Source organism: Teredinibacter waterburyi (assembly GCF_001922985.1).
GTDB classification, from domain to species: Bacteria; Pseudomonadota; Gammaproteobacteria; order Pseudomonadales; family Cellvibrionaceae; genus Teredinibacter; species Teredinibacter waterburyi.
In genome coordinates, this window is sequence record NZ_MRUH01000125.1 from 57672 (window position 1) to 115342 (window position 57671).

At 48.1% G+C, this 57671-nt stretch carries 44 protein-coding genes and 1 pseudogene (2 of these 45 cut by a window edge); 22 read left to right on the plus strand and 23 right to left on the minus strand.

Annotation, left to right across the window (positions count from 1 at the left end; translation table 11 throughout):
• The 5 genes in view from nqrE to IDZ20_RS10585 are tightly spaced (at most 3 nt apart) and all read right to left on the minus strand, a layout consistent with a single transcriptional unit that may run on beyond the window.
• A protein-coding gene (gene nqrE / locus IDZ20_RS10565; protein ID WP_188151406.1) for an NADH:ubiquinone reductase (Na(+)-transporting) subunit E crosses the window boundary here: on the minus strand, positions 1 to 453 show its 5' portion. It extends 156 nt beyond the left edge of the window; the window shows 453 of its 609 coding nt (coding positions 1-453); it begins with the start codon at positions 451 to 453; its stop codon lies off the left edge, out of view.
• On the minus strand, positions 453 to 1112 hold the full coding sequence (locus IDZ20_RS10570) for an NADH:ubiquinone reductase (Na(+)-transporting) subunit D (protein WP_188151407.1): 660 nt from the start codon (positions 1110 to 1112) through the stop codon (positions 453 to 455). The genes nqrE and IDZ20_RS10570 overlap by 1 nt, the downstream gene beginning before the upstream one ends.
• A gap of 3 nt (positions 1113 to 1115) precedes the next feature.
• Positions 1116 to 1889: a Na(+)-translocating NADH-quinone reductase subunit C gene (locus IDZ20_RS10575; RefSeq protein WP_188151408.1), complete on the minus strand. Its 774-nt coding sequence runs from the start codon at positions 1887 to 1889 to the stop codon at positions 1116 to 1118.
• The gene (locus IDZ20_RS10580; RefSeq protein WP_188151409.1) at positions 1882 to 3087 is read right to left on the minus strand and encodes an NADH:ubiquinone reductase (Na(+)-transporting) subunit B; all 1206 of its coding nucleotides are present in this window, start codon (positions 3085 to 3087) and stop codon (positions 1882 to 1884) included. Before IDZ20_RS10580 ends, IDZ20_RS10575 begins: the two co-directional genes overlap by 8 nt.
• A 3-nt stretch (positions 3088 to 3090) precedes the next feature.
• A complete protein-coding gene (locus tag IDZ20_RS10585) occupies positions 3091 to 4434 on the minus strand; it encodes a Na(+)-translocating NADH-quinone reductase subunit A (RefSeq protein ID WP_188151410.1) in 1344 nt (447 codons plus the stop codon).
• Between the two features lie 517 nt (positions 4435 to 4951).
• On the opposite strand from IDZ20_RS10585, the gene mfd reads away from it, so the two are divergent.
• Positions 4952 to 8455 carry a transcription-repair coupling factor gene (gene mfd, locus IDZ20_RS10590; RefSeq protein ID WP_245792254.1) on the plus strand — a complete coding sequence of 1168 codons (3504 nt, stop codon included), beginning with the start codon at positions 4952 to 4954 and terminating at the stop codon, positions 8453 to 8455.
• Positions 8452 to 9519: a CsiV family protein gene (locus IDZ20_RS10595; RefSeq protein ID WP_188151411.1), complete on the plus strand. Its 1068-nt coding sequence runs from the start codon at positions 8452 to 8454 to the stop codon at positions 9517 to 9519. The genes mfd and IDZ20_RS10595 overlap by 4 nt, the downstream gene beginning before the upstream one ends.
• Positions 9520 to 9663: 144 nt before the next feature.
• On the opposite strand, the gene IDZ20_RS10600 is transcribed toward IDZ20_RS10595, so the two are convergent.
• From IDZ20_RS10600 to nagZ, 3 genes are all read right to left on the minus strand, one after another.
• Positions 9664 to 9876, minus strand: a complete 213-nt coding sequence (locus IDZ20_RS10600; protein WP_188151412.1) for a cold-shock protein — start codon at positions 9874 to 9876, stop codon at positions 9664 to 9666.
• A gap of 307 nt (positions 9877 to 10183) precedes the next feature.
• Positions 10184 to 11308 carry a mechanosensitive ion channel family protein gene (locus IDZ20_RS10605; protein WP_188151413.1) on the minus strand — a complete coding sequence of 375 codons (1125 nt, stop codon included), beginning with the start codon at positions 11306 to 11308 and terminating at the stop codon, positions 10184 to 10186.
• A gap of 33 nt (positions 11309 to 11341) precedes the next feature.
• Positions 11342 to 12400: a beta-N-acetylhexosaminidase gene (gene nagZ, locus IDZ20_RS10610; protein WP_245792256.1), complete on the minus strand. Its 1059-nt coding sequence runs from the start codon at positions 12398 to 12400 to the stop codon at positions 11342 to 11344.
• A 498-nt stretch (positions 12401 to 12898) separates the two neighbouring features.
• On the opposite strand from nagZ, the gene IDZ20_RS10615 reads away from it, so the two are divergent.
• The 3 genes from IDZ20_RS10615 to IDZ20_RS10625 all read left to right on the plus strand — a co-directional run bounded on the left by IDZ20_RS10615 (position 12899) and on the right by IDZ20_RS10625 (position 14702).
• Positions 12899 to 13219, plus strand: coding sequence for a DUF6763 family protein (locus IDZ20_RS10615; protein WP_188151414.1), 321 nt, complete (start codon positions 12899 to 12901; stop codon positions 13217 to 13219).
• Between the two features lie 428 nt (positions 13220 to 13647).
• The gene (gene lexA / locus IDZ20_RS10620; protein WP_188151415.1) at positions 13648 to 14256 is read left to right on the plus strand and encodes a transcriptional repressor LexA; all 609 of its coding nucleotides are present in this window, start codon (positions 13648 to 13650) and stop codon (positions 14254 to 14256) included.
• Positions 14256 to 14702 (plus strand): cell division inhibitor SulA, encoded by a 447-nt coding sequence (locus IDZ20_RS10625; protein WP_188151416.1) that lies wholly within the window; start codon positions 14256 to 14258, stop codon positions 14700 to 14702. Before lexA ends, IDZ20_RS10625 begins: the two co-directional genes overlap by 1 nt.
• Positions 14703 to 14742: 40 nt before the next feature.
• Here IDZ20_RS10625 and IDZ20_RS10630 read toward each other — a convergent pair whose 3' ends face one another.
• The 3 genes from IDZ20_RS10630 to topA all read right to left on the minus strand — a co-directional run bounded on the left by IDZ20_RS10630 (position 14743) and on the right by topA (position 18677).
• Positions 14743 to 14982: a hypothetical protein gene (locus tag IDZ20_RS10630; protein WP_188151417.1), complete on the minus strand. Its 240-nt coding sequence runs from the start codon at positions 14980 to 14982 to the stop codon at positions 14743 to 14745.
• A 324-nt stretch (positions 14983 to 15306) separates the two neighbouring features.
• Positions 15307 to 15930 carry a hypothetical protein gene (locus IDZ20_RS10635; RefSeq protein ID WP_188151418.1) on the minus strand — a complete coding sequence of 208 codons (624 nt, stop codon included), beginning with the start codon at positions 15928 to 15930 and terminating at the stop codon, positions 15307 to 15309.
• An 8-nt stretch (positions 15931 to 15938) separates the two neighbouring features.
• A complete protein-coding gene (gene topA / locus IDZ20_RS10640; RefSeq protein WP_188151419.1) occupies positions 15939 to 18677 on the minus strand; it encodes a type I DNA topoisomerase in 2739 nt (912 codons plus the stop codon).
• Between the two features lie 325 nt (positions 18678 to 19002).
• On the opposite strand from topA, the gene IDZ20_RS10645 reads away from it, so the two are divergent.
• Positions 19003 to 19764: a hypothetical protein gene (locus IDZ20_RS10645; RefSeq protein WP_245792258.1), complete on the plus strand. Its 762-nt coding sequence runs from the start codon at positions 19003 to 19005 to the stop codon at positions 19762 to 19764.
• A gap of 29 nt (positions 19765 to 19793) precedes the next feature.
• On the opposite strand, the gene IDZ20_RS10650 is transcribed toward IDZ20_RS10645, so the two are convergent.
• Positions 19794 to 20375, minus strand: coding sequence for a hypothetical protein (locus IDZ20_RS10650; RefSeq protein ID WP_188151420.1), 582 nt, complete (start codon positions 20373 to 20375; stop codon positions 19794 to 19796).
• A 220-nt stretch (positions 20376 to 20595) separates the two neighbouring features.
• Here IDZ20_RS10650 and IDZ20_RS10655 point away from each other — a divergent pair, with 220 nt between their 5' ends.
• Entirely contained in the window at positions 20596 to 21021 is a 426-nt protein-coding gene (locus IDZ20_RS10655; RefSeq protein WP_188151421.1) for a universal stress protein, read from the plus strand.
• Positions 21022 to 21043: 22 nt separating this feature from the next.
• Here the strand turns inward: IDZ20_RS10655 and IDZ20_RS10660 are convergent, their stop codons facing one another.
• Positions 21044 to 22981 carry an ATP-binding cassette domain-containing protein gene (locus IDZ20_RS10660; protein WP_188151422.1) on the minus strand — a complete coding sequence of 646 codons (1938 nt, stop codon included), beginning with the start codon at positions 22979 to 22981 and terminating at the stop codon, positions 21044 to 21046.
• 342 nt (positions 22982 to 23323) lie between these two features.
• On the opposite strand from IDZ20_RS10660, the gene IDZ20_RS10665 reads away from it, so the two are divergent.
• The 3 genes from IDZ20_RS10665 to IDZ20_RS10675 all read left to right on the plus strand — a co-directional run bounded on the left by IDZ20_RS10665 (position 23324) and on the right by IDZ20_RS10675 (position 27214).
• On the plus strand, positions 23324 to 25288 hold the full coding sequence (locus IDZ20_RS10665; protein WP_188151423.1) for a transglycosylase SLT domain-containing protein: 1965 nt from the start codon (positions 23324 to 23326) through the stop codon (positions 25286 to 25288).
• Positions 25289 to 25391: 103 nt separating this feature from the next.
• Positions 25392 to 25976, plus strand: a complete 585-nt coding sequence (locus tag IDZ20_RS10670) for a hypothetical protein (RefSeq protein ID WP_245792259.1) — start codon at positions 25392 to 25394, stop codon at positions 25974 to 25976.
• A gap of 23 nt (positions 25977 to 25999) precedes the next feature.
• On the plus strand, positions 26000 to 27214 hold the full coding sequence (locus IDZ20_RS10675) for an EAL and HDOD domain-containing protein (protein ID WP_188151424.1): 1215 nt from the start codon (positions 26000 to 26002) through the stop codon (positions 27212 to 27214).
• Between the two features lie 38 nt (positions 27215 to 27252).
• On the opposite strand, the gene IDZ20_RS10680 is transcribed toward IDZ20_RS10675, so the two are convergent.
• From IDZ20_RS10680 to IDZ20_RS10690, 3 genes are all read right to left on the minus strand, one after another.
• Entirely contained in the window at positions 27253 to 27504 is a 252-nt protein-coding gene (locus IDZ20_RS10680; protein WP_188151425.1) for a glutaredoxin family protein, read from the minus strand.
• Positions 27505 to 27598: 94 nt separating this feature from the next.
• Positions 27599 to 29233 (minus strand): DUF5610 domain-containing protein, encoded by a 1635-nt coding sequence (locus IDZ20_RS10685; protein WP_188151426.1) that lies wholly within the window; start codon positions 29231 to 29233, stop codon positions 27599 to 27601.
• Positions 29234 to 29370: 137 nt separating this feature from the next.
• Complete coding sequence (locus IDZ20_RS10690; RefSeq protein WP_188151427.1) at positions 29371 to 30300, minus strand: FHA domain-containing protein; 930 nt, start codon at positions 30298 to 30300, stop codon at positions 29371 to 29373.
• Positions 30301 to 30786: 486 nt separating this feature from the next.
• Here IDZ20_RS10690 and IDZ20_RS10695 point away from each other — a divergent pair, with 486 nt between their 5' ends.
• The 5 genes from IDZ20_RS10695 to IDZ20_RS10715 all read left to right on the plus strand — a co-directional run bounded on the left by IDZ20_RS10695 (position 30787) and on the right by IDZ20_RS10715 (position 36083).
• Complete coding sequence (locus tag IDZ20_RS10695) at positions 30787 to 31572, plus strand: PP2C family protein-serine/threonine phosphatase (protein WP_188151428.1); 786 nt, start codon at positions 30787 to 30789, stop codon at positions 31570 to 31572.
• 74 nt (positions 31573 to 31646) lie between these two features.
• Complete coding sequence (locus tag IDZ20_RS10700; RefSeq protein WP_188151429.1) at positions 31647 to 32555, plus strand: lysylphosphatidylglycerol synthase transmembrane domain-containing protein; 909 nt, start codon at positions 31647 to 31649, stop codon at positions 32553 to 32555.
• A 79-nt stretch (positions 32556 to 32634) separates the two neighbouring features.
• Complete coding sequence (locus IDZ20_RS10705) at positions 32635 to 33663, plus strand: glycosyltransferase family 2 protein (protein ID WP_188151430.1); 1029 nt, start codon at positions 32635 to 32637, stop codon at positions 33661 to 33663.
• A gap of 10 nt (positions 33664 to 33673) precedes the next feature.
• The gene (locus tag IDZ20_RS10710; RefSeq protein WP_188151431.1) at positions 33674 to 35308 is read left to right on the plus strand and encodes an ArnT family glycosyltransferase; all 1635 of its coding nucleotides are present in this window, start codon (positions 33674 to 33676) and stop codon (positions 35306 to 35308) included.
• Positions 35309 to 35348: 40 nt separating this feature from the next.
• The gene (locus tag IDZ20_RS10715) at positions 35349 to 36083 is read left to right on the plus strand and encodes a phosphatase PAP2 family protein (RefSeq protein WP_245792260.1); all 735 of its coding nucleotides are present in this window, start codon (positions 35349 to 35351) and stop codon (positions 36081 to 36083) included.
• Positions 36084 to 36150: 67 nt separating this feature from the next.
• On the opposite strand, the gene uvrB is transcribed toward IDZ20_RS10715, so the two are convergent.
• Together uvrB and rlmKL are read right to left on the minus strand one after the other, a co-directional pair.
• The gene (gene uvrB / locus IDZ20_RS10720; RefSeq protein WP_188151432.1) at positions 36151 to 38163 is read right to left on the minus strand and encodes an excinuclease ABC subunit UvrB; all 2013 of its coding nucleotides are present in this window, start codon (positions 38161 to 38163) and stop codon (positions 36151 to 36153) included.
• 77 nt (positions 38164 to 38240) lie between these two features.
• On the minus strand, positions 38241 to 40886 hold the full coding sequence (rlmKL, locus tag IDZ20_RS16355; RefSeq protein WP_245792261.1) for a bifunctional 23S rRNA (guanine(2069)-N(7))-methyltransferase RlmK/23S rRNA (guanine(2445)-N(2))-methyltransferase RlmL: 2646 nt from the start codon (positions 40884 to 40886) through the stop codon (positions 38241 to 38243).
• Positions 40887 to 41189: 303 nt separating this feature from the next.
• Between rlmKL and rmf the strand changes: the two genes are divergently transcribed.
• Positions 41190 to 41393, plus strand: coding sequence for a ribosome modulation factor (rmf, locus tag IDZ20_RS10735; RefSeq protein WP_188151433.1), 204 nt, complete (start codon positions 41190 to 41192; stop codon positions 41391 to 41393).
• Between the two features lie 85 nt (positions 41394 to 41478).
• Here the strand turns inward: rmf and IDZ20_RS10740 are convergent, their stop codons facing one another.
• From IDZ20_RS10740 to IDZ20_RS10750, 3 genes are all read right to left on the minus strand, one after another.
• Positions 41479 to 42498 carry a quinone-dependent dihydroorotate dehydrogenase gene (locus tag IDZ20_RS10740; RefSeq protein WP_188151434.1) on the minus strand — a complete coding sequence of 340 codons (1020 nt, stop codon included), beginning with the start codon at positions 42496 to 42498 and terminating at the stop codon, positions 41479 to 41481.
• Between the two features lie 225 nt (positions 42499 to 42723).
• Positions 42724 to 42954, minus strand: coding sequence for a DUF2835 domain-containing protein (locus IDZ20_RS10745; RefSeq protein WP_188151435.1), 231 nt, complete (start codon positions 42952 to 42954; stop codon positions 42724 to 42726).
• Between the two features lie 52 nt (positions 42955 to 43006).
• Positions 43007 to 47911: an NAD-glutamate dehydrogenase gene (locus tag IDZ20_RS10750; protein ID WP_188151436.1), complete on the minus strand. Its 4905-nt coding sequence runs from the start codon at positions 47909 to 47911 to the stop codon at positions 43007 to 43009.
• A 284-nt stretch (positions 47912 to 48195) separates the two neighbouring features.
• On the opposite strand from IDZ20_RS10750, the gene IDZ20_RS10755 reads away from it, so the two are divergent.
• The 6 genes from IDZ20_RS10755 (at position 48196) to IDZ20_RS10780 (ending at position 55822) form a co-directional block, all read left to right on the plus strand.
• Positions 48196 to 49158, plus strand: coding sequence for an AAA family ATPase (locus IDZ20_RS10755; protein ID WP_188151437.1), 963 nt, complete (start codon positions 48196 to 48198; stop codon positions 49156 to 49158).
• 12 nt (positions 49159 to 49170) lie between these two features.
• The gene (locus IDZ20_RS10760; protein ID WP_188151438.1) at positions 49171 to 50262 is read left to right on the plus strand and encodes a DUF58 domain-containing protein; all 1092 of its coding nucleotides are present in this window, start codon (positions 49171 to 49173) and stop codon (positions 50260 to 50262) included.
• A 1-nt stretch (position 50263) separates the two neighbouring features.
• Positions 50264 to 50863, plus strand: coding sequence for a DUF4381 domain-containing protein (locus tag IDZ20_RS10765; protein WP_188151439.1), 600 nt, complete (start codon positions 50264 to 50266; stop codon positions 50861 to 50863).
• Positions 50864 to 51868: a vWA domain-containing protein gene (locus IDZ20_RS10770; protein ID WP_188151440.1), complete on the plus strand. Its 1005-nt coding sequence runs from the start codon at positions 50864 to 50866 to the stop codon at positions 51866 to 51868.
• Complete coding sequence (locus IDZ20_RS10775; RefSeq protein ID WP_188151441.1) at positions 51865 to 53982, plus strand: VWA domain-containing protein; 2118 nt, start codon at positions 51865 to 51867, stop codon at positions 53980 to 53982. Before IDZ20_RS10770 ends, IDZ20_RS10775 begins: the two co-directional genes overlap by 4 nt.
• A 64-nt stretch (positions 53983 to 54046) precedes the next feature.
• A complete protein-coding gene (locus tag IDZ20_RS10780) occupies positions 54047 to 55822 on the plus strand; it encodes a BatD family protein (protein WP_188151442.1) in 1776 nt (591 codons plus the stop codon).
• 102 nt (positions 55823 to 55924) lie between these two features.
• Here the strand turns inward: IDZ20_RS10780 and IDZ20_RS10785 are convergent.
• Positions 55925 to 56902, minus strand: a pseudogene (locus IDZ20_RS10785) (transposase family protein); the annotation flags it as partial.
• A gap of 177 nt (positions 56903 to 57079) precedes the next feature.
• Positions 57080 to 57671 carry the 3' portion of an MBL fold metallo-hydrolase gene (locus tag IDZ20_RS10790; protein ID WP_188151443.1) on the minus strand. 272 nt of this gene lie beyond the right edge of the window, so 592 of the gene's 864 nt are visible here — the last part of the coding sequence; the start codon falls outside the window, past its right edge — the gene reads right to left on this strand; its stop codon occupies positions 57080 to 57082.

Consider the following 57671-nt stretch of genomic DNA (forward strand, 5'->3'; position numbering starts at 1 on the left):
ACCTGAACCCACACCAAAAACAACACTTTCGCTAAAATCGTAGTCGCGCTCCACCATCAACAGAGAACCACCCATGATTGCGCAGTTAACCGTAATCAGCGGCAAGAACACACCCAAAGCGTTGTAAAGCGAAGGCACATACTTATCGAGGAACATTTCCAAAATCTGCACTAATGCGGCAATAACACCGATATAGCTAATCAGACCGAGAAAGCTCAAATCAACTTCGGGTAAGCCTGCCCAAGCAAGTGCACCATTAGAAAGAACGTAAGTATAAAGCAGGTTGTTAATAGGTACGGTTACCGCTTGAACCACGATTACGGCGATACCCAAACCAATGGCAGCTTCAACTTTTTTGGACAAAGCCAAAAAGGTACACATACCCAAAAAGAAAGCTAACGCCATATTTTGAATAAATATGGAGCGTACAAATAAACTAATTAACTCTTCCATTACACAGCCTCCCTTGCCACTGTATTAGGAGCGATTTTGAAATCGGGTGCTTCTACTTGCGATTTCTTATAGGAGCGTAGCGCCCAAATAAATAACCCGATAAGGAAGAATGCACTAGGCGGTAGTAGCAGCATGCCGTTAGGTACATACCAGCCGCCGTTGTTTACAGTTTGCATGATTTCGATACCAAACAAGCTGCCGGAACCAAATAGTTCACGAATCACGGCAAGCCCAAGCAGCATCGCGCTATAGCCTAAACCATTCCCAATACCGTCAAAGAAGCTCGGCATAGGGGGGTTTTTCATAGCAAAGGCTTCGGCACGACCCATCACGATACAGTTGGTGATGATCAAGCCCACAAATACCGAAAGTTGCTTACTAATATCGTAAGCAACGGCTTTTAGTACTTGGTCAACAACAATTACCAAAGACGCAATAATCGTCATCTGCGCGATAATACGGATACTACTGGGAATGTGGTTACGGACTAAGGAAACGAAGAAGTTTGAAAACCCCGTTACCAAGGTAAGAGCGATACACATTACTATGGTAACGCGCATGCTACTGGTCACCGCCAAGGCGGAACAGATTCCAAGAATCTGCAAAGCAATGGGGTTATTTTCCAGAATTGGTTTAAATAACAGCTCTTTAGCTTTCATGAATTAAGCCTCCCCCGCTTTGAGGTTATTAAGGAATTGAGCGTAACCATTTTCACCCAACCAAAATTTCATCATGTTATCCACGCCCACACTGGTAAGTGTTGCGCCGGAAAGTCCATCCACTTTGTATTCCGCGCCAGGTGCACCTTTAACAACAGCACCTTTGATAACCTCAATGCCGACTGAACCGTCTGTGGCATATAACTTTTTGCCGATCCACGAACTTTTCCAGCGCGGGTTATCAACTTCAGCGCCGAGTCCCGGAGTTTCTTGGTGCTCGTAGTAACCTAAACCAACAACGGTATTAGCATCGGCCGCAACCGCAAGGAAACCATAGAGCGTACCCCAAAGACCGTAGCCCTTAATTGGCAGAATTACGGTTTGTAATTGACCGTTATCGCGTACCAAGTAGACCTTGGAATATTTCTCACGACGAGAAATGTTAGCGATATCATCTTCTGTAGATAAAACGTCTGACAAGGATGGATCTTTTGCTGCTTTACGCTGGTCGAAACTTTTTACGCCAACCGCATCGGTAAATTTACCGGTCTCTAAATCGACGATGCGCGTTTCGATTTTATCGAACGCTTGCTGAATGTCCATGCCATCTTCATAGAGCCCAGCCGCCAACAAAATATTGCGGTTGAAATCTTTAAGCTTGTTAGCATCCTGTAGAGGTCTGAGCAAAACAGCGGCTGTTGATACCACTACGGAACAGACGATACAAAGTAATACCGCGACCGTAATAGTCTTTTTAATCGAGTCGTTACTAGCCACGCGCTAACCTCCGTTTGATATTGGATTGAACAACAAAGTGGTCGATTAATGGCGCGAACAAGTTAGCGAATAAAATTGCCAACATCATACCTTCTGGGAAGGCGGGGTTAACGACACGAATCGTAATCACCATAAAACCGATTAATGCGCCAAACCACCATTTTCCGGCATTTGTCATGGATGCAGAGACTGGATCGGTGGCCATAAAAAATAGACCGAACGCGTATCCGCCCAATACAAAGTGCCACCAGAAAGGCATGGCAAACATTGGATTGGTTTCGGGATTACCGAAGTGGTTATAAACCATAGTGGTGACGATAGTACCTAGTACCACGCCGACCACAATTCGGTAGGAGGCAATACTGCTGCCAACCAAAATCAGGCCGCCAATCAAAATAGCGATTGTAGATGTTTCGCCGATCGAACCCGGTATTTTACCGATAAACGCATCCATCCAAGTCATTTGCTGGGTAAGCACGTCCATTCCCTGCTGTGCGGCAACCGACAGCGCCGTTGCGCCGGTGTAGCCATCAACAGCAGTCCAAACGGCATCACCCGACATATAAGACGGGAACGCGAAGAACAAAAACGCGCGTCCGGCCAAGGCTGGGTTGAGGAAGTTTTTGCCGGTTCCGCCAAATACTTCTTTACCGAGTACCACACCGAAGCTAATACCAAGCGCCGCTTGCCATAGTGGTAAATCTGGGGGGCAAATAAGTGCAAACAAAATCGAAGTAACGAAAAAGCCTTCGTTAATTTCGTGGCCGCGCTTCATTGCAAACAAAACTTCCCAGAAACCACCAACGATAAATACCGTCATATAGATAGGTACGAAGAAAGCTGCACCAAAAATCAGGTTATCCCAGATACTACCGGCATCGTGACCAGCGAGCAGGCCAATCAATGCTCCGCGCCAGCCTTCGATTGATGCGACATCCATTGTTGCAAGTGCGGTATTAGCTTGCCAACCAAGGTTGTACATACCGTAAAACATTGCCGGGAAAACACACATCCACACCGTGATCATGACACGTTTTAGATCGATGCCGTCGCGTACATGCGCGGTCGTTTTAGTGACATCATTAGGCTGGAATAAACCAGTATCAACAGCTTCGTAAAGCGAATACCAGCTCTCCAACTTGCCACCCTTATGAAAATGAGGCTCAAGGCTGTCGAACATATTACGTAGAAGTTTCATCTATTAACCCTCCTTCTCGATACGCGTGAGGTTATCGCGAAGAATGGGGCCGTATTCGTATTTGCCAGAGCAAATAAACGTACACAAGGCCAAGTCCTCTTCATCCAATTCCAAACAACCTAATTTTTGAGCTGTTTCTGTATCACCAACGATAAGCGCACGTAATAATTGCGTTGGCAGAATATCTAGTGGCATAACTTTCTCGTAGGCGCCTATCGGGACCATTGCACGCTCGCTACCGTTAGCTGAGGTGGTAAACGAGAATTTTTTGCCGCCCAGCAATTTAGAGATATAGATAGGCAATGCAGAGAAGCGGTTAAAACCCGGCACAAAGTAATGCAAGAAAGGACGCTCGCGGCCTTCGCTCAAAATACTGACCTGAGTGTGATACCTACCAAGATACGCAACTGCGCCGGATGTGGTTCTACCGCCAAACACGGAACCGGAAATGACGCGGTTATCCGCGCCGTCTGCCGCACCTGCAGTAAGCTCATCCAAGCTGGCGCCAACTCGAGTGCGCAGTAAGCGTGGATCGTTTACGACTGGGCCAGCCAGAGATACAACGCGATCGGTGTTCAGCTCACCTTGGGTGAATAGCGCACCCACTGCAATAACATCTTGGTAGCCAATGGTCCAAGCGACCTTAGCCAAGCTAACGGGGGCAAGAAAATGGATTTGTGTGCCGACATTGCCCGCTGGATGAACACCAGAGAAGGTTTCGAAGACTACATTCGAAAGCGAGCCGCTGGCGATATTAACGCCCTCAGCATGACTTACGAAAACCTTACCGTCGGTCAAACGCGACAAGGCAGCCAAACCGTTCTGGAAGTTTTCAGCTTGTTCGGCGATTACGATAGCGGGATCAGCCGCCAACGGATTAGTGTCCATCGCGCTGACAAAAATGTTCACAGGCGCAGTGTTAACCGCGGGGACCTTACTGTAGGGACGGGTACGCAAAGCTGTCCATAATCCGGATTGCACCAAATTGTCGACGACTTTATCGCGCTCGAGATTGCCAAGCTCTACCGCTGGGTAGCTAGCAAACTTTTCAGCCTCATCGCCTTCTACATCGATAACAACCGACTGCAATACGCGCTGATGGCCGCGATTGATCGCCGCAACAGTACCGCCGGCAGGCGCTGTGTAGCGCACACCTTCGGTCTTTTTGTCGGTAAACAATAGCTGACCTTTTTTGACCTTATCGCCAACCTGCACAGCCATGGTGGGTTTCATACCGTGGTAATCGAAACCAATCACTGCAACAGATCGAATCTTCGGGCCATCTTCTATGGATTGCCGGGGTGAACCGGTGATAGGTAAATCCAATCCTCGACGGATCTTGATCATACGTCTTAGCCTAATTGAAATTTAAATGGGTTGAGTTTTTAAAAAGTTAAAGTGTGAAAAAGTAATTCTTGTGCCGCACAACGTACGCCTTCGCAATCTTCTAACGTACGACCTGTTGTGCCACAACCAATAAAACTATGCGTGCCACGGCAAATAAATATAAATGCGCCACGCCCTAAATAAATACGTCGCATCCAGCAGAGCATAGTCCAAACTGAACAAATTTTAAGCTCTTTCGCTTATATAGAGAGCTGTCCCGCTCTTCTGACGACTCATCGAGTGTGAGCCACATAAAAAATCGCGCCAATTATAGTGATCAGCGCGCACTAACGCTAGGGGTGCTCCCAAAAAAACGGGAATAACCTATTGTTTTAACGACAATAATTCCTATTTACGTAGCCCTAGTGCAACACGCCGGCACGCAAATATGCAATATAAGTCGAAAGACCCTATCCAACTCGGCACTTACCTGTCCCGATCACACAAACATCGTTAGAATACGCGCCTGCTAAATTTTATGAACCAAGCTTATATGACATCACCGCAACTCGACCCCTTTAACCCCCCTATTCCCACAAAAGCGGGAGACAAACGTCAATGGGGAAACCTGTTTGAACTTACCGGTGCAGGCCTTGGCATTGCCTATAGTTTGGCTAAAGCCCAGCGCAGCAGCCTAGTGGTAGCACCAAGTGTAGCCGTAGCCGAACGACTTGAACGAGACATTCGCCATTTTTTAAAGGGGTTGAACAGTAGCCTTAACGTGATGCTCTTTAACGACTGGGAAACCCTGCCCTATGACAGTTTTTCCCCACATCAGGACATAACCTCTGAACGCATGCGATGTTTATACAACATGCATACCACATCGCCCTGCGTGGTTATTGCCGCAGCGACCAGCATGATGCAGCGCTTGCCTCCGGTAAACTATCTGGTCACTAACAGCCTGATACTGAAGCTTGGCGCTAGCCTAGATCGCGAGCTGTTTCGAAATCAGCTGGTCTCGGCCGGATATACAAGTGTCGACACGGTGTATCAACATGGAGAATTCGCGGTGCGCGGCTCTCTTATCGATGTTTACCCCATGGGCAGTCGCGCCGCCTATCGAATAGAGCTGTTTGACAACGAAGTTGAATCGCTGCGCGAGTTTGACCCAGAAACACAGCGAACAGTGGAAAAAGTTGAATCTATTGAGCTATTGCCCGGCCGCGAATACCCGCTAGACAAAATCGGTATATCTCACTTTAAAGGTGAGTGGCACCAAACTTTTGACGTTGATCACACCAACTGCCCAGTCTATCAAGACGTCTTGTCCGGCTTGGCGCCCGCCGGCGTCGAGTATTACTTACCGCTTTTCTTTAATGAAACGGCAACCCTATTCAACTATTTACCCGAGGGCGACGACACTAGCCTAGTGTTTATTTGCGAAGGCGTACACGAGGCGATTGAGAGCTTCTGGCGAGACCTAGAACAACGCTACGAAAGTCGCCGCGGTGACCGCCAGCGCCCAATTTTGCCTCCCCACCGTGCATTCCATACGGTGGATGTAATTTTTGGCGCGCTCAAGAATTACCCGAGAGTAGACCTGTGCCTGTCAGCTCAAGAACAGAAGCCTAGTGCGGTTAACTTTCCGTTTACAGCGCCACCGGCACTGGCCATTGATAGCCGCGCAACCAACCCTCTCCACCTACTTGAACACTTCCTTATCTCAACAGATAAGCGCGTATTAATTTGTGCTGAGTCATCCGGACGCAAAGAAACGATCAAAGAGCTGCTCAGTCGCATCTCGATCACGGCGAGCGAAATTAAGGATATTCACAGCTTTATCACCGGCGAACAGGATATAGCGATTACCGTTGCCAATATTGAAAACTCGGTTAATCTGCAAATGCCGGGATTGATGATCATTGCCGAGCAGCAATTGTTTGGTAATCGCGTCCAGCAGCGGCGCAGACGCCAAAAAGCCGCGGCAGAAGACGCTGAAAACGTCATTAAGAATCTAACCGAACTTAAATTACACGCCCCGGTAGTGCATATCGAGCACGGGGTTGGCCGTTATCAAGGCTTACAAACCATCGAACACGGCGGCCAAATTGACGAGTTTTTAGTGCTCTCCTACGCCAACGACACCAAACTCTATGTTCCCGTGGCGAGCCTACACTTAATTAGCCGTTATTCCGGCGGTGAAGAAGATTTAGCTCCTCTACACAAACTCGGCAATGACACCTGGGCAAAAGCCAAACGTAAAGCTGCGGAACAAATTCGCGACGTCGCCGCAGAATTGCTAAACATTTACGCCAAACGTAAGGCGCGTAAGGGCTTTGCCTACACCGACCCAACCGAGGCCTACCGCCAGTTTAGTGCGGCATTTCCCTACGAAGAGACCGATGATCAGGAAACGGCCATCAGTGCGGTACGTGACGATATGCTATCGCCGCAACCCATGGATCGCCTAGTTTGTGGCGACGTAGGTTTCGGCAAAACGGAAGTTGCAATGCGCGCCGCGTTTATCGCCGTACAGAACGGTAAACAGGTCGTTGTATTAGTGCCGACCACATTACTCGCACAGCAGCATTACGATAATTTTAAAGATCGCTTTGCCGAGTGGCCGGTGAATATCGAAGTCATATCGCGATTTCGTTCGAACAAAGACATCGAAGCGGTACAGGCGCGCTTGGAGTCCGGTCAGGTTGATCTTGTAATCGGCACTCACAAGCTGATTCAGGGCAATATGAAATACGCCAATTTAGGCCTGCTGATTATCGATGAAGAGCACCGTTTTGGCGTACGTCAAAAAGAAGCCCTAAAAGCGCTGCGCACGGAAGTGGACATCTTAACCCTCACCGCCACGCCCATTCCGCGCACGCTTAATATGTCCATGTCTGGCATCCGCGACCTGTCCATTATTGCCACTCCGCCTGCCAAGCGCCTATCGGTTAAAACCTTCGTGCGAGAAGCCGATGAAAACCTAATCAAAGAAGCGGTATTGCGCGAGATTATGCGCGGCGGGCAGGTTTATATACTTCATAACGAAGTCAAAACCATCGAGCGTCGCGCCACCGAAATTCAGGCGTTGGTTCCCGAAGCTCGAATTGCGATTGGCCACGGGCAAATGCGTGAGCGCGAGCTTGAATCGATAATGACCGATTTCTACCACAAGCGTTTTAATATCTTGATTTGCACCACCATCATCGAAACGGGTATTGATGTTCCCAGTGCAAATACAATTGTTATTGAGCGCGCCGATCGTTTTGGCCTCGCGCAACTACATCAATTACGCGGTCGTGTTGGCCGTAGCCATCACCAAGCCTACGCTTACCTGCTAACCCCCCACAAAAAAGCCATGACCGCCGACGCGCTCAAGCGTTTAGATGCGATCGTAGAGGCGCAAGAGCTTGGCGCTGGCTTTACGCTAGCCTCGCACGACATGGAAATTCGCGGTGCTGGGGAGCTGCTTGGTGACGAGCAGAGCGGGCAAATGCAAGCCATTGGCTTTACCTTGTACATGGAGATGTTAGATCGTGCTGTAAAAGCGATTCAGCGCGGCGGAAGCGTCGACTTTGACTTAGAAAGCAACGACAACATCGATATTAACTTGCGTATTCCTGCATTGATTCCCGATAGTTATTTACCCGATGTACACACCCGCCTGACCCTCTACAAGCGCTTGGCGTCGGTTAAAAACGATGAGCAGCTAAACGACCTGCAAGTGGAAATGATTGACCGCTTTGGGCTATTACACGACTCCACTAAAAACTTAATCCGCTTGACGCGACTTAAGCTCGATGCGGAAGAGTTGGGCCTGACAAAAATCGAGGCCACAGCAGCGAGCGGTCGCATAGAGTTTGCACGCAAAACTAAAGTTGAACCTTTAACAATTGTGAAGCTCGTACAAAAACAACCACAGCACTACCGACTGGTTGGTGCAAACCATTTAAAATTCATGTTTGATATGGAAACTGCTGAAGAACGGCTTAAAGCGGTGCATACAGTGCTAGAACAACTTAAACAGGCTAATTCATGAGCGCAATCCAACACAATTCACCTACCCAGTTTGCCCGTCAAGGCAAACTACAGCTTGGCGTGGCAGCCCTCCTAGCCTCACTTTTTTCTGGCAATATCTACGCGCAAACTGCGGAACAGCCCATTGCAGAAGAAAATTGGTACCAAGTTGAACTAGTTGTCTTTAAACGTGTTGGCGCAAACAGCGATCTACAGCAACAAGAATTATGGCCTCACAATATTACGCTTAGCTATCCGCCGCGCGTGCAATTTTTGACCGATCCAAATAAACCCTCCGATCAAGAAATACTGACTGAGCAGGAATACGATGCGGATGAAAACACTTCGGTCGCGCAAACTTCAGAGCCGAACTCAACACCGGTATTAGATATCGAACAGCCCTATGTCTACCTGAGTGAAGAACACGACATCATTGAAAATCTTGGCCAATTAACCCGACGCCGCGACAACAAAATATTATTTCACCAAACGTGGGCGCAACCGATGCTCGCATTTGACGACGCCCCCGCAATCATAATTCGCGGCGGTGAAACATTTGGTGAGCACTCGGAACTTGAGGGATCAATAATCCTCAGCATAAGCCGCTACCTACACATTCATACAAACTTGTGGTTGACCGACTTTGAACCAAATTATGGCCAACAACCATACGACTGGCCCGCCCTGCCTTTGCTGCCCGTACAGCAAATACCAAGCACACTAGATCAACAAGGCGCGGTAGACGCACAAGAATATTCAGAACCAACTTCATTGGAATTAACGGCGAGTCAAGACTTAACGGGGTTTAATAATTTAACCAATTCCAGCAACGATTTGACTAACTCAGAATTCGACTCGGTCTTCGAGCGCGACAATAGTTACTTTTCCAACTACGCCAATATCACTCAACAGCCCTTCCTTGCGAAGCGCGTGGTAACCTTGACCCAAAAGCGACGCATGCGCAGCAATGAGCTTCACTACATTGACCACCCACTGATGGGTATTGTTATTAAGATGCAGCCCTACACTCCCGCACACCTAAAACCCGAAGAGGACAAGTCAGACCTCTCGGTTACGGCAGAATAGCTGGCGCGATAGGATAATTCGGCTTATAGAATAGCGAGGTTATAATTGTGAATGGAGTTAACTGAGGGGTTCACAACGGCTGAAGCTTACACATACAAAAACATGCCTATATTGAAGCTTGCAACCGTCGGATGGGCAATATGCCTAGATACAGGCGACATCGTCGGCCTGTAGACCTTTATCACCTTCTTGCAGCAAAAACTCTACCTTTTGGCCTTCTGCCAAAGAGCGATAACCTTCACCGCGAATATTTCGATAATGTACAAATATATCGTCTGAATTTTCACCACGAGTAATAAACCCGTAACCTCGTGCATTGTTAAACCATTTGACTGTACCGAGTTCTCGATCTGCCATTCCACACCTCCGTGAATCGTTTCTTATTATGAGACTGATTTTACTGCCAGATCGTTGAGACCTGTCATTTAGAATTGTTATTTATTATTTTACAGTTCTGACGACAACTCGGTACGGTTCAGTAGAGCTTAACAATCTTCAATATAGCGTTCAAATGCTACGATCATCCGCAAACCCGCCAAGAACGGCGAGGCGAACATTATGATAATACTGGGTTAAAGTCTAGGGTGATATTTCACAATCATTAACTAGGCCTCAAAGCTATACCGATAGAAGGCTATTTATTTACCGGGCTAAAGCTACGCGATTAACTTGAACTCTCGCTTGGGGCAATCTCAATTGGCCCCGCGAGATGTAGAGTACTAGTAGGGAAGGCACACTCGGCCTTGTTACGAACAATTACCTCTAATATTTTAAGAAGCACATCTTGTTTGATTTCGTGATATTTAATCCACTGAGTTGTATGGGTAAAACAATATACAAAGAAATCTAGCGAGGATGAGCCAAAGCTGTTGAAATTAACGATAAGTGTATTCTCGGCATCAACTTCTGGATGCTCTCGTAACATTTCCATTACCTCGGTAACGATCGCCGGCAGCTTTTCAGCGTCCTCATAACGAATACCTATGGTTTCGTAAATCCGTCGATTGCTCATTCGAGATGGGTTTTCTACCGAAATTTGCGTAAAAGTAGCGTTAGGTACGTAGAGTGGGCGTTTATCGAAAGTACGAATACGAGTCAAACGCCAACCGATATCCTCGACCGTTCCCTCGATGTTTTTGTCTGGTGACCGCACCCAATCGCCAACAGCGAAGGGGCGATCCAAGTAAATCATCAGGCCACCAAAAAAATTGGCCAGCAAATCTTTCGCAGCGAAACCCACCGCAATACCACCAATACCACCAAACGCCAACACACCGGAGACGCTGTAGCCCATTGATTGTAAGGCGACCAATAATGCGGTTATCACAACTGAGATTCGCAATAACTTACCAAGCGCTAAAGCCGTGGTTTTGTCCATCGGCTTTTCATTAAACTCATCACTGGCTAGATTTTTTTCGGCTTTGGATATAAACCCCGTAAGAAACCAAGCGACCACCACAATCGAACCTACCCGTCGTACGGTCGCAATCAACTCGAGAAGGTCGCCACCGGTTTCACGCTGCGCAATCTCCGCCGCAAAGACAATACCTAGCCCCCAAATAAACCAGGTGCCGGGTCGCTGGAGCGAGCCAACCAATGCGTCATCCCATAGGCTTTTGGTTGATTTCGATTTTACGTATAGTTTTTTCAAAAAACGCTTAAAAACGATACCGGCGAATAAACTGGTAAGCACGCAAATAAAAATTTTAAGAACCCAAAGATTCTCTTTACCCAAAATATCCGTAAGTGCGACGTTGATTAGCGCAAAAAACTCTGCAGCGGTTGACATGAACTCTCCTGTTAAATCTAAAATAGGTAATGCTTAGGTTAGCCAAGCCGATATTTTTTCGCGGGTTTCAAGCCAGCGCGAATGCTGCTGTAAGCTAATCCAATCGAAATGACTTGTGCCACGCATTCGCTCTAAATTCGAACGCGGCACGGTGTCAAAGCGGCGCTCTAATACCGTAATTACCTCGTTCGCTCCATCGCGATTATTGCAAACTAAAACTGAGTCGCAGCCGGCTTCTAATGCCAGTAGAGCACGTGCACCATAACCGCCAACACCAGCAGCCCCCTCCATCGACAAATCATCACTGAATATCACACCATTAAAGCCAATCTGTTGTTTTAAGTAGTCGCACAGCCACCACTTAGAAAAGCCTACCGGCGCAGGATCAACGTCAGGAAATAAAATATGGGCCGGCATAATCCCATCTAAAATACTCGCCAAGTTGCGAAACGGAATAATATCCTTCGCCTCTAGCTCCGCTAAACTACGCCGGTCTATGGGTAGCTCTAAATGGCTATCCGCTTTAATCCCGCCGTGCCCGGGGAAATGTTTTCCAGTGCTCGCCATCCCCGCCTCCCCCATACCTTCTATAAAGGCTTGCGCGTAATCAGTCACGATCACGGGACTGTCAGAGAAGGCTCGGTCGCCGATGATATCGCTAAAATCAGTATCCAAATCGAGCACCGGCGCGAAGCTTATATCAATATCAAATGCCAACAGCTCACTTGCCATAAGCCAGCCAATATCTCGCGCAAGTTGGACCGATTCGCGCTTGGCCTGTATTTCGTCTGCAAAAAAGTGCGTATTCGTACTTAGCTGCGCAATAAGCTGCATCGCCGGCAACCGTGTAAACTGGTGCTTAAAACGTTGTACTCGCCCGCCTTCGTGGTCGACAGCAATAACTAAGTCTTTATTGATCGAACGGATCTGCTTGGTAAGTTCAAGTAATTGATTTTGGTCGCTAAAATTTCGACTAAATAAAATAACGCCACCCACCCACGGGTTGGACAAAATATTACGGTCGCTCTGGTCGAGCACGGTCGACGCGACGTCGATCACTACTGGGCCAAGATAACTATCCTGCTGCACCACGTATTGTTCCTCTTTTAATCTAATTTTTTGCCTTCAACCGAACTATTGGATTTAAAATAGGCGTTTGATATATCCGGCTATTATTTACAAATTTTTGAATATCATTAAACATAAGTAACCTCGACGACTAGAAGTAAGTGAGGTTACGGGGATTCTATTCTGCGCACATTTACATCTCGAATTATTGCGTGGAGCTCTACATTATTATCCTCGAGTGACCGACAACAGGAACAAACAACGCAATACCTTAGTTTAACCTCAGGTGCCGTTAGATTTTTTTAATATTTTAACCGGTGACTCTATACCCGTAATTTTTAAAGGCGTCATCGACAAACCGAGAGATAAAGATTTTAGCTAATAAAATCAGCAACATAAACCATACAGCAAAAAAGCCATGACTCCCGCCTCCAGCTGTGGTAATCCGCCAAAAGCGGTATACGCATTCCAGCCTTAGTGGTAGCTTAAAGTCTCACTTTGGTTGAAGACTGGAGGCCAGATATGGCTAGTATATTTCCTACAGTTGGTAGCTGCTATAAAGACACAACGACTCAACAAACCTTCGAAGTTGTTGCCGTAGATGAAGCCAATGGAGCGATTGAAATCCAATACAACAATGGCGACATCGACGAGTTTGAGCTTGAGTCCTGGGGGTTGATGTCCATCATACCGGTGGCGGCAACCGACGATGCAAACGCTGGCTACAGCAGCTCTTACGAAGATAACTGGGAGAGCGACCCAGCATACATCAACAATGGCTTTAACAGCCCGTTAGAAATGATTGAAGCCGATAGTTTTACTGGATTTGACGATTACATCTAATTCATCCGAGCCGACTTCACCTAAAGCGTAGAGCCAGCCTCGTTTGTTGATGGTGATGGAAACTCAACACAGTGAATCTAAATGAACTAACCTCCTCCCCGTGCTACCGATAAGGATGTCGGCATTCTGCCTGACAAGCCCTTATGGCGTCCAGCAACGTAGTTTTAAAGAGAGAAATGCCTAGACACTTGGCAGCATGACCCTATCGCGAAGCGCCAACCTACTCGCAAACGCTCCAACCGCAACCGCTAGATCTCCTAAGCCCTAACCCGACGCCCGGTCCTTAACAAGCCTTAACGATGCTAATGCGGCTACCCATCCGTCGCATCACATTCGTGCGGGGAGGTTAAGAAAAGACTTGCACGCACCAATGTACTGTATATAATCACATACACTGTATATTTAAACAGACTCATTTGGGGGTCATCGTGATTAAGCTTACCGCGCGGCAGCAACAAATACTCGATCTGATCAAAGATCATATCGACGATACCGGTTACCCGCCTACACGTGCGGAAATTGCCGAGATACTAGGTTTCAAGTCGGCAAACGCCGCTGAAGAGCACCTTAAAGCACTCGCTCGAAAGGGTGCTATTGAGATGGTAGCTGGCGCATCGCGTGGCATTCGATTGCCTGAAACTCAAAGCGGCATACCGCTTGTAGGTAGAGTAGCGGCTGGCTCGCCTATCCTTGCGGAGCAACATATCGAAGAATACTGTGAAATCCCACCGGCGTTCTTTTCTCCTCGCGCCGACTTTTTGCTCACAGTAAGCGGTATGAGTATGCGTGACGCTGGAATATTAGATGGTGACTTAATTGCGGTGCATAGTACTCAACAAGTACGTAACGGCGACATTGTTGTCGCACGCATAGAGGACGAAGTTACCGTTAAGCGCTTCAAGCGTGAACGCAATCGCTCCTTAATCGAACTCTGGCCAGAAAACCCTGACTTCAGCGTCATAGAAGTCGACCTCCGAGATAAGAACTTCGCAATTGAAGGGCTTAGCGTTGGGGTCATTAGACGAGGAAACATCTAATGGAACAAATTAAAATACCGATTTGTGAAGCATCTCTGAACAACACCTCAAGGGCTGATATCACCCGTGATCCAGCCTCAAACCAGAATGCCGGCGTTACTGAGATCGTGCTGTCTCACAATTCAGCCCAGGTTGGCTACGAGCTCGTTTTACCTATGCTCGCCCACCAAAGCCGTAATTGCGAAGATCGCTGGTTCACTTGGGTGGCCCCAGAAAATGTCAGCAAATCACTATTGCAACAGTACGGGTTCGATTTACGAAAGGTACGATTGATCCACACAAAAAGCGATATTGAAACACTTTGGGTATTATGGGACGCCTTACAAAATGGCAATAGCGCAATGGTCGTTGGATCTCTTAGAGAGATTAGCAGTACAGACTGCGCCAAACTGGAAGACGCTGCCTGCCAAGGTGACACCCAAGGATTACTCCTCCGAGTGCGATAGGAAAAGTCATGTAGGCTAAGCGCATAAAGCGAAGGGCAATTTAATGCAGATATTCCTGATCTTCAGGTGCAACCTGCTCGGCCTCATCTGCACCAATGTCTCCAGCGGCTTCTAGTCCGGCCTCGATCATCGCTTTTGCAACGTCAAACTTTGCATCATTTAAAAAATACAAAGATTCTTCAGAAAACCGAATAGACACCAATGGCTCACCATTCTCATCGGCCTTCTGCAAGGCTATTTCGCCATTCGGGAGTTCTATAATTTCATACAAAGTTGACATTCGCCACCACCTTCTTGCCGCCAACAAACCGCATAGCCTACAGTGATTGGTTCGGTCTTAACTTGATATTAATTTAATCTACAAGCGTTAGAGCTATAAATATTATTGCTCTAAGCGTCTAACAGAACAGCATACTTTAATCATGTTTGTTACCGACGAATGCGGCCGATACAACTCACGAAACAGCGATATCCCCGAAACCTAGCGCCAGGGGCGTCACAACAACTTCCGAAGATTTTTAGCCATTCCATTGATTAAAGAGGTGGAGATTCTACCACCTAGCGAGTTAGGCTTCCAGCAAGAGGCAGTAAACGCACAAGACGCTCAATGCTCATAGGCGTGTTCGCGTTGACGACGAATTACTGTTTGCAATTGCGTATAAATAGCAACCAACTGCTCACAGGTTAGGTTAGACCAGTGTGTTGGCGCCGCCACAATAGGCATAGCAGGACTAGCGGTATTGCCGCTAGCTGTAATACCGCTGAATGAAGAGCTACTAGCAATAATCCCGACAGGTAAGTCTTGAGCCGGTGGAGCCGGGTCTACCTGTTCGGACGACTTATCGGCCGTGGGTATTGGCACGATGCAAGTCCGTGCTGCATCGCGCAAACTAACAAGCCAAGTATCCCTCAATATCGCAGGATCAGCACTTTCGCTCCCACGCTTACAAAAACCAAGGATTTCTTTAACACGAAAGTCGAATTGCGCTGCGGCTGAATAATCACTCTGGCCTAGTAAACTATTGAGTGCAGACTCAAGGCTGGCCTCAGCACTCGGCCCGCCGGTAATCTCGGCCAAATAAAAACACATCGCGCGCTCCATTTGCAAAATAGCCGCCTGGCAAAGCCCCAGCTTAAACTGAGGCCGCAGCTCCTGCTTAGCCAAAGCGATCTGAGTTTGGCTAAACAAGAGCTGGCGATCAACTTCACGCGCGTAGTTTGGTTTCATCTAGGGTTTTATTTCACTGTCGTTTTGGCAGCAGCTTTTTTCACGGTAGCTTTTTTAGGTGCAGCTTTTTTTGTGCTCGCTTTTTTCGCCGCAGGCTTTTTAGCTTTGGCTGGCGCTACAGTTTTCGCGGTAATTTTCCAGCTGCCACCTTCATAGTAAGCCTTCCAGCCGGTCGCCTTGCCTTCCACTTCCGTTTGCACGTACTGCTCTTTTGTTTTTCGACTAAAGCGAATAAGACTTTCGTTGCCATCGTCATCCTCTACCGGTGCAGATAGCAAAAATTCGTACTTGGGGTCCAAGACAGCTTTATGTGGTAACAGCTCTTTAACCTTCGGAGCACGTGTTTCACGGTTCTTGGGGAACTGACTCGCCGCTAAAAACAAACCGCTAGCGCCGTCGCGCAAGACATAGTGATCATCCACTTTATCGCAGATGAGTTCTGGCATATCGATAGGGTCCATCTTCGGTGGAGCCGCTTCGCCACTGCGCAACAACTTACGTGTATTTTTACAATCCTCACTGGTACAACCAAAGTATTTGCCGAACCGCCCAGTCTTTAACTGCATTTCAGCACTACATTTATCGCACTCAATGACGGGACCGTCGTAGCCCTTAATTTTAAATACGCCCTGCTCTACCTGATAACCTTCACAGTCTGGGTTGTTGCCACAAATATGTAGTTTGCGAGACTCGTCTAGGAGGTAGCTATCCATCGCCGTGTTACAAACTTTACAACGACGCTTGCTGCGCAATTGTTTAGATTCTGCCTCTTCGTCGTCATCTACGTTGACAACTTCATCACCAGAGACAAGGTTCATGGTGTGCTTACAGCGCTCCTTCGGCGGTAATCCGTAACCCGAACACCCCAGAAATACACCGGTACTGCCTGTGCGAATCTGCATGTGGCGGCCGCAGTTTTGGCAATCGATATTAGTTTCAACCGCCTCATTGCGACGCATTCCACCCTCTGGGCTTTGAGCTGTCTCCAGTTTTTTAGTGAAGTCACCGTAAAACTCATTCAACAGAGCCAACCAATCCTTCTCGCCAGTAGCGACTGTATCCAGCGCCTCCTCCATACTCGCGGTAAAACCGTAGTCCATTAGCTCGCTAAAACTTTCGACTAGGCGCTCGGTAACAATGTCACCCATTTTATTGGAGTAGAACCGACGGTTTTCGACATGTACGTAACCGCGATCTTGTATGGTCGAAATAATCGCTGCGTAGGTCGAGGGGCGACCAATACCGCGTTTTTCGAGTTCTTTTACCAAGCTAGCTTCGGTGTAACGAGCCGGTGGTTTGGTAAAGTGCTGCAGCGCAGCTACTTCATGAAGTTTTAACACTTCACCTACTTTTACATCAGGAAGTAAACCGTCTTCATCTTTCTTCGGTGGTGGCGGTAATACACGCATAAAACCGTCAAACCGAATAACACGACCGCGCGCGCGAAGCTCGTAATCACCGGCATCAACGCGGATGCTACTGGCCGTAAATTCTGCTGGCGTCATCTGACAGGCGACAAACTGCTTCCATATCAAGGTGTAGAGGCGCTCAGCGTCGCGCTCCATGCCCGCAAGCTGTGTTGGCAACCTAGTTACCTCGGAAGGCCGAATGGCTTCGTGAGCCTCTTGTGCGCCTTCTTTACTTGAGTATCGATTCGGCTCCTTCGGCAAATAGCGATCGCCAAACTCGTCCTTAATGTAATCACGACAAGCATTTACCGCTTCAGCACTTAGGTTGGTGGAGTCAGTACGCATGTAAGTGATGTAGCCCGCTTCGTATAAGCGCTGTGCTAACACCATAGTTTTCTTTACGCCAAAACCTAGCCTCGTTGACGCGGCCTGCTGCAGCGTAGATGTAATCAGCGGAGCGCTGGGCTTAGATTTAGTTGGCTTATCTTCACGTTTGCCAACGGTGAAACTTCCAGCCTCAAGGGCCGATTTTGCGGTGAAGGCCTGCAGCTCGTTAACGGGCTTGAAGGCTTCGCCTTTGTAACGACGCACCTCGTAGCGAGCGCGCTCGCCACCACCGGTATCGAGATCGGCTTTAACGTCCCAATACTCTTCCGGCAAAAATGCACGAATTTCATTTTCACGTTCACTGATTAAGCGTACCGCCACAGACTGCACTCGTCCGGCAGACAAGCCGCGGGCGATTTTTTCCCACAGCAACGGCGACACCATGTAGCCAACCACGCGGTCTAGAAACCGCCGCGCCTGCTGTGCGTGTACACGATCGATATCGAGACGACCAGGCTCTTTAAACGCTTCTTGGATTGCTGTTTTTGTAATTTCGTTAAAGACGACGCGATGATAGCGATCGTCATCACCACCAATAGCTTCGCGCAGGTGCCATGCAATAGCCTCCCCTTCACGATCGAGATCCGTCGCGAGAAAGATTTGGTCGGCATCCGCGGCAAGCTTTTGCAATTCAGCGACAACTTTTTCCTTGCCGGGCAAAATCTCGTAACGAGCACTCCAGTTGTTATCTGGGTCTATCCCCATGCGCTTAACAAGTTGCTCGCGCGACTTATTCTTTTTGTAGGTTGCCTTTTCCTCTGGCGACATTTTGCGGGTCAGCGCTGCTTGCTTAGCACGCGCTTTGGCATCGACAGGAGATGTACCTGAGCCACTGGTGGGTAAATCACGGATGTGACCTACACTGGACTTAACCACAAACTGACTGCCTAAGTACTTATTTATCGTTTTAGCCTTGGCAGGTGACTCCACAATTACCAATGATTTCCCCATAGGAACCTTCTTCTTTTATAGGTAGTGGATTTAAGTTACGGCGAAAGGCCACGCTTAGGCAACTTTCCGGCAAGGTGCGCATATATAAGACCTAAGAGTTATTAGGTCAAGGGCAGCTAGATCGGCACTTTAAACAACCTTGAACTAGAAATCACCTCAACCTATTCTATACTTAGCATCACAATGTAACGTTAAGTAGCTGTATTTATTGATTATTATATAAAGTAAATGACTTTATATAGTTTCTCTATAGGCTAGTGTTTATCCACCATTTACGCCAATTTAGGACTAAAATAAATTAAACCAATTTTAGAAAACATGCCCTATGACCAACTTACTATGGCTTTTCGTGATTATCGCTTTTGTATCGCTGATCGTCGTAAGCGCGGCCAACGAACGTCAATCCCGCGCTAGAATCGTGGCGCGAAAACTAGAGCAAATGAAGCGCAAACTATCTGAAATGGAGGAGCTCGTTTTAACCGTAGATACACTCGTAGAATCGCCGACGATTGCGAGAATATTGAACGATGAGGTCGTGGATGTAATTCGTTCGATGGTCAAACTCGACCCTAATAGCCAAGCGATACGCGTCACCCTGGAAGCAAGTGAAGATCGTGCCGAAAGCTTGCGCGCGCCAAACCGAAAACGGGATGTTTACCGGCTGCGTGAAAGCGATGCAAGAGTTGCGCGCGCACGTTACCTGCTCAATGAAGCTGGGCGGATACTGCGTCATCGGCAGGCAAAAGGCAAAATTGAAGTGTCGGAGCTAGAAACCTACATCCGCGACCTATCTTGGGCAAATATGATGGTTGCGGTGGTCAGTCAGGTCGCTCAGGGCCACAAATCCGTAAGTCGCGGCGATGTTCTTAAAGCCTTCGCGTTCTACAAAAAAGCACAACAAATCGCGGTGCAAACCAGTATTGGCGAAGATCGACGCCACAACCTAATTAAGGAGCTAACTGACCTTATGAATGGGCGAATTAAGGTTTTATCTCCCCAATTTATGCCGGAAAACCAGTTCAATCCAAGTCCGTCTAGCAAACCAGCCGCGAGCGACACAACCGCACCTGCTAGCGAGCCCCTCTAGAAGACGGACTCAACACCTAACACCCCCCACTATATTGATTCTACCTTGCGATGGGTCGCTACCACGATATTCAACAGCTCTGTAAGTTTATTATGTAAGTATTTGATCTCACTCGCAATTGATGCATTTCCATCACGATCAAGAGAACCTTCTGTAAGCTCGACAGCTAAGGCTTGCTCGGTCCAGTACAGGCTTGGACCGTAGCCTGTCATCTCAACTGCACGGACGCTCTTTGGCAGTGTAGTTAGCCAATCTAACAGACTATTACTGATCTCTAGTGGTGCTTTTGCGCGATCTTCCCAATCCCAATAATGAGCGAGATGTAATTCATGACTCATGTTACGACGCAGCAGTCGCCAATTGAAGCGAGGCGTATCCTTAATCGTTTTCTTCAATTCCTCGGGCACGGGCAAGCTATACACTGCAATCGAATAGCTATCATGACTACCGACCCCCTCCTTAAGACGTGCCATTCGAACTGACATCCCTGCTGGCAGCGCAGTACCGCGCAGCTGGGTGAGCCGACGCTGACGTGGGGTTGGCCTGATCATCATCACAGGCCCGACCACCATCATTACCACTAACACCATAACGCCGATAAACATCCACATATAAACGACCTAATCCATTGGGGTTATTAATACTGGCACTAATCGCAGCAACACCAGCTAAACAAAATAAAATACCGTAGCCAAAAATAGTGAGAGGCGATTTGCCGTTGGCTTGATCTTAATCCAGCTCACGAGGAAACCATCTAGGTTAGAATCAGTCCATGAGTTATACGAAGTAAAATCACGTAACTAGCGATTATACCGAGCACACGGAGGAAATATGGAACTGTATCAACATCTACTCGTTGGCCTCGACTTATCAAAAGACTCAGCAAAAGTACTGACCAAAGCGGCGCGTATAGCTGCAGGATCAGGCGCGAAACTAACAGTTGCACATATCACCGAGCCACTAGCCTTCGCCTATGGCGGCGATGTCCCTATTGACCTAAGCGAGGCTCAAGGCATGATTGAACATCAGGCGAAAAAGCGTATAACCGCACTAGTTGAAGAGCTGGACGTGGATGCGGACATAGTCGTAAGTATCGGTGATACCGCGAGTGAACTGCACCACCTTGCAGAAAGCCGTGCCGCCGACCTTTTGGTGGTTGGCAGTCACGGCCGACATGGATTTGCAATGCTGTTTGGTTCGGTTACCAAAGGTGTAGTATCCGGTGCCAGTTGCGACGTTTTAGCCGTTCGAGTTTAGCGCCCAAACTCAGCCTTGCGCACTAGCCGTTTTGCTGAGCTTCTAGCTCTTCCCAGCGTTCAAACTTTTCATTTAAAGCGGCTTCGGCGTCGGCCAATTGTTGAATAACGTCATTTACATCTTTCTGGTCACGCTGATAAAAGTCTTCAGCTGCCATCAGCGCTTGAATCTGCTCTACTTTTTGCTCCAGCTTTTCGAGCACAGCGGGCAAGCCGTCCAGCTCTCGCTGCAGTTTGTAGCTGAGCTTTTTTATCGCTTTTGCCGGCGCTGTAGCAGTAGTCGCTGACGCATTAGCCTTGCTGTCGGCGGATTCGTCCGCAACCGACAGCTCAGCTAACCCCGCGCTACCTTTGCTTTGCTGCCCAGCCTCAGGCCAGCGTCCGCCCTGACTTAGCCAGTCGCTGTAACCGCCAATATATTCCTTTACACGACCCATTCCCTCAAAGGCAATAGTACTAGTTACGACATTATCGAGAAATTCACGATCGTGACTTACCAATAGTAAAGTGCCATCAAACTCGACCAATATCGATTCGAGCAACTCAAGTGTCTCGGCATCTAGATCGTTGGTCGGCTCATCCATTACCAAGAGATTGGCAGGTTTGCTAAATAGCTTCGCCAGCAATACACGATTGCGCTCACCACCGGACAAGGCCCGAATCGGCGTTCGGGCACGCTCACCGGTAAACAAAAAGTCGCCAAGGTAGGAGATAATATGACGGCTGCGGCCGTTGATCTCGATGCTATCGCGGCCGTCACTGATATTGTCCAGCGCGCTCTTGTTCAAATCTAACTGGTCACGCATTTGGTCAAAATAACCGACACTTAGTTTAGTGCCGCGCCGAACCGTGCCGCTAGTGGGCTCGAGTTCTCCAAGTATCAACTTAAGTAGTGTGCTCTTGCCTATACCGTTCGGGCCAACCAGACCAATCTTGTCACCGCGCACAATAGTGGAGCTAAAGCCCTTTACCATTGGCGTTTCTGTCCAGGCGAAGGATACGTTCTGAAGTTCCGCCACCAGCTTGCCCGACAACACCCCAGATCCCTGCTCGATCGTTGCTGTTTGCAACCGATCGCGACGCTGCGAGCGCTCATTCCGCATTTTCTCTAATGAACGTACCCGGCCTTCGTTGCGTGTACGACGGGCCTTGATACCCTGTCGAATCCACACTTCCTCTTGAGCAAGTTTCTTGTCAAACAACGCATTTTGACGCTCTTCGGCATCTAATTGCTGCTGTTTAAAGACTAAGAAGCCGTCGTAGTCACCATCCCACAAGCGAAAAATACCGCGATCAAGCTCGCCGATTTTATTCGCAACTGCGCGTAAAAATGCGCGGTCGTGGGTAATCACGACAATCGCGCCTGTGAACTGCTGCAACTGCAACTCCAGCCATTGGATGGCCGCGATATCGAGGTGGTTGGTAGGCTCATCGAGCAACAGTATGTCGGGCTCACACACCAACGCTTGAGCCAAGGCCACGCGTCGACGCCAACCACCGGAAAGGCTCGATAATATTGCTTCGCCGTCCAGACCTAAGCGGGTCAGTGTTTGCGTAATACGGGTATGAAAACGCCAACCGTCAGCGGCTTCAATACGCTGCTGTACACGCCCCAGCTCGTCCATAGTTGCCTCTGAAAAGTTGTGGATGAGCTTTTCATAGCGGGCTAGATCTTCACCCAAACCCGGCAGACCTTCAGCGACAAAGTCGTAAACCGTAATGTCACTCTTTTCCGGAAGGTCCTGCGCTAAGCCCGCAACCCGTATACCTGGGTCAACCCATCGATTGCCGCTATCGGGGTCGACGTCGCCCTGTAGGGATTTTAACAAGGTAGATTTACCCGCGCCGTTACGGCCGATGATTCCAACCCGGTCCCCCTTGTCTAGCTGTAGCGAAAGGTCGTCAAAAATGATCTGCTCACCGTAATGCAAATGTAAGTTTTCTAATTTTATTAAAGGCATAAGTATTAATTCGATCGAATAAAAAGTGTATGTTGGGCAGTGCGCCACAACAAAAGGTGTTTGCTGGAGCGGTTAACCCTGTTCAAAACGGAAAATTGATAATGATGAAATATTTATTCCAATCTGGAAGTAGCGCTTATCCGTTTTATAGACGAAACTATCAGTTAGTGGTCGCTTCGATGTGTATGTTTTTTAGCCAAAATCATTCGCTATCAATCGCACTACCGCGTTGCTCCTTGACGAGAACCCGAAGACTTACGAGCTAACCCAGAAGCTAAAGTTGACGACCAAGTTGCAGTAACACCTGCTTATAACCCCAAGCAACCAGAGATATCACTAAAGATGTACCAAGATTTAAGCCGCGCATTCTACGCCCTATTCGCTCGCAATTGTGCCCCTGCAGCAACGATCGCTTTGTTTTTTTTGTTCGCTCCAGCTAGCGCCAACGAACTAGCACAGCAGCGCATTCACTACGAAATGGCGAAATCGGCATTGAATAGCGGCGATTGGTCGGGTTTTAGGCTACATCAGCAACAGCTTGGCGATTACCCTCTGGCTCTCTACCTTGAATATGGTCGCCTCAAAAGTAAGCTCAGTAGCGCCGACCAAAATGAAATTGATGATTTTTTAAACCGTGAGCAGAGCTCATTTTTGAGCACACGCCTACGTGAACAGTGGCTCTACCACTTAGCCGTAAATAAACGCTGGGCGGAATTTCTAAACTATTATCAGCCGGATGCCAGTACCACAGAGATGCGCTGCCTTTGGTTACAGGCCCGCTTATTCGAGCGTGACAGCAGCGCCCTAAGTGAAGTTGGCGATCTTTGGGTTGGTGGCAAATCTCACCCTAAAACCTGCGACCCTCTATTTAACCGCTGGCGCCGCAGTGGTGGCCTTAGTCAAGAGCTGGTCTGGCAAAGGTTCAATAACGCTCTAGACGCTGGAAATCGCAGCTTGGCAAATTACGTTAGCCGAATGATGGACGAGCATCACCGCGGCTATGCCGACCTCTACAGCAAAGTCGTCGCCTACCCCAGCACAATTCGCAAGCGAGAACGCTTTAGCGAGCACTCGCCACTCATGCAAGAAGTTATCGTCGCGGGAATCAAGGCCTATGCACGCCAGAACCCTAAAGCGGCCCTCAAACTATGGGAGGGCTACGAAGCGCAGCAGCTCTTCCCTGAGAGGCTCAGTACCGACGCTAAATTAGCAATAGCGACCCAGTTACTACGCAAACGAAACACACAACAAGCCGAAGCGCTGGTACTTGGCTCACGCGATCTACAGCAGCCAAAGGTCGTAGAGTCGCTTATTCGAGACGCGTTGCGCGCCGAAGACTGGCCGCGGGTAAAACAGTGGTTAGCGCTGTTAAGCCCTGAGCTTCGCAATTCGGACCGCTGGCGCTACTGGCAAGCCAGAGCCCTAGGCGAAACCGCCAGTGACAGTAAAGATGCCGCGGCCGCCAGCTTGATCTACCAGTCGCTGTCGGAGTCTCGCAGCTTTTACGGTTTTCTTGCTGCTGATCACTTAGGGCGGCGCTATGAATTACAGAATGTTCCGGTCACGGCCTCTCCTGAGCTCTTAGCTGCGATTGGAAGCATGCCTGGGATGCGACGCGCAAAAGAACTTTGGTTGACCGATAACCTTGGTGAAGCCCACGCTGAATGGTTGTTCACCACTCGCGGCCTAGACAATGACGAGCTTGTCGCTGCGGGCGAATTAGCTCGCCAGTGGGGTTGGTATAACAAGGGCATTAACGCCATGATCACGGGCAACCTCTGGGATCACCTGTCAATTCGCTTCCCGCTCGCCTATGAAGACCAGATCCAACAGGTTTCGTCACAAACCAATGTTGAGCCAGCATTTATCTACGCTATCGCACGTCAAGAAAGTGCCTTTGCAGAGCAGGCAAAATCTAGCGCTGGCGCTATGGGGTTAATGCAGCTAATGCCAACTACGGCAAAAGAAACTGCCCAGCGCAATGGCATCAAACATAAGCAAACCGACCTCTATAACCCCGTTCATAATATGGAGCTGGGTAGCCTATATCTGAATCAACTGTTACAGCAGTATCAGGGCAATAGAGTTCACGCGGCTGCCGCCTACAATGCTGGCCCACACCGAGTCGACCGCTGGCTTAAAGCCTACCGCGCGGACCTGCCTACCGATATATGGATCGAGGTCATTCCCTTTCGTGAAACGCGTGGATATGTGCAGAACGTTTTGGCTTTTTCGGTGATCTACGGGCTTCGCCTTGGAAAACCAAATTCCCTAATTAACGAAAATGAGGTGAATTCATTGCTCTAAGTGTCGATTCTTATTCTAAGCTTAAGTGTGAATACTATTAGCTGTTAATAACGAGCGATTCGACGCGATCGTTACGCCAGCGCAGTTAGAATAGGAACAGAGCATGAGTAACGACTCAAAAGCGCCGATTACCGACGATGAGCTCGGTCACGCAGATTGGTCGCACATTCAAGAAACCATAAACATGCTCTATTTAGCTGTCTGCCAAATAGAGGCGACTATGGCCGACTCAAATAAAGCCGTCGACACCCTCACCGGCTCATTTGCCCTCCTCGCCAATCATACCAATGCGGTTAGCGCCCAAATCAATCAGCTTTCGAAGATCGAGCAATTAGATGCCTTCAAGCAAGACCTAACCGCCACCGCGACGGAGATGAACAGCAACATTTCATCCTCTATCGAAGCCTTTCAGTTTTATGACCGCGTATGCCAGCGACTAGATCATGTTGCGCGAAGCTTAGAAAAAGTCACCGAGTTAATGCAAACCGAAAACAGCATCCACGACCCTGCGGCATGGCGGCAAGTACAGCTAGGTATCAAAAGCAGCTACACCATGGAAGCCGAGCGCATCATGTTCGAGTTTATTATGCGTGGCGGCAAGGTTAAGGATGCACTGGATATTTATCGTCATCACTTTGAATCAACCGAGATAAAGACGCCTCGGGACGACGAAATTGAACTTTTTTAACCCCTAAGGCTAAGTAGTAGACAATGGCTGAAATGACCCCCCTATTCGCACGTCAACCGATATTCGATCGCAATAAAAAAGTGATCGCGTACGAGTTGTTGTTTCGCCAATCTAACCGAAGCCACGCTCAAGTTTTAGACGGCGATATGGCCACTGTCGAAGTTTTAGTTAAGGTATTTGGCGAGAATCAGATACCTAATATCATTGGCGATAACAAAGCCTTTGTGAACTATACCCGCAACCTAATATGCAACCCACCGCCCTTAAAATCGAAACAACTGGTTATTGAAGTTCTAGAGGATATTGAGCCTGACGAAGAAGTACTCGCAGGTTTAAGCAATCTCAAAAAGAAAGGCTTTCAGATTGCCTTAGACGACTACGTGTTGAATAAAAAAACGCTCGCATTCCTACCCTATGCCGACTTTATTAAAGTTGATGTACTTAGTTTAAGCGCAGCCGAACTTGTTCGCATGACACAAAAATTACGGCCGTTAAAAATTAAACTGCTGGCCGAAAAGGTAGAAGATCACGAGATGATGCGGCATTGCTTAGAGCTGGGCTTTGATTACTTTCAAGGCTACTTTCTCTGCAAGCCAGAAATTATTGAGGGCGTCAAAGTTAAAGAGGGAAAGCAGGCCTTAATGAAATTAATCTCGGTGATAAATGACCCCGCCGTAGAATACGATTCTATTATCACCACCATTGCCAGTGACCCAAGCTTAAGTTACAAGATCCTCCAGCTAGTAAACTCGTCGGCGATTGGCTTACCGCGTGCAATTGAGTCGCTACCCCAAGCAATAACGCTACTTGGCATAACCAATATTCGGAATTGGAGCAACTTCTTCCTAATGGCAAACAATTCAGACAAACCATCTGAACTGTGTGTAATTAGTATGACGAGAGCGAAGATGTGCGAAAGAATTGGTGGTCACAAAGGCGGCAAACATGTTGGTGAGGCGTGCTTTACAGCGGGGCTTTTTTCAAACCTCGATGCATTTTTAGATATATCGATGGAGCAAATTCTAGCCAAGCTTTTACTTTCGGAAGATCTAGCCGCAGCGTTATTGGATCGCAGTGGTGAGTTGGGGCAGGTATTAAGTCTTGTGCAAGCTTATGAGCGAGGTAATTGGTCTGATATCAACTGGAAATTCGTCACCCAATGTAATCTCGAAGCCGAGCAATTAAATGCGTTTTATCTCGAGAGTGTCGCCTGGGCGACCGCGGTTGTTAATTCGTAACACTGAACATTAGCGGCTAAATTATCACCCGTTTCGAGTTAACCGCTGCGTTTTTGTGTTAACCACTGCCTCACATCTTCCTCCGCAAACGGCCAGCCAAGGTCGTTATCTATGCCTTCACATATAACGACAGGAATACGCACACCATACAGCGCCATCAAGGAATCAGAATCGGCGATATCGCATGTATGAATCTGATAGCTGTTGGGCTTTAACGCGCGCGCGAGCACCTGCTCGGCTAGCTCACAAAGATGGCAGCCAAGCGTAGAGTACAAGGTTAATTTGGTCATAGGATCAACACTTTGATGATTAATGAATTCGAAATCACATCGAAATTAAAGAACCCAAAGGCTCACAAAGTGTCGATTATAACGCAGTGTCGATTTAAGCGTGGTGACGCTCTAACGCTGCCATCATATTCCCCATAAAAGGGCCAAACTGCTGGCTGCGTGGATGGCCAGAAAAATGCTGGCTGCCAATGGCATTGCTAAGCTGTTCAATGTCGGCAACACCAAAGCCGCTATCGGCAGCGTTGCTGCGTATCTGTTCAAGCTGCTTGACAAAACCCATTAACATTTGCATTGGATTATTACCAAAACGTGGCCCGTGTCTGTCGCCATGTTCGCCATCGCGAATCGATAACCGCTGCTCAGATGCCGCGGCAACCTTCCCATAGCTATCGTCGATACGTCCCTCAATGCGGGTGTAGCTAGTCTGCTGTAAATTGACAGCAAAGCGGGCAATTTCATCGCTTTCGATACCAAGCTGCAACGCCTGATCGAAGGCTGCAGTTACATCGCCACTAAAAAATGTTTCGGCAACATCATTTACCTTGCCGAGTAATTCGTTAATGGCTTTCAATTCTTCAGTATCGAGATCACCTTCTACCGTTAACTTAAAATTATTCAAACTGGACTCATTGTACTGGGTTATACCATTGCCCGTTTGAGTGCGCTCCCCGTAATCACCATAGGAGCGAATATTGACCTTGTCGCCATCTGCAGTAACCAGCTGTAAATTAAACGAACGGCTCTGGGACGACTCGCGCTCAAGGCTCACCCCTGGCTGGGACTCGACAGCACTAAGCCCCTCGCTATAAAAGGTTTCACTCGCCTGCAGCAGGGTTTTTAAGGTGTCCAGTTCTGGATTCGCGCTCAACTGATCTAACAAGGAGGCAAAGGTTTCGGCAAGACTTAGTTCGGGTGTTGCGGTGGTTATTGTACTGCTCGCTGGCGCCGCCGGAGCTGTCACAGCGGCGGCCTTGCGCTCGAGATCTGTTGTTGGATCTTGCAAGCCTAGCTTCGCCGCGATATCGCTTACGCCCTGAAGCACATCGTTAAAGGTCTTTTCAATTTGGGCGGCAACTTCTGCTGGCAACGACGTCAGTCCACCTAGCTGATCGGCGGCTTCGCTATACCCCTGCATAAATCCATCGAGGCCCGCTTGCAAGCGCGACTGTAGTGATGCGTCGTCGGCCCCGTCGGCCAGATCGAAAGCGAGCTGCTGTTGAATAAAGGCCAGAATTGTATTGGCCGCATCTGTGCGATTGCTCTCGGGGTTAACCTCCGCCGCACCCGACACCATAGAGCTTCGGTCAATAGAACTTCCGTCAAGGCTAGCATTGCCTGCGCCAGCCTCGTTACTTACCGAGGCGCTGGAATGCGTTGATGAACTTATTGTTAAAAAACCTTGCTGTGAATAAGTAGCGCTTTGACGATCAGCGTAATCCGCCCCGTGCCTAGTGGCGTGATCGATTGAGGGATTTGCGAGGTAGGACTGTGACGGTGTATAGCGGGTTTCCGAATACTGGTACATAGCCGTAACAGAGCTACTAGACGACCGATTACCATCGATAGTAACGGTTGTTTGACTACTACTAACGATTGTTTGGCTACGACTCACAGAGCTTTGTGTCCCCGTGGCAGAAGCGTCTGCGGGGCTATTAGTTGTGGTCGGCGCTTGCGAACTATGCGCCAGAGTAGCTGGGTGTGGGTTGCGATGTATCGCGGGATCTATCATCAGAAAACTCCGAAAAACGCGGCCTATGGCATTGCCTATGACAGGCTTTCGGCCTGACAGCTCGGAACTTCAATAATATTTTGTTCTAAAAGCGATTTGCTATTGCGGTGAATCTGCGGCTTGACGCATGAATGGCATCAGCCCTTCAGATAAAACCAAATTGCAGCGCCAGCAGCGCCCGCCAACACCAAAACCACAGGCCATGTACTCTTATTAGAACTACTTTCTGGCGCAACCAAGTGACTTGACTCCTGCTCCGTTTTTACGGCCTGCCGAGCTATCCCACCATTTGCCCTCGATATTGGCCTTTTGGCTGCGTTCGCTGCGTTCGCTGCGGCTATTGGCTTACTACCAACATGAGCCAAGCGCGTCGCATCGGGTTGTGACGCTACGATAGGGATCGCCGACTCCGTTTTTAAGGTTGGCCGAAACACGGTTTTGTCCACATCTCGCTCAGGGCCAGAAATGGTAAAAGCTAGGTTATCAAAACTGAGTTTATCGCCAAGATTCAGCACCGCCTTATCGACCTTTACGCCGTTGACGAAGGTGCCGTTAACCGAGCCCAAATCCCGCACTTCAAGCCCACGAGACGATATGGTTAAAGAAGCATGGTGACGCGATAAATGCGAAAAAGGTAAGGAAATATTGCAATCTGGCGCGCGACCTAGAGTCATCTGCCCGTGTACATCAATGTCTTTGGCCACCAGCATGGTGTTTACGGGTTGCAACTTCCAGCCTGGTTTTGACGCTTCATTAAAAGCGGTGTTGTTTACAATGGGTTGCTTCGGGTCGACAAGCATTACACGAACATCACCAAACGATAGGATATCGCCATGAACTATTCGTTTCGGCGACCGTACCGGCATGTCGTTTACCCTGATGGCGCTATCGCCAACAAGGTTTTCGATCGTCGCCTCGTCGCCTTTAAAGTTAAGCTGAGCGTGCTTTGCGTGTAATAGATGATCCTGAAGGCAGAGTTCACAGCCGGCATCCGTACCGACGAAATAGTTAGACTCGACTAGCCACAAGGGTTTTTTTGTTTGGTTTAGATATTTTAATTGCAACATAGATTCTAACTGTCTTTAGACCTTGATCATCGAGCCGAGGCGAAAGCTGAACATAAAACACGGGCGGGCTCATTCACGCCGCATGTTAACAAATTGTAACACCGCGAAATTAATCGCTGGCACTATACTCTATATAATAGTCCAATCAGCGCTTGAATATTAGCTGTGTTAATAGCGTTTCGCCTACAGAACAGGTGACGATAAAAATCGCAGCTAATGAATGTTCAACGACCTATAGCCGCGGTGAGATACTAGGCTACAGCATACTCACAGAAAAAATGAAGCGGCGAGAACCGGCGAGACGTTAGTAGCGAGGCGCGGCAAGTCGTGGAGCGCGGTGAAAGAAACAGTAGAAACAAACTTAGATTCTGTGAACGTTCTCGGAATTCTGACCTTGTCTACTCAGGCTTTCAAGACAGATATATAAAATTCGTTTAGGCTCAATGGTTTGTAAGCTCTAAAACCCTACTAAGAATCAGGACCAGCATGGCTTTAACTGGCTACAGCGCCGCAACAGATGTTGGTTTACGGCGTAACAATAATGAAGACCACTACCTGAGTTTGCCCTTTTTAGGGCTTTGGGCCGTTGCCGATGGTATGGGTGGCCACGCCGCAGGCGAAGTCGCCAGCGCCATTGCCTGTCAAACATTGGGCTCTCAAATTCGTTCCGGCACAAGCCTTAGCGATGCGATTCAAGCCTGCCATAAAGCTGTCTTACAGGGTGTAATTGATGGCGCTGGCGGGCAAGGAATGGGCTCAACCATGGTTGCGCTGCACTCTCGGGGCCGCAATTTTCACGTTAGCTGGGTTGGCGATAGTCGCGCTTATTCTTGGCTGCCTGATAAAGCAATACCGCTGGAACAAATCACGCGCGACCATTCCTACGTGCAAATGCTTTATGAGTCCGGAGCCATCGGCTACCACGAAATCGCCAATCACCCAGAAAAAAACATCATTACTCAATGTTTAGGCTCTATCGATGCTGAAGACGTCCAGGTTGATGTTGTCACCAGCCAATGGCAACCAAACCAGATGATTCTACTCTGTAGTGATGGTTTATCGGACGCCGTCGGCGATGAGGAGATGACCGATATTTTGAAGCGCTGTAGCAACCTCGATCAAGCCACCAATAACTTGGTTCGAGCCGCTTTAAATAACGGCGGTCGCGACAATATCACCGTACAGATCATTGCCGCCCCACCCAGTTGGTTACAAATCCTACAAAACACCTATTCTCAGTTTGCCAAGCTTGCAAATCCCGCCAGAAACTAACAGGCTTCGCGGCTTTATGGTATAAAGCGCGCTGTTTTGCTAACTCACCCCTAAACGCATCACGTTGTTGCCTAATGCCACCAAAACTCACCCTTATTTTAAAAGCCACTTTTGCCTTGCTAATGCTGGCGGCGTTGATCTGGTGGGTGCAAAGTAATTATGGTTGGCTGGAATTACTGTCCGCTTGGAATCAAGTGCCGCTAGCCACCATTGGCTTGGCTGCGCTGCTCGTGATCGGCAGCCATTTTCTTCGTGTTTTGCGAGTATATCGAGCCTACAGTTACCACACCTGTGTGGATTTTCGCCTGACTTCGAGTGTTAGCCTGGTACACAACACCGTTAGCTTCCTGCTGCCGATGCGTCTCGGCGAAATCGCCCTGCCAGCACTCAGCAAGCACCAACTCGGTATTGAACTACGTTACTCATCGGCGACATTGGTACTTTTGCGACTATTCGACGCGCACATGCTGGCGCTGTTACTGTTGTTTTTTACTGGCTCACTGTGGTTATCGACCTATGGCCTTGGCCAATATGCGATCATCATTCCACTATCGCTAATCACCGCGCTGCCCTTTTGTATCCATCTACTAAAATGGGGGTGTAGCCGATCAGAAAAGTTACGCTTCTTGTTACCACTTATTCAAACACCCCAGTCTTGGCTTACGCTCTACGCATTAACCATGGCGCTATGGTTGATCAAACTACTTGCGCTAGCGCTAGTTGCAGCGGCGTTGGGGCATATAGCCATTGACCACGCTTGGATAGCGACTATCATTGCCGACGGTAGCGCGCTTTCGCCGTTAACGGGGTTTGCCAATGCAGGTACTTTCGAGCTGGCATTCGCAGCACCGCTACTTCCTCTGGGTTACGAGCTTAATCATCTCGTTAAGGTCGCGGTTAATCTGCACTTATTTATTTTTGTTATCAATATCGCCGTGGGTATTTTTGGTTTTATCGGGCTGAACCCGCGTACACAGCCCTAATTTATATGTAAAAAAACGTTCCCGCGTAGAACCGATCTACTCACGCAAAAAAATCACAGTATTAAGGTAACCGTTTATCATGCAGCTCCCTAGCCTAACCATCGTCGTCCCCATGTACAACGAAGAGGACAACGTACGCCCTCTGTTTACCGCGATAAAAGACGCACTAACAGGCTACCAAGGTGATTGGTTTGCGATTATCGTAAATGACGGCAGCCGCGATAAAACCGCCGCACGTTTAAATGAATGTGTAGATGAATTCGGCGAGCAGTTTCAACATATCGAATTACAACGTAATTTCGGTCAGACCGCAGCGATGCAAGCCGGAATAGACGCCGCTAAAACCGAACTTATCGCAACCATGGACGGCGATTTACAAAACGATCCCGCCGACATTCCTCGCCTTGTAATGGAATTATTATCACGTGACTTGGACCTACTCCAAGGCTGGCGAAAAAACCGTCAGGACGCACTAGTATCGCGTAAGTTGCCGTCGCGCATCGCCAACAAAATTATTCAACGCGTTAGCGGTGTAAAACTGGACGATTATGGCTGCAGTTTAAAAGTGTATCGTGCCGACGTACTCAAACAAATTCGCATCTACGGTGAGATGCATCGATTTATTCCGGTATGGATGGCGACCGTCTGCCCACCACATCGCATCGGCCAAACACCCGTCCACCATCGCGCGCGCGTTGCCGGTGAATCAAAATACGGAATCTCGCGAACCTTTCGAGTCATTATCGACTTGCTTACAGCGTTCTTCTTCCTAAAATTCCGCGCCCGTCCCGGTCACTTCTTTGGCTCTATTGGCCTTGGTGTCGGCATGCTCGGCGGCGTACTTATGTCTTACCTAGTCTTTCTAAAGGTTTTTTTAGGCGAGGATATAGGCGATAGACCCATGTTGATGTTCGCCAGTATTCTATTGATTGCCTCGTTGCAGTTTTTAACTACCGGTGTAGTTTCTGAAATTTTAAGCCGAATCTTCTTCCAAACTACTAACGTGAAATCGTATAAAATTCGTAAGCCCCTTAGCTGCGAATACAACCCAGATTTCCAGAAACAGCTTGAAGAAACGTTAAAGAATCCTGTCAACGAATCTAAATAGTGGGGTTGGTATGACTAGGCTACCTTTATCCTCAACTACCGGGTCGCCCTCTAGCGCAGCTAAATTCTCGCCCACGGCTATATTTGCCGTGATTGTCGTGTTGCTAACAGTCTATCGAATGTTAGTCATTCTGCAGCCACACCTTTCTCTATTCTATGACGAAGCCTATTACTACCACTGGTCGTTAAATCCAGACTTTGGCTACTACTCGAAGCCACCGATGGTCGCCTGGAGCATAATTGTTGGCACCAGCCTGTTTGGTAACGGCGTATTCGGCATTAAAGTCATGGCGAGCTTGCTATACGCGGGCAGTGCCACCGCGATATTTATGACACTGCAACGTATCGCGTCTGGCTGGCAAGCGCTTCTTGGTGGCTGTGTATTTCTCTGTATTCCCATGATCGGCTTTAACAGCGTATTTATCACCACCGATGCGCCGATGATTTTTTGTTGGTCGGTTACACTTTACGCAACCGTGTGCGCCCTACTTGACGGGCGCTTGTGGCAGTGGCTGTTAGTCGGTATAGCTACCGGATTTGGTATGCTAAGTAAATACACCATGGGTGCGCTTCCCCTAGCCATTTTTCTATATCTTGTTTTTTCCAGCCGTCACCGCCCGCTTCTAACCACTGCAGGCCCTTGGCTCGCTGCAATCGTTTCGGGTTTGATTTTTGGTTTGAATATCTACTGGAATTACCAAAACAATTGGGTCGCACTGCACCATACCCAAGAGATCTCCGAAACCGGTGGCGACCTTTTTAATGTCGCCTCGCTATTCGAGTTCTGGCTGACGCAAATCTTTATTTTTGGCCCAGTCTGGAGCTACCTGCTTGTTCGCGGGTTGATAGCAAGGTTCCAGTCGAAAAGCCCATCTTCTTCGAGCCTATTAGAAACCTCGGAACTCGACAAAAAAAGTGTTACGGCAATCGAAAATCAAGCGGAGTTTATTCGCCTGTTTATTTGGGCCACATTGATTATTCTCGCCGCCATATCGGTACAGGCATTTTTATCGCGCGCATTTGCCAATTGGGCAGGCCCATGGATGGTAGGCGGAGCATTATTGTTAGCCTTGTGCGCCCCCGACATATGGCAAACCGCTAGCTCAAGTTTTAAATTGAAACGCTGGTTAATTACCGGCGCGATTATTCAACTCGGTGCGCTATCGTTGTTCTACCACTGGCCCGTAATACAACATATTGCCAATGTAGAACCTACCCGCAAGAACACACCCTACTATCGCATAATGGCATGGCCGGAACTTGGCGAGCAGCTAAAGCCCTATTTAACGACCTACCCGAATGCACGGCTAACCAGCGATAGTCGCGACCTGCTCGCGTATCTCGGTTACTTTGCCGAGCCGGGCAGTTTTCAATTTGCGCGCTGGAGCCCAAACCCCGACAATATTCGCGACTACTACGATTTAAAACTAAACCTGCGTGACTTCACCGGCCAAGAAAGCGACGACCAAGAGACTAGGCTAAAAGCTCGAGAGTTTTTGTTTGTAACAAAAGAACCCTTTACGGCAGAGTTTTCTGCCGGATTCAGTTCTACAAAAAATTTAGGTGTTATTAAGCAAGCCATAAACAGCACCGAATCTCGGCGCGTATATCTTACCCTCGCCACAAATTTTATTGGCTACCCGTGAACTTGCGTTGCGTTACAGCACAATGGGAAAAGGCATTACCATGAGCACAAGAAACCAAGGTCAACCTACCCTTAAGTCAAATTGGTATGAACAACGGCTGGCGTTCCTTTGGCGCGCGGATCTGTTAGCCTGCCTCGGCTGTGTCGCCTTCTTTTTACTGCTGCCAAAGCTAGACCTTTGGACGTCAGCGTTATTCTTTGATGGCAGTGGTTTCCCGCTTGATAGAAACAGCGTGGTTCAGTTTATTTATCATGCCTTCGCTAAAATCCAAATCGTCTACTTACTTGCCATTATCGGCGGCATCGCTTGGTGTAGTTACAGAGGACTAAAAGCTGCTCGAAAAGCTTGGCTGTTTTTGCTTGCTGCATTGATCCTAGGGCCAGGATTGATTGTTAATGTTGGTTTAAAAGAAAATTCCGTTGGCCGCCCTCGCCCGCGCGACGTACAACCCTTTGCTGGAGAACATAGCTTCGCCCCAGTATTTACCTATTCGGGTGCCTGTCAGCGGAACTGCTCATTTGTTAGTGGCCATGCCGCGATTTCATTTTATTTGATGTCGCTAGCCTGGGCGTTGGGGCGCCGTCGCTGGCTAAGCCTTGGAATTGGAGCTGGTATAATTGTCGGATTTGTTCGGATTGTTCAAGGTGGGCACTTTTTAAGTGATGTGATATTTTCGGGGTGGGTGGTCTATTTTACCTGTGTGATCTTAGCCCATTTTATGGGGCTTTCTTTAGAGAGGCAGAAAACAACTTTAAGCGAAGCGGAAAAGCATTAACCCAATCCACACAGTACGAGTAGGCTCAACATTCATCAATATTTAATTACAACAATGTTTTTAACGGCTACATGGCCGTCTGTTTAAGCTGGTGAATTTTGTCGCGTATCAAACCTGCCCTTTCAAATTCGAGGCTTTTAGCGGCTTCAAACATCATCTTTTCCAAATCCTGAATGTGATGCCATACATCTTTCCCATCGGGAATGTCTAACGCGTATTTACCTTTAGTTTCTGCGACTTTACGTTTCCCGCCAACACGTGAACCAGGTGCTCTAGCGCCCTCCATAATATCGGCAACGCTTTTATAGATACCCTTTGGTTCAATGCCATGCTCTAGGTTATACGCTTTCTGCTTGGCGCGACGGCGCTGAGTTTCTCCCATCGCACGTTCCATAGAACCGGTGATACGGTCGGCGTAGAGAATCGCTTTACCTGTTACATTTCGCGCGGCACGGCCAATCGTCTGAATAAGCGAACGATCGGAACGCAAAAAGCCTTCTTTATCCGCATCAAAAATTGCCACTAGCGATACCTCGGGCATATCCAAGCCTTCACGCAATAGGTTAATGCCGACCAAAACATCGAATTCACCAATACGTAAATCGCGAATAATTTCCACTCGCTCGACGGTTTCGATATCCGAGTGTATATAGCGCACTTTCACGCCGCACTCCACCAAATATTCAGTGAGATCTTCCGCCATACGCTTGGTTAGCACAGTAATTAACACACGCTCTTTTTTTGCGACGCGAATATTAATTTCCGACAAGCAGTCATCCACTTGCGATATGGCCGGACGCACTTCAATTTCTGGGTCCAACAAGCCGGTTGGCCGAACCACTTGCTCTACAACCTGCCCTTGTTTTTCCGCTTCGTATTTACCCGGTGTTGCCGACACAAAAATGGCTTGCGGCGCTGCACTTTCCCATTCGTCAAAACGCATCGGGCGGTTATCTAAGGCCGAGGGCAAACGAAAACCATATTCAACCAAGGTCTCTTTGCGGGAGCGATCACCCTTGTACATAGCGCCAATTTGCGGAATGGTTACATGCGACTCGTCGATCACTAACAGTGCTTCTGGTGGCAAATAATCAAATAGTGTCGGTGGCGGTAGGCCACTTTCGCGGCCAGATAAATAGCGAGAGTAGTTTTCAATACCTGTACAGTAGCCCAACTCGCGCATCATTTCCAAATCGTAGCGAGTACGCTGTTCAAGCCGCTGTGCCTCTACCAGCTTATCGAGTGATTTCAACTGCTCTAAGCGAACTACCAATTCTTGTTCAATATTGACTACGGCATCCAAAATACGCTGCCGAGGCGTAACGTAATGAGACTTAGGATAGATAGTTGCACGCGGGACGCGATTAATAATTTCACCGGTAAGCGGGTCAAAGATCGAAATGTTTTCGATCTCGTTATCAAACAGCTCAAGTCGTACTGCGTCTGTTTCCGAGTCGGCAGGAAAAATATCGAGCACTTCACCGCGCACGCGATAGGTGCCGCGCTGAAAATCAATGTCGTTGCGGGTGTATTGTAATTCTGCCAAACGTCGTAACAAATCACGCTGATCAACTTGATCGCCGCGCACCAAGTGCAACATCATTTTCAAATAGGATTCGGGGTCACCCAATCCATAAATGGCGGATACGGTAGCAACCACAATTGCATCTTTGCGCTCCATCAACGCCTTGGTCGCCGATAGTCGCATTTGTTCGATGTGTTCGTTAACCGACGCATCTTTATCAATAAAGGTGTCAGACGAAGGCACATAGGCTTCGGGCTGATAATAATCATAATAAGAAACAAAATATTCAACGGCATTGTTCGGGAAGAATTCTTTAAATTCACCGTAAAGCTGAGCGGCCAAGGTCTTATTGTGTGCCATTACCATTGTCGGTCGCTGCGCATGAGCAATTACGTTGGCAATGGTAAAGGTTTTACCCGAACCGGTAACACCAAGAAGCGTTTGCGACGCCAACCCCGAATCAATACCCTGCGCCAGTTTTTTTATGGCCTCGGGTTGGTCGCCTGCGGGCTGGTATTTACTGTGTAGCTTAAACAAATCTGAACTGGAGCTCATACTACGAAATTTACCTGTCGTGTCATCTTCTACCATTCTAGCTATTCAACTCTAAAGCTAAACCTCAATATACGGCGTCACCCTTTACTGGGATGACGAACTTCCCAACAGTGGTGAATTTTAGCATTTTGCTTAAAGTCTGGATCCAAGCTTTGTGCGGTAATATCTTTAATATCAAACGCCGCGAGCGCATCGTAATCTAGCTTAAAACTTCGTAAATTGTTCGAGAAGAATAAGGTTCCAGCAGGATTAAGTAAGTCCATGCAACGCGACACTAGATCGACATGATCTTGCTGAATGTCTAAAACGTCTTCCATTTTTTTTGAGTTTGAAAAACTCGGTGGGTCGAGCATAATCAGATCAAAGGTTTCTTGGCATTCGTCCAGCCAGGTCAGGCAGTTATCGCGAATAAGGCGATGTTTAATCGGTTGAATATTGTTTAGATCAAAGTTTTCGCGCGCCCACTGTAAATAGGTATTCGACATGTCGACACTTACCGAACTGCTAGCGCCACCGACCGCTGCGTGCACTGTCGCGGTTGCGGTGTAACAAAATAGATTTAGAAACTTTTTACCGTTAGCCATATCAGCGATACGCATACGCAACGGGCGGTGATCTAAAAATAAGCCGGTATCCAAATAATCATGCAGGTTAACTTTAAACTTACACTGACCTTCAGTTACCACTTCGCCGGGCGATGGTTCCCAACGGGTGAGTTTTTCGTATTGCTGTTTGCCTTTATTGCGGCGACGGGTTTTTAGAACGATTACATCTTCGCTAACATCACAGGCAACCGCTACAGCGTGAACCAACTCTTTAAAGCGCGCTTCCGCTTTGCTTTCTTCAATGGATTTTGGAGCCGCATATTCCTGAACGTGAATATGTAAATCGCCCTGGCTACCGGTATAAACATCGACTGCAGCAGAATATTCGGGCATGTCAGCATCGTATAAGCGATAGCAATTCACGTCGGATTTTCTCAACCACTTTTCCAGACGCTTTTGATTCTTTTTCAGACGATTACATACCATCTCGGCGCCGCTGGAAAGTGGGAACTCTTTTAACTCCGTTGGCGTTTTTGGGTCCAGAGTTGGGTCGTAGGGACGCAAGTCGGCGGTAGAATCGGCGGTTACACGGGTTCCCGCCCACGGCGATTTTTTGATTTGTTCTGGGGTGGTTTGTACCGGTTCGGCGGCTTCGTCTAGGTTATTGCGGTCACGGCTATGGCCATACGGACTATTAGTAGGGATAGCGGTAGGACTAGCGGAATCAGCACTATCTATCCCAAGGCGATCGCTGTCAGGATCACTCTGATCGCTGCCTTCAACATTAAGATTGACGCTAGGACTACTACTAACGCATTGGCTCTCGCTGTCATTTTTAGCGCTCTTGTCAGGGCTGATAGCGTTACTTTCAGTTTCAGTTGCGTCGCTCGATGACTGGCTGCGCGCGCCATATAAGCTCGCCCCCGATTTTGTCGCGCTGCTGTTAGCTGGCTCTGGGGCTGACGTAGCTGCAAGCAAATCAAACAACAAAAGCTCGCTAGGTATAGCGCCATTGTAAAACTTGTACTTTTTTCGCGGTCGCAATCGAAGCGCATCGGACAAGGCCTTAGCACCGGTAAAAACGGCAAGTTCCCAGCCGGGAAGCTCCCTCTTCATAACGCTGGCTAAACTGTAGTACGTTGCTTTAAGTGCATCGATTTCACCCAATCGCTCACCATAAGGCGGGTTACAAATGACTAATCCCGCAGTAATTTCGGTGTGGGTTGGCTTTTTAAATTCCTCGACGGCTTTCGGTGTTAAGCGAATAAGATCGGCTAAGCCTGCGGTTTCAATGTTTTCCGCTGCGGCATCAAGAACGCGATGCACAACATCGTAACCGCGAACTTCCGAATTAAAATTAGCTAGGCCTTTTTCTCGACGCGCGAAGGCTTCATCGATAAGTGTTTGCCACATCTCTGAGGAATGCTGGCGCCAGCGTTCAAAGCCAAAGCCTTTGGGGGAGTTTGGAATCGCGCCAAAGCGGCTGCGGTGCGCCTTATCCGCTCGATAGATTCCCGGGGCAATATCGGCCGCGATCATCACACCTTCGATTAAGAAAGTTGCCGAACCACACATCGGGTCGAGCAACGCGCCACCGCGCGCGGCGATGTCTGTCCAACCGGCGCGCAATAACAACGCTGCGGCGAGGTTCTCTTTAAGTGGAGCGCCACCCTGCCCCATGCGGTAGCCGCGACGATGAAGACTGTCGCCAGACAGATCCAGACTCAGGTGCAGTTGCCCTTTGGCTAAACGGGCATTAATACGAATATCGGGGTTACTTTTTTCAACATTTGGACGCTCGCCAGTTTGCTCGCGCAAGCGATCAACTACAGCATCTTTCACCCGTTGCGCACCAAATTGGGTGTGACGAATGGCATCACTGGCACCGATAAAATCAACAAGTAAGGTCGAATCTGGCAGGAAGTGCTCTTCCCAGGGCACTGACGCGACCAGCGCGTAGATATCGTCGGCGGATTTAACAATACCGCGCGCCAAAGGCAAAAGAATTTTGTTCGCACAGCGCGACCAAAGGCAGGCGCGGTAAGCATTTTCTAAGTCGCCGTCAAAGGAGCATCCTGCGACAGTTTCTTTTACTTCACTTGAGACAATAGATTCAAGCTCTTGTTTTAAAAGGCTTTCTAGGCCCTTGGGACAGGTGGCGAAATAGTTGTGGGACATATCGTATTACTGCATTTTATTCTGAGGGGCCATATGGAAGCCGTTTACTATGAATTTATAATCGTTCACTTTTTAATCGGCCTTTGGGAAACTTCATGTCCTGCTTGAGAAGACAGAGCGCAAGTGTAACAGCTCTGCTCGGCAACACCGAGAACTACAGAAAGCAGCTAATTACGGTGGCATAGCCGCTCGTCACTATGAAGAGTGTTTTTTTGGAGGGTTGAATTAGACACGCCACCGACACAAACACGGCACCAATCAAGTAAGAGCAAACCATCCAAGCAACTAACAGGAACATTGCCTATGAAAAGTCAGAAAAGGAGCCACTCAGAGCGCGCCTTTGCACGCGGGTATCGCGCTGCCGTAACCGGCAAGTCGCGAACTTTATGTCCACATGTTAATGGCGACGCCAGACAAGAATGGCTAACCGGCTGGCGGGAAGGGCGAGAAGACCACTGGAATGGATTCAACACACTGGCGCAAGTCCAGAAGCTGCAAAATATGTAACAGTTTCCCCGCGAGGGGTCACCTCGGCTACGGGCCAAATACCCGCCGAGGACATAGGCTCGTTATTACGAGCCTGATGAAGCCGCTAACGGTGCGATGCCAGTACCTTAGCGGCTTCCGCTATCAAGGCTGGGCCACGGTAGATAAAGCCGCTGTAGACTTGTACCAAGCTCGCACCCGCTTCAACCTTATCTAGCGCATCCTTCCCAGTGGAAATCCCGCCCACGCCAATAATCGGCAATGCACCCTGTAGATGCTCGGCTAATACGCGAATCACTTCGGTAGATTTATCACGTACTGGCGTACCGCTTAAACCACCCGCCTCGCCTGCAAACGGGGACGCTTCGACACCTTCGCGTGAGATTGTAGTGTTAGTCGCAATCACGCCTTCATACTCGTGCTGCATTAGTACATCCGCGACATTTTTAATTTCATCGCTATTCATATCCGGCGCAATCTTTACCGCGATTGGCACTTTTAATTCATATCTATCCGCCAGCTGAGCTTGCCGCGCTTTAATGCCGGCCAATAGCTGCGATAAGGTTTCACCAAACTGTAGATTGCGAAGCCCCGGCGTATTCGGCGACGAAATATTAACGGTGATGTAATCGGCACTGGTGTAGACCGCATCGAGACACTTTTCATAATCGGAAAGGGCTTGGTCTTCCGGTGTATTTTTATTCTTGCCGATATTGATACCCAAAATACCATCGTAACGACGCTTTTTTACGGCGTTAACGAGGTGATCAACGCCTTTATTGTTAAACCCCATGCGATTGATAATCGCTTCCTGCTCAACTAAACGGAACAACCGCGGGCGTGGGTTTCCGGGTTGGGCCAGCGGTGTGACCGTACCGATTTCAACAAAACCAAACCCCAGCTGCCCCAGGGCATTAAAGTAATCGCCATTTTTATCCAGCCCAGCGGCCAAGCCGACGGCATTAGGGAATTTCAAACCCATCACCTCTACAGGGTCGACCACGTGCTTGCGGAAGAAGGGTTGCAATAACTGCAAACGCTCTGCAGCACCCATAAGGTCGAGTGATAATTCATGTGAAACTTCAGGGTTCAGGGCAAACAAACATTTTTTCGCCAAGTTATACATAATCGGCCTTTTACTGCGGCTTTCGACTGCCAATATTAACGGGAAGAATTGCGGAGGACACGATTGCGCTTGTGAAGCGTTGGGATCGGTCGAGAAGGCGCAAGGATACAGAATTGCGCGGAGTTAGTCGATTTCAGGCGAAGCCGTTTTAGATAAATAGACGCCGTTTGTGCACTGCTAGTCGCGGATATTAACAACGAACACGAGTGACCAGAAGCAGTGCCGTTAAGCTAGACGCTCGATGCGATCAAAGCGGCTGTCGGCGGTAAAATGAATGGCGAAGCAGCCCTGTACGCCGGTATGGGTAACATAGGGCTGTAAGATATTAGCCGGAAAACGAATCGTGCGACCGTCTATAGACGTCGCACGAACCGATTGCGCCGCTCCAGAATAGAGCTTTAAATACTCATCCGCGCTGACACTTAAGTTGACAATAATGTGGTGCGACTCCGCCATGACTGGACAAACCCTATTCTCTAAGCCAGTATCAATTTAAGCCCATGCCACGCTAAACCTGCAACAAAATATGCTCGGTGGACTGCACCAAATCAACCAATTCGCGTAATGCCACGGAAAACATAGCATAGTCGGTCACTTGTGCGCCCTGCACTTCATTTACCATCTGCTTCCAACGATGAACTAGCAGCTCGTGATCGCTATACCACTGGCTAACAAGGTTGTCGATATCTAAACCTTTGTTATGCTCTAGGTACGCAATAAGGGCGACAGTTAAACTGCGCAATTGTGCTTCCAGCTCATCCAAGAAAGATTCCCGCGCTAACGCCTGCCAGTAGCTTTCGACTTTCACTTCAGACAGCTGAGTGGCAAACCAATTTAAATCCAACCGATCCAATAGCTGTACAAACAGCTGCGACGCCAACCCTAAATCCGCGCCGGCTTTGTGTGCACTTTCGACGACACCTAAGCCAGAAAATAAATTGTCCGGCATGGCTAGGCGCAACGCCCATTCATCTGGCACGCCCTGCTCGCTGTAGCGTTCACTGCGCTGTTGCCAAGCTTCTTTGGCCGACCCCTGAGCGTATTCACGAGTACTTTGATAGACCAATTCCAAGCCGTTTGTAAAGCGTGGTATGTCATCTTTTGGTGACAGATTCATACGTCGATTGCGCAAAAACCAACGGGTACCGCGCCTTACGCGGCGAATCATATTGGTCATAAGCTCGGCTTGAAACTCACTCGAAACGCGATTATCCAAGGATTTAATATAGTGCTGGAAGGCCTCAAACTGAAACACTTCACGAGAAACGACGTAGGCTTTAGAGATATCCACCGTGCTTGCCCCAGTAGTTTCCAGCAGCCGATGCGCAACGGTAATACCGAGGTTATTAATCATATCGTTGGCCACTTGAGTACCAACAATTTCGCGACGTAAGCGATGTCGATAGAGCTCTTGTGGAAACTTAGTCGCGAGCGTATGCGGGAATGCGCTTTCGATTGCCGTGGCAATGGTTTCGTCTTCACCAATGTCGGAGTTGGTGAGCGCCTCCTTTAGCATAACTTTTGCGTAGGACAACAATACCGAAAGCTCGGGGCGAGTCAGGGATTTTCCGTGGCCTTGACGCTCTACAATCTCCTCGTCGGTGGGAATAAATTCGAGCGCGCGATTCAGTCGCCCCTGATTTTCTAAGTAGTTGATAAAACGGCGGTATTCATTAGAGCGGGCCGATGCTTGAAACTTTGCCAAACTAATCGCTTGAGTTTGCCGGTAGTTATTTTGTAAAACCAACGCAGCCACTTCGTCGGTCATATCTAAGAGTAATTGATTGCGCTGTTTGCCTGTTAAATCACCTTGCGCGACCAATTCATCTAACAAGATTTTGATATTAACTTCGTGGTCAGAACAATCCACGCCGGCAGCGTTGTCGATAAAGTCGGTATTGCTCGCGCCGTTGTTTAGGCAAAACTCTACTCGGCCAAGCTGGGTCATCCCTAGGTTTCCCCCCTCCCCGAATACTTTACAGCGCAAATCTTTGCCGTTTACGCGCAAACCATCGTTGGCTTTATCACCAACTGCCGCATGGCTTTCGCTGGCCGATTTTACGTAGGTACCAATACCGCCATTCCAAATCAAATCTACCGGCGCTTTCAATAGCGCTGAGATAAGCTCTGTTGGTGTTAGCTTTTGCGCAGTAATCGCAAAGGCTTCGCGCATTTGAGGGGTAATCGAAATAGATTTAGCGGAACGTAAAAAAACGCCACCACCTTCAGAGATTAACGCTGGATTATAGTCCGCCCAATTGGTGCGCGGGGTATCAAACAACCTATGCCGTTCGATAAAGCTACTCGCCGCATCCGGTTGAGGGTCGATAAATATGTGCATGTGATTGAACGCGGCCGTCAACCGAATATGACGAGATAGCAACATACCATTGCCGAATACATCACCAGCCATGTCGCCAATACCAATAACCGTGAAGTCCTGATGTTGGATATCCACACCCTGCTCACGAAAATGTCGCTGCACTGAAACCCAAGCGCCTTTCGCGGTAATACCCATGCCTTTATGGTCATAACCTTGGCTGCCACCAGAGGCAAACGCATCGCCTAACCAATGGTTATATTGCAGCGAAATTTCGTTGGCTATATCGGAAAAAGTCGCAGTACCCTTATCTGCCGCAACAACAAGATACGGGTCGTCTTCATCACGTCGAATAACATTTTCTGGCGGTACAACCTTACCCTCTACCAAGTTATCGGTAATATCCAATAAGCCCTGGATGAAAATTTTGTAACAGGCAATACCCTCCTCTAAAAAGGCTTCTCGAGTGGGATTTAGCAGCGGCAACTTACAGACAAATCCACCCTTAGCACCGGTAGGTACAATCACAGCATTTTTTACTTGCTGAGCTTTAACCAAACCGAGGACTTCTGTACGGTAATCCTGCAGCCGGTCCGACCAACGCAAACCGCCACGGGCGACCTTGCCACCACGAAGATGTACGCCTTCCACTCGTGGTGAGTAAACGTAAATTTCAAACTCAGGGCGAGGCTCTGGAATATCTGCAATCGTTCGCGGGCTAAACTTATAGGAAATATAAGATTTAGGCTGACTCGGGTCTGCGGCGAAGCGGTCTAGTTGAAAATAGTTAGTACGTAGCGTTCCCAACATAAAATCTAAGTAACGTCGCAATACCCGGTCTTCATTCAAGTTCGATACTTGCTCTAAAGATTCCACTATCTTAGCTTTCAAACGTTCACTGCGTTCCTGAATTTTTTCGGCACTTTTAGACTCGCGATTTACCCGCGGCTCGAACATCGCCTTAAATAAAGCGACAAGATTACGAGTGATATCGGCGTGATTGAGAAGAGTCTCGGCGATAAAGGCTTGATCCTCAGAGAATCCCGTCTGTTTCATGTAGCCGGCATAGCCGCGCAACAGGCATACTTCACGCCAATGTAAACGCGCACCCAGCACGAGCTTATTAAACCCATCACTCTCCGCTTCTTTGCGCCATACCGCCTCAAAAGCATGTTCAAAAAGCGCTTTAACCGAGTGAACATCAACTGTAAGATTTTGGCCAAGACTCAATTCAAAATCGTGCAACCACACACAGCTATTATCTTTTTTGGTGATTTGATGAGGCCGTTCGCCCAACACCCGCAAACCCAAATGCTCTAGTACCGGAATAATATCGGAAAGAATAATAGGTGTATTTATATGCATAACGCGAAAGCGAATATTGCGACTATCACTGCCCAGCGGTTGATAAAAATTCATCACCACATCGTGTTCGTCTTCGAGCTGTTCAAGTAGCTTTATATCTTGGACCGCCGCACGCGCATCTAAATCTTCTTGGTACCCCGAGGTAAAAGCATTTTTGTAGGTATTGTAGTAGCTAACGCCTTTCGTCTCGCCCATCTCTTCTATTAACGAACTGCGTAAATGGTCATCCCAGTTACGCGTCATATCAACAATATCGGCTTCGAGCAGTTGCGGATCGAACGCTGGGCAACTGTCTTTATCTATACGATAGATAAATTGAGCACGCACTAAACTCGATTCAGAAAAGAAGGTATTAAAGTCAAAGTCACTAGAACCTAAAACATTGCTTAAATAATTCTGCATCTTTTGGCGAATAACGGTACTGTAAATATCTTTTGGGACAAAAACATTAAACGTAACGAAGTTGCCAAACGGATCGCGGCGAGTGATTAAACGCACTAGATGGCGTTCGTTTAGATTGGCAATTGCAACCACACTATTAAACAATGTTTCGGTATCTGACTGGACCAACTCGTCGCGGGGATAGTTATCGATCACACGACGTAGGTTTTTGCCATCGTGGCTGTCTGGCGCTACACCGGTACGGTCGATTATTTCCTGCACTTTTGTGCGCAAGATCGGAATATCCAGCACACTCATCATATAAACATCATAGGTGAATAAGCCTAAAAACCGTACCTCACCACACACTTTACCGGCATCGTCATATTTTTTTATGACCACATAATCGGGGTACGCCGAGCGGTGAACGCTGCTGCGTGTCGATGCCTTAGAGAAACAAATCGCCTCATCACGATCATAGAAGTTGCGCATCCCTTCACTGAAATCACTATAAGTAAAGCGGCTTTCCTGAATGCCTACACGACGAAAAATCCCTAACCGCGCATCGGCATTTTCCGTCAGGGTGAGCTCGCCCGCCGCATCACTCAGGTCATATTCCCGATAACCCAGAAACGCGAAATGCCGATGCCGAAGCCAACCAAGAAACTCTTGCAGCTCTTGCCTCGCATAGGCGGTAGCGGGCATATTGACCAGACCACTGCTGGTAGCATCAATTTTTTCTAGAACGGCTTGATGGTCTTCTACCACCACAGCAAGATCTTCGAGCACGGATACTAAGGTATCCCGAATTTCATGCAGTTCAGCATCAATGGTGTGTAGGCTCACCTCGATATAGATCAAAGCTTCGCGAGATGCGCCGGCAATGGGCTGTGGAGCTGGGTGATTAGTAAGCGTTGACTGAACCGCTAAACCATTCTGCTCGCGGCTGATGTTCAACACCGTACTTTTAATAATATGTATGGGCGCGTCCAAGCCTTGCAGGGCAATTCTTACAGTGTCAACCAAGAAAGGCATGTCACGCTGTAGAATCACAATAACCGTTCGCCCACACTGCCAGCCATGCTCATCAAGCGTGGGATTGTAAACCGAGGCGCGCGGCGATTTCCCCGGCGCTGATTTTAAGTTTAACCATAGCGCATAACACAGACCGTAAAGATCCGCATAGACACGCCCCATCCACTCTTCTAAAGGGAAGCGCTGCAGATATACGCGCAGAAACGCCTGAAACGAAACGCTCTCGCTCGGCTCACAATGCTCGCCAGCCCAGATCACAAATTGATCAACAAAGTGCTGACGATTATTTAAGCTCGATAAATTTATATCCACGCAGATTCCCTCTATAGCGCCCAGTAGCCATATATGCCAAAACGGGCGGTTGATAATTGGCGTTTTGCCCCTACATAAGCATAGCTTATTCGTCGGCATCTTCCGCAACGAGGGAACCGACTAGAGCACGCTGAGTCTATAGCGTCGCTAAAGCAAACATTTGGGCTGTGGCCCAACCCCCGCTGAAGCTGATAACTCCGCGGGTAGTTTCACAACTTTTATAATAATTTCAATATGTTAACTAACTACAACCGTTAACCAATTAGCATAAGGTATTTGCCTCGATGACCATCAAGACCAGCATCCAAAACTTGCGTCAGTGGCTCGACAGCCAAATTGTAGGACAACCCCACTTAATCGACCGATTACTTATCGCGCTAATTGCCGATGGCCACCTACTTGTTGAGGGCGCGCCGGGCTTAGCGAAAACCAAAGCCATTAAAACCCTTGCCGACGGCATTGAAGGTGATTTCCATCGCGTACAATTTACCCCGGATTTACTGCCGTCCGATGTAACCGGCACGGATATTTATCGACCAGAGTCCGGCACCTTCGAATTTCAGTCCGGGCCGATATTCCACAACTTAGTACTGGCTGATGAAATCAACCGTGCCCCGGCTAAGGTTCAGTCCGCGCTTCTCGAAGCTATGGCCGAACGACAAATTAGTGTTGGTCGCTCAACCTATAAACTACCCGAGCTGTTTTTGGTGATGGCGACGCAGAACCCGATCGAGCAAGAAGGGACTTACCCACTACCAGAAGCACAACTCGATCGCTTTTTAATGCATGTAAAGGTCGACTTCCCCAACGCCGAAGCTGAGCGCGAAATTCTACGCTTAAGCCGCGCCGAATCCCGTCACACCGAGGTCGCGAAACTTGAGCACCGCGTTTTACAAAGCGAATTATTTAGCGCACGCGCCGAAGCGCTGGATATTCACATGGCCGACGCTGTCGAGGAATACATCGTCCAGCTTACTCAAGCTACACGTCAGCCCGAAGTTTACAGCGCAGACTTACGTCGTTGGCTTGAGTTTGGCGTGAGCCCACGGGCAACCATCAGTCTCGATCGCTGTTCCCGCGCCCATGCCTGGATGAAAGGCAATGACTATGTTAGCCCCGACGATGTACGCGCTGTTGTGCACGATGTTTTTCGTCACCGCCTTATTCTGACTTTTGAAGCCGAAGCTCAGGGGCAAACCGCCGACAAGATTATCGACGAAATTCTAAACTGCGTGCCGATCGCTTAACGAGGGGCGAATATGTTGCAGTCGGTATTTACACGCGCGTCTAAACCCAACAACGCGACTACGCAGGCCACGCAAAAACCCGGTTTTGGTGTTCACACTAGTACCGACGAGCTTTTGCAGCTGCGCTATCTCGCCAAAGATATTCGCTTAGAAACCCGCAAAAAAAGCACATCGATTGTTGCAGGTGATAGCGCCACCAATTATCGCGGCCGCGGTATGGAGTTTGCGGAAGTTCGGCTGTATCAGCCTGGCGACGATGTTCGCAACATCGACTGGCGAGTTACCGCGCGCACCACAGAAACCTATACCAAACTTTTTCAAGAAGAACGCGAAAGGCCCGTGTACCTCGTAGTAGACCAACGCGCGAGTATGTTTTTTGGCAGCGTAACGCAATTTAAATCTGTGTACGCCGCAACTATCGCGTCGGTTTTGGCTTGGGCGGCACTCCAAAATAATGATCGAATTGGTGCGCTATTATTTTCCGACCATCACAGCAAAGATTTACGCGCACGTCGTGGCAAACACGCCGTACTGCGGTTTATTCACGAACTTTGCGAACTCAACCAAGCGCTGAGTTCGCCGATAGCTGAGGCTGAACACCCACAAATAAATGAAAACGATTCAACCGGTAATGTTTTAGACGCTCGCGCGTTAAGTGCGTACGCTTCCGGTTCAATTCGATCAGCATCAAGCAAAGTTACACTCGACACTATTCTCACGGATATTCGACGTGTAGCGCGCCCTGGGAGTGCGGTATTTATTATCAGTGACTTCAATGACTTCAGCCACGACTCGGAAAAATCTCTAGCGCTGCTAGGACGTCATACCGAGACAAGTCTCATCCACACCTATGACCCGCTCGAACAACAGCTTCCCAGTGCCCATAGCTTAACAATTTCCGACGGTGAACAACGATTGTCTATCAGCGCGGGCGCTAATTCCTTCCGCAAAAACTTTCGGCAAAACTGGCTGGATCATCAGCAACAACTACAAGCCGCTGCAACGAACACCGGCGCAAAACTTATCGACTGCCCAGTCAATATCGAGCCGACAGATTTTATTCGGAATGTTTTCGTCAACAAAAAACGTAAGGGAGGCCGCTAAAATGGATACCCCTAGCCCGCTTATGCCTGTACCTTATTCACAATCACAATCGGCGCAAATGCCGGCGCATGCACAGCAACAACCCAATGCTGAACAATTATTAGCGCAGATGGAAGATGTTATTACGCCAGAGCCCGTTAGCCAGTTGCCCATCGCGATCGGCTGGTGGATACTACTTGGATTAATTATCGCCAGTACTACAGCGGTCATTATTACCCTGCGCAAGCGTGCAGCCGCGCGTCGTTATAGAAAACGAGCCTTGGCAGAATTAAAAACACTGCGCACACAACAAGCGTCCAGCGTACACGACATAGCAACCTTATTAAAACGAACTTATATCAACGCTTTTGCACTACGTAACAATCGTCATGCACGCAACAAAATTGCCACAGCCACCAGCGACGAATGGAAGAAATTACTAATAGCCAGCTACCCCGCAAACAAATTAACGCAAGCGGATACCGACCTACTAGATAGTATGTGTTCGAATAGTATCTATGCAAAGCAAAGCGACGTTAGTGCCCAGACGCTGCTGACATTTACCGAGCGCTGGATAAAAAATCACAGAATCACCGCAACAACACTCACGGAGGTCAACTAGATGTTTCAGTTTGACTGGCCTTGGGCTTTTTTGCTCGCTCCGTTACCGCTAATCACTTACTTTCTATTGCCGAGGGTACAGCGCCAAGACACAGCAATTAAAGTGCCCTTCTTTAATATTGCCAACAGGCTTTATCAGCAGGACTCACTGAGCAGCGCTAAAGCTAAACATATAAAACTCTTTTCACTCGTTGCGATGTGGTTGTTACTCATTGCCAGTGCAGCGCGTCCACAATGGTTAGGAGATGAAATTACCCTGCCCACCACAGGTCGCGACTTATTGGTTGCCGTAGACATTTCCGGCAGTATGCAAACACCCGATATGATCGTTAAAGATCAACAAATAGCGCGCATATTAGTGGTTAAGTACGTTGTTAAAGATTTTATCGAACGCCGCAAATCTGACCGATTAGGCTTAATATTATTTGGCTCTCAGGCTTACCTACAAGCCCCGCTTACTTTCGACAGAAAAACCGTCGGCAAATTAATGGAAGAGGCACAATTAGGATTTGCGGGTGAACAAACGGCCATTGGTGATGCCATAGGGCTTGCCGTTAAGCGCTTACGTGATCGTCCGGCCGAAGAACGTATACTTATATTGTTAACCGATGGCGCCAATACCGCTGGCGAAGTCGCGCCGCGACAAGCCGCCGACTTAGCAAAGCAAGCCGGCGTTAAAATCTATACCGTTGGCGTTGGCGCCAACGAGATGATTCAACGCAGTGGTTTCTTTGGCAGTTTTGCACGCAAAGTTAATCCGTCAGCAGAACTTGATGAAGACACTCTAAACTATATTGCCGATACAACCGGTGGCCGCTATTTTCGCGCCCACAACCCAGAGGAACTGCAGCAAATCTACGGGCTAATTGATCAGCTAGAGCCGATCGAGCAAGACGGTGAAACCCTTCGCCCCGTGTCGGCCTTATTTATGTGGCCCCTCGCCTTAGCCTTACTACTCAGTATGTTTAGCGCATTATTTTATCAACAGAGAGCTACAACCCCATGAGTGACTTTCTGACTTACATTTCTACGCAACTGGTCGCAAACTTTCATTTTTTGCGCCCATTCTGGCTATTAGCCCTCTTGCCAAGCTTTTATATGTTTGTAGTGTTAATCCGCAAGCAAAGTCGTGCTAGCGATTGGCAACAGCTAGTAGCCCCCCATTTATTAACAGCACTCGTCGACGGCAGCGCATTAAAACGTAGCCGCGTTCCGCTGTGGTTCCTGCTTATATGTTGGTGTGTTATTACCATCGCACTAGCTGGGCCCACTTGGCAAAAACGCGCAATGCCGGTTCACAAAGAAACATCTGCACTGGTTATCGTGTGGGATATGTCGCCCTCAATGTTGGCAGAAGATATCAAACCATCGCGACTGGTACGCAGTCGCTTAAAATTAATCGACCTACTTAACGAGCGTCGCCAGGGCTTAACCGCATTGATTGCCTACAGTGGCGATGCGCATGTGGTGACACCACTCACCGATGATACCGACACCATTATTAACCTACTTGGCGGCTTAGAGCCCGGTATGATGCCATCCGCGGGAAGCAATACCGAGCAAGCACTGGAAACCGCACAACAATTACTAAAAGACGGCGGTGTCGTAAGTGGTGATATCGTAATCTTAACCGACGGAATAGCCAATGACGCTCGCCCGCGACTCGAGCAATTACAATACGGTTCTCCACATCGGCTGACCATTTGGGGAATTGGAACAACCGAGGGCGCACCTATCCCTGCAGCTAACGGTGGCTTTATTTACGATAGCAATCGCATCATGGTCATCGCCCGATTAGACAGTAAACAACTAAGCGATATTGCAGTCGATCTCGGCGGCCTCTATGTGCCTTTCGCGAATAGCAGCCTGGACATCGATACCATAAAATCTTTTGCGTTTAATTCAGGGCAAGACCAAATCGAAGCCACCGAAAGATTATTCGATGCGTGGTATGAAACGGGCCCGTGGTTGGTGTTATTCATTCTGCCAATAGTTGCGCTCGCATTTAGACGCGGTTTAGTTTTGACTCTACCGCTATTATTTTTCGTTCTGCAAACACCAACTGTAGACGCACAGAGCCAAGCGAACCAGATCGCTTCTTCCGCTGCGCCTTCATCAGCACACTCATCCGTTTGGACCAACCTATGGGAAACAGCCGATCAACAAGGCTATCAAGCGTTGCAAAACGGCGATGCCGAGGCGGCAGCCAATACCTTTAAGGATGAACAGTGGCGTGCTATTGCAAATTACAAAAACAATAATTATCAGGCCGCGATAGAAGGCTTCGGCGGCGATAGTGCTTCGGAACACTACAACCGGGGTAACGCTTTAACACGTAGCGGTGACTATGATGGCGCCATCGAAGCCTATAAAAAAGCACTAGGGAAAAACTCAGCGTTAAGCCAAGCGGAAAATAATCTAAAAATTGCCGAAGCACTTAAGGAGCTGCAACAACAGCAGTCGAGCGAATCGGAAGATAATCAAAACAGTGACGATAGCAAAAAAAACGAGAGCGGCCAGAATGGTCAAGAGGGCCAAGATGGACAGCAATCCGATCAAGACCAGCAATCAAAATCGGACTCGCAAGACTCAGATAACCAATCGCAACAAGGCGATGACCAACAGCAACAGAGTTCGAGTGACAGCAACTCGGATGAGAACGAACAGCGCAACGACGGTCAAAGTGATAGCGAACAATCTAATACCGACAAAAATTCAGGTACCGAACAAACTCAAGCCAGCAAACAAGAACAACAAGCACTTGAAGATACCTACGGGAACAATGATGACAAGCAAGAGTTCGGACAGAAGCCTGATGAAGCTGACCAAGAACAGCAACAGTCTGATACCAAACAACAACTAGCTGAAGATCCGTTAGAGCCAGCCGACGAGAGCGCTGAAGAAAATAGTAAGCAACAGGCTAGAGTAGTCAGTGAGATGACGCCAGAGCAGCAAGAAGCGGAACAAGCGCTAGACCAATGGTTAAGAAAAGTGCCCGACGACCCGAGTGGATTATTACGCAATAAATTTAACTATCAGTACCGTGAACGGCAACGCTCAGCTTTACAGCAAAACAATATGCGAACACCCGATGGGAAATCACAAGAACAACGCTGGTAGTTAACTAAAGCGACTAGTCAATAATCAACACCTAAGCAAACCGTTAGTGGATTACATAAAGAACATGAAAAATTCATCTAAATATACAGAATTAGTCCGAAAGCTTTACATCAGTGCCCTTTTGCTACTCTTAGCGCTTGGCACATCTACCGCTAGTGCGCAAGCATTAAAAGCAAGCGTCGACCGGAATAACTTATCTCTAGATGAAACCCTAACGCTAACACTGCGCTACTCGGGAAGAACAAATACCCAGCTAGATTTTAGTGCGCTATCTACCCAATTTGAAATCATCAATCAACAGCAAAGCAATCAATTTCGCAGCATCAATGGCAGTGTAGAATCATTTACCGAGTGGAGCATGATTTTACTCCCCAAATCATCTGGACGGCTAGTTGTCCCCTCTTTCAAAATTGGTAACGATTTTAGCGATGCAATAGAAATAAATGTAAGTAAACAAGCTCAACCGGTTAACGGAACTTTGGGCGATGTTTTTATCGAAACATTAATAGAACCGCAAGAAAGTTACGTACAGCAACAAATTCGCGTACGCTATCGCTTGTACTACTCCGTCGCCATTCAAGCTTTAGAACGCGATGACTTCACGATCGATGGCGCAATTGTAGAAGCCATGCCCGACGTAAATTACCACCGTTCCGTAGATGGCAAACCCTATAACGTTGCGGAATTTAACTATGTCGTTTATCCACAAGAAAGCGGCACCTTAGAAATACCCGCCTACCGCTGGATGGCGCGACTGTCTCGCGGTGGGCGCAGTAATATGTTTGGCTTAAACTCCGGGCGCAGCGAAGTTAAACGGCTGCGTACCGAAGCAAAGACGATCAATGTAAAACCAAAACCCAGTACGTTCCCACAAACCGCCACATGGATCCCAGCGACGCAGGTCACCATAGCTGAGTCATGGAATAGCAGCCCACAAACATTCAAAGTGGGCGAGCCAGTTACGCGAAAAATAATCTTGACTGCTCAGGGGCTAATGTCATCACAGCTACCGCAACTCATCTCTGATAAGAATTTAGAAGACAAAGTTAAGCTTTATCCTGAGCAACCAGAACTAAGTAACGATACCGATGAAAGTGGCATAAACGGCAAGCGAATAGAATCTGTTGCCGTCGTTGTCTCCGAAGGCGGTGAACTGATTTTACCTGCAGTGAAAATACCTTGGTGGGATGTGAACAGCAATCAACTCAGATACGCCGAACTACCAGAAAAGAAACTCACCGTCGCCGGCGATGACAACTACGAAAAAAATAAGCGTTTAGCAGAAGAAGCTATTGCCAAAGCAAGTAATAATAATCTAACCATGGCGCCCGGCGATAACTCCAAAACCAAACCAAACAACACTAGAAACACGCCAACCTATATCTGGCAGATTATATGCGCCCTACTGATCCTCGCGCTTGGTCTTGCATTATATCTTTGGCTAGTTACTCGACATAAACTCAACACACTGATTCGTGAAGTAAAATCAAAGAAATACCAACCCTCATCCCAGCAATCATCAAAAGCAGCCTATAACAAACTTACCCGAGCCTGCCGCGTCAATAACCACGCCGAAATTAGACAAGCAGTAATTGACTGGGGAAGAGCTGAATGGCCAAACAAAAATATACAAAGCTTAGCTGACATAGCTTCCACCGTTAAACATCCAAACCTGGAAAACCAACTGCGAGCCCTTGACGCAACGCTTTATGCGGACGCTAAAAATAACAACTGGAACGGAGCACTCTTGCTAGATGCGTTAAAACAGTGGGATAAGGATCTGAAGCGAGTTAACGATAAAGGAGATGATAGCTTGTCGAGGCTTTATCCGACAAAATAGTCAGCGCAAACACTCTTACTAGTATTTGTAGTTACCTATAAATTTCAGTAGGCCCTGGCTGAGCTGACAGCTACCTATTTTAATCAGGTGTCTGTCAGTTTGTATTTGAGCTAAATTTTTTTCAGCCCAAATCGACTTACTATCACGTAAAGTTTCCATTGGCGTTCTGCCACAGCACATTCACCCTTGCTGTGCTCGGTCATTGTTGTAGTAACAGGCCCATCCTTCCTGTTTTTTTTTGCAGCCCTTGAAATGAACGGTAAAGCTTCTTGCGAAACGACATCTGATAAAACTCATTCAAAATCGTTTAATGGAAACACTAACAGATACCATTTTCCTATGGCGACAAGGCTTTGGTCTTGATGTGATCAATATCCTTAGCCTTGGATACCCATTGAGTCTCAAAGAACGACAAAGCTTTATCATTGAGAATATCAACTACGGTGATCGGTGACTTCCTCGTGTAGAACGTATAAAACGTTACTTCACGGTACGTGTCGACAAAAATTTCTGGCAGATATCTCCCACTCCTTTCAGACTACCAACGTAAAAAGTGCCCTACACCACAAGTAGTCTGGATGCGTTCTCTCAATCTCCCAGCAACCTTAAACATCGTGCTTCTTTTATCTAACCCAGAGGCCAGTGTATCAGTGAGTAAGACGTCATCGTTAACGACCTTTTCTTCAGAAGCTTTTAGGCGCTTTTAATGTTCTCAAGGTTGTGGCGAACCCAGATTGGATAGACACCACTGCCAGATACAAATACACCAACTTTACGAAGATCGTTGCTGGTTCGGTCATGGACATAAACTAGATAATTAATTACGTAGGTAATTACAGCCTCCTCCATCGCGTAATCGACTCAGAAATTCGGATTAGGGCTCTCGGATTTTGTAGATCGGCTTATCTACTCGCCTTCCTCAACGAGCTCTTGCTAGATATAGAATGTATCTCGAGATACACGCATCACCTTACAAGCTTTGGACACGCTGCCCAGCTCTTACACTAAATAGGGTAAACCAGCTTCGTGTTTGATAATGAGATTTTGGTGTGGAGTACGATAGTTATCTTTTGTATTGATTTGATTTAAGAGTCGTCGCCTTTATCAGAACGGACAGCTCTATTCTTTTCAAGTCGAAGAGTAGGATCTAGCTTGAGCAAATACAACTAAACTCGTGCAGCCCTACCGCCCATATTTGACGATTTTTGTTGCCTAGCCTTTTCAAACGATACAAAAGATATCGCCAAGATGTGATTATTACATTGCAGATTTGGACTCTACTTGAATTGTATTCTTAACCAAATCCTGAAACCATCGATCGAACGCATCTTTATTGGTGGCAGGTGTTTTAAACATCATTCTAATATCATTGAGCTTTTTATCTTTTGTCATTGCCTCTTCCCTCACTCCCATTTTATGTAATGCCATAATTCTATCCACCCAAAGAATACTGGCATTCTTATACAATAAAAAATCTGATTTATTCGAAACATCTCCGTGACCGGGGACTATTTTCGTATTTTCGTCTGCCCAAGATAGGGCAAGATCAATGGCTTCATTCTGACCCGATATACCTCCATGAAATAACGCAGGATACCAACCAGTTGCGAACACATCCCCCACAAAGATTACATTACTGGTTTTAAGATAAACTATAGCGTCACTAGGGGAATGCGAAGCCACATGAAAGACCTCCATCTGTTCTTCGCCATGACTTAGAATTAGCTTGCGGTCAAAACCGATAATATCCATGGGCATTTCATAACTTGCGCTATCATGTGAAATAATTGTAGCTCCTCTACTTGAAAACAATGCGTTCCCTCCGACGTGATCAAAATGATCATGGGTA

Excerpts from the sequence above, each read along its gene's own strand:
- mfd (WP_245792254.1), top strand. The coding sequence starts at position 4,952 with ATGAACCAAGCTTATATGACATCACCGCAACTCGACCCCTTTAACCCC.
- IDZ20_RS10650 (WP_188151420.1), bottom strand. The coding sequence starts at position 20,375 with ATGTGGATGTTTATCGGCGTTATGGTGTTAGTGGTAATGATGGTGGTC.
- IDZ20_RS10745 (WP_188151435.1), bottom strand. The coding sequence starts at position 42,954 with ATGGCGGAGTCGCACCACATTATTGTCAACTTAAGTGTCAGCGCGGAT.
- IDZ20_RS10570 (WP_188151407.1), bottom strand. The coding sequence starts at position 1,112 with ATGAAAGCTAAAGAGCTGTTATTTAAACCAATTCTGGAAAATAACCCC.
- IDZ20_RS10755 (WP_188151437.1), top strand. The coding sequence starts at position 48,196 with ATGACCATCAAGACCAGCATCCAAAACTTGCGTCAGTGGCTCGACAGC.
- IDZ20_RS10625 (WP_188151416.1), top strand. The coding sequence starts at position 14,256 with ATGGAACAAATTAAAATACCGATTTGTGAAGCATCTCTGAACAACACC.
- IDZ20_RS10665 (WP_188151423.1), top strand. The coding sequence starts at position 23,324 with ATGTACCAAGATTTAAGCCGCGCATTCTACGCCCTATTCGCTCGCAAT.
- IDZ20_RS10680 (WP_188151425.1), bottom strand. The coding sequence starts at position 27,504 with ATGACCAAATTAACCTTGTACTCTACGCTTGGCTGCCATCTTTGTGAG.
- IDZ20_RS10600 (WP_188151412.1), bottom strand. The coding sequence starts at position 9,876 with ATGGCAGATCGAGAACTCGGTACAGTCAAATGGTTTAACAATGCACGA.
- IDZ20_RS10780 (WP_188151442.1), top strand. The coding sequence starts at position 54,047 with ATGAAAAATTCATCTAAATATACAGAATTAGTCCGAAAGCTTTACATC.
- IDZ20_RS10660 (WP_188151422.1), bottom strand. The coding sequence starts at position 22,981 with ATGCCTTTAATAAAATTAGAAAACTTACATTTGCATTACGGTGAGCAG.
- IDZ20_RS10630 (WP_188151417.1), bottom strand. The coding sequence starts at position 14,982 with ATGTCAACTTTGTATGAAATTATAGAACTCCCGAATGGCGAAATAGCC.
- IDZ20_RS10615 (WP_188151414.1), top strand. The coding sequence starts at position 12,899 with ATGGCTAGTATATTTCCTACAGTTGGTAGCTGCTATAAAGACACAACG.
- IDZ20_RS10770 (WP_188151440.1), top strand. The coding sequence starts at position 50,864 with ATGTTTCAGTTTGACTGGCCTTGGGCTTTTTTGCTCGCTCCGTTACCG.
- IDZ20_RS10655 (WP_188151421.1), top strand. The coding sequence starts at position 20,596 with ATGGAACTGTATCAACATCTACTCGTTGGCCTCGACTTATCAAAAGAC.
- IDZ20_RS10705 (WP_188151430.1), top strand. The coding sequence starts at position 32,635 with ATGCAGCTCCCTAGCCTAACCATCGTCGTCCCCATGTACAACGAAGAG.
- IDZ20_RS10775 (WP_188151441.1), top strand. The coding sequence starts at position 51,865 with ATGAGTGACTTTCTGACTTACATTTCTACGCAACTGGTCGCAAACTTT.
- IDZ20_RS10690 (WP_188151427.1), bottom strand. The coding sequence starts at position 30,300 with ATGTTGCAATTAAAATATCTAAACCAAACAAAAAAACCCTTGTGGCTA.
- topA (WP_188151419.1), bottom strand. The coding sequence starts at position 18,677 with ATGGGGAAATCATTGGTAATTGTGGAGTCACCTGCCAAGGCTAAAACG.
- IDZ20_RS10715 (WP_245792260.1), top strand. The coding sequence starts at position 35,349 with ATGAGCACAAGAAACCAAGGTCAACCTACCCTTAAGTCAAATTGGTAT.
- IDZ20_RS10580 (WP_188151409.1), bottom strand. The coding sequence starts at position 3,087 with ATGAAACTTCTACGTAATATGTTCGACAGCCTTGAGCCTCATTTTCAT.
- uvrB (WP_188151432.1), bottom strand. The coding sequence starts at position 38,163 with ATGAGCTCCAGTTCAGATTTGTTTAAGCTACACAGTAAATACCAGCCC.
- IDZ20_RS10710 (WP_188151431.1), top strand. The coding sequence starts at position 33,674 with ATGACTAGGCTACCTTTATCCTCAACTACCGGGTCGCCCTCTAGCGCA.
- rlmKL (WP_245792261.1), bottom strand. The coding sequence starts at position 40,886 with ATGTCCCACAACTATTTCGCCACCTGTCCCAAGGGCCTAGAAAGCCTT.
- IDZ20_RS10605 (WP_188151413.1), bottom strand. The coding sequence starts at position 11,308 with ATGTCAACCGCTGCAGAGTTTTTTGCGCTAATCAACGTCGCACTTACG.
- IDZ20_RS10685 (WP_188151426.1), bottom strand. The coding sequence starts at position 29,233 with ATGATAGATCCCGCGATACATCGCAACCCACACCCAGCTACTCTGGCG.
- IDZ20_RS10675 (WP_188151424.1), top strand. The coding sequence starts at position 26,000 with ATGGCTGAAATGACCCCCCTATTCGCACGTCAACCGATATTCGATCGC.
- IDZ20_RS10700 (WP_188151429.1), top strand. The coding sequence starts at position 31,647 with ATGCCACCAAAACTCACCCTTATTTTAAAAGCCACTTTTGCCTTGCTA.
- IDZ20_RS10585 (WP_188151410.1), bottom strand. The coding sequence starts at position 4,434 with ATGATCAAGATCCGTCGAGGATTGGATTTACCTATCACCGGTTCACCC.
- IDZ20_RS10695 (WP_188151428.1), top strand. The coding sequence starts at position 30,787 with ATGGCTTTAACTGGCTACAGCGCCGCAACAGATGTTGGTTTACGGCGT.
- IDZ20_RS10635 (WP_188151418.1), bottom strand. The coding sequence starts at position 15,930 with ATGAAACCAAACTACGCGCGTGAAGTTGATCGCCAGCTCTTGTTTAGC.
- IDZ20_RS10645 (WP_245792258.1), top strand. The coding sequence starts at position 19,003 with ATGACCAACTTACTATGGCTTTTCGTGATTATCGCTTTTGTATCGCTG.
- IDZ20_RS10670 (WP_245792259.1), top strand. The coding sequence starts at position 25,392 with ATGAGTAACGACTCAAAAGCGCCGATTACCGACGATGAGCTCGGTCAC.
- IDZ20_RS10595 (WP_188151411.1), top strand. The coding sequence starts at position 8,452 with ATGAGCGCAATCCAACACAATTCACCTACCCAGTTTGCCCGTCAAGGC.
- IDZ20_RS10765 (WP_188151439.1), top strand. The coding sequence starts at position 50,264 with ATGGATACCCCTAGCCCGCTTATGCCTGTACCTTATTCACAATCACAA.
- IDZ20_RS10740 (WP_188151434.1), bottom strand. The coding sequence starts at position 42,498 with ATGTATAACTTGGCGAAAAAATGTTTGTTTGCCCTGAACCCTGAAGTT.
- rmf (WP_188151433.1), top strand. The coding sequence starts at position 41,190 with ATGAAAAGTCAGAAAAGGAGCCACTCAGAGCGCGCCTTTGCACGCGGG.
- IDZ20_RS10760 (WP_188151438.1), top strand. The coding sequence starts at position 49,171 with ATGTTGCAGTCGGTATTTACACGCGCGTCTAAACCCAACAACGCGACT.